Source organism: Paenibacillus sp. HWE-109, from assembly GCF_022163125.1.
Classification (GTDB): domain Bacteria; phylum Bacillota; class Bacilli; order Paenibacillales; family NBRC-103111; genus Paenibacillus_E.
Genome location: NZ_CP091881.1, coordinates 5,763,800 through 5,821,470, shown reverse-complemented (window position 1 = coordinate 5,821,470; position 57,671 = coordinate 5,763,800). Strand labels below are relative to the sequence as shown.

The following is a 57,671-nucleotide window of genomic DNA, read 5'->3' as shown; positions in this document are numbered from 1 at the left end:
CGAAGCCTACAAAGCTTCCGTTACGCAATCCACCTATAGCGTGAACGGCTTGACGAACGGCACAACTTACTATTTCTTAATCAAAGCATACAATGCCGGCGGATGGATATCCGATTCCAATGAGGCCAGCATCAAGCCGAATCCGGCAGTGCCGCCGACGCTGACGAAAGTAGGCATCGCCAGCCGTAATGCCACCCCGTCCTTTGCCAAAAAAGGCGATGTGGTGACTCTAACCTTTACCGCTAGCGAGAGCTTGACGGATTTGCCAGCAGTTACCCTTACAGGCCAGACGGCCAGCGTGACAAGCTTGGGCGGCAATGTCTATAAAGCGGAATATTCATTTACAGGCAATGAAATTGAAGGGCTTGTTCCGTTCACTATTGATTTCGCCAATTTGTTCGGAAACCCGGGATTGCGCGTAAATACTACAACGGATGGCAGCCGTGTATTGTTCGATAAAACGGCGCCTGTGGGAACATTGAGCATTAACGGCGGAGCAGAGAGCACGATCTCGACCTCCGTCAACTTGACGATTACGGGGAGCGACGGTGCGGGTTCGCATGGCATCCGGATGCGCTTTTCTAACGACAACGCGGACTGGAGCTCATGGGAAGCGATTGCTGGAACGAAAGCATGGGCGTTGAACCCGGGCATCGGCGCAAAGACAGTATCCATGGAGTTGATGGATGCGGCGGGTAATGTAACAAAGCCGGCGATCAACGCGTCCATTACTTTAAGCAGCACGTCCGGCGGCGGGAGCGGTTCATCGTCCGATTCTGCACAGGGCGAGACTATCACCGTTAATATAGAAAACACCGGCAACGGCGGCGTTGTGTCCACAGCGGTCATACATCGTACGACTGGAGCGGACGGACGAAAGAAGGATGAGATTTCCCTTACGCCGGGTCAGGCGGATAAGCTGGTTGATCAGCTTAAAGCTGCCGGTTCCAACTCTGCCAAGATCGTCATTCCCGATTCCAAGGATGAGGTTTCAGAGGTTAAAGTAACTTTACCGAAGGAATCGACAGCCAAATTGGCGGACAATAAAGTGAACTTAGAGATCAGCACGAATCATGTACGCATTGTTATTCCAGACGGATCGCTGCAAGGATGGAAGGATGACATCTACTTCAATATCGTGCCGGTCAAAACAGAAAGCGAACGCAGTGAAATCGAGCAACGCGCAAGAACGGAGCAAATTGTGCGTGAAGCCGCAGGCAACGCAATTGTGAATGTCTTGGGTCGTCCCATGATGATTGAGACGAACATGCAGAACCATCCGGTTACGCTGGTACTGCCCCTACCCGACACGGGCCTGAACGAGCAGCAGCTTAAAGAGTTGGGCATCTTCATCGAGCATGGCGACGGCACAAAAGAGCTGATTCGAGGGGAAATTGTCCCCTATGACTCAACGGGCAAGCTGGGCATGCGGTTTACCGTGAACAAGTTTAGTACGTTTACGGTCGTCCAGCTAGGATCGCAAGCGAGCAAAGTGCATCAAGCGTATATGACGGGCTATCCGGACGGCACATTCAGACCGGACAAGCCAATTACACGTGCAGAAATGGCAACAGTGTTAGTACGGTTGTTCGGTAAGGATAAGGGCAATAAGACAGCTGCCATAACCTATAAGGATACCGCGCCTGATCATTGGGCCAATGCAGCTATCAATTTGGCAGCGGACAGCGGACTGATGGACGGCTATCCGGATGGCAGCTTCAAGCCGGAACAAACCATTACGCGCGCCGAAGCGGCAAGCATTGCATCTCGTTTGAGCCCGGCCGCGGAAAGCGGTGGCAGTTTCTCCGACACCGTAGGTCATTGGGCAGCGGCAGCAATTGGGAAAGCGAAGGCGGCGGGAGTAGTTAACGGATACTCGGATGGCACGTTCCGTCCTGAGCAGACCCTTACCCGGGCTGAAGCGGTAATGATGCTTAACAAGTTATCTGGCCGGGAACCGTTATCAGTATCCGATGCTAAGTGGAGCGATGTACCTGCACAGCATTGGGCGTTTAAGAATATTCAAGAGGCGTCCGTGGAACATGTTCATGGGCCGGTGTCAGTCCGCGGAAAGTAACAGAGTAAGGTAGTCTCAACGTGGCTGCGAGTATAGGAAACGAGGAACAAGTTTACACGCAAAAAACCGTCAGGATGTTTTCCCTGACGGTTTTTCTTGTTTTTCCGAAATGATCCAAACCGCATGGAATGGTTTTTTTGACAGGCCATATACAAGGCTTATTGATTTCATGCTAAGCTTATATGACATATTTTCAGTTTTAAATCGGATATCTGAAGGGAGGAAAATATGATAAAGATAACCAAGATCCCCAAATTGTACGTGTATCAAAAAGTGATTATCGTTTTTGCCGCATTAATTATTCCTGTTTATATTGTAAATTTGTTGATGAATATGATGGGGCAATCCTTTATTAAACAGGAATTTTCCGATTCTATCCAGTCCAAGGTGCAATTTTATTCGAACCAGTTGGATGATCAAATTTCCTTCATTCGCAATCAGCAGTTGCAGGCTGTCAATGATTCCGAACTCCAGAAGCTCAACTTTCTGTCAGGCACACTGGATGTGTTCGAAGAAATCCAACTCGTAAACAGGGTGAAGGAACGCTTGTCCACGATACAGAACTCGAGTGAATACCTGCTGAATACCGGGGTATATATGAAATCCTTCGGAAGAACGATTTCTACCCAAAATGGGATCAATAAGCTGCCAAGTCAGGAGTATGAAATCATTAGTAAATTATATTCAAAAAGCAAAAAATCTTCCATTTATTATTATGAGGGAAGATTGTTCTTTATTGAAGCAGCCAACAATTCAAGCGTCATTGTCTACATGGAGCTTTCCGTTAAGAAATTGGAAAAGACATTAGAGCAGCTGGTAGGAAATTATGGTTATTCAGGTGCATTTATTACCAATGAAAGCTTTAGCTACTATATATCGCCCAAGCACGAAGATTCCATCGTAAAAAAGATATATGATAACGTTTCATTGGAAGCAAACAACAAAAATGATGAGAGTCATATTCTAAAATTGGGAGATCAGAGCTATCGGATAACCTACAATCGTATCAGTACACTCGGATTAACACTTTATTCGTATATCAACCAAAATGAACTCACGGGATCTCTCAAGACATTTAATATTTGGCTGCTTGTTATGTCTCTGATTTCGATTGTCATTATTCTTGTTTTTTCATTCTCGGTCAAATTGATGATCCACAATCCTTTGAAGGAGCTGATTGCTGCGTTCCGAACGCTTGAAACAGATAACCTGGATATTTTGATAAGGCCGAAAAATGATATTGAATTTGGTTATCTGTACAGGAGCTTCGATAAGTTAATCGACAAGCTGAGGCAATCCATACGGCAAAATTATGAGCAAAAGATGGCGCTGCAGCACTCGGAATTAAAGCAACTTCAGTCGCAGATCAAACCGCACTTTTTGTACAATGGATTCTTCAATATTTATATGATGTGCAAGGCGAAGGATTATGAAACGGTGGCCACTTTAGCCCAGAAGCTGGGCAGTTATTATCAATTTGTTACTAGAAATGGTGCGGATGAGGTGCCATTTGACATGGAATACCGGCATGCTATGGATTATGTGGAGATTCAACGTATACGGTTTTCGAATCGGATTCATGTCGTTGCCGGTGAGATTCCAGATGTTTGCAAGCCTCTCATGGTGCCTCGGTTGATCTTGCAGCCGATTATCGAAAATACGTTCGAACACGCTTTCGAAAATGAACGCAAAGGCGGCAATATCCGCATTACGGTGACGTATGAGAAGAAGTGCTTGCGTGTTTGTGTGGAGGATGACGGAAATAAGTTGACGGATGATTTAATTCATTCTCTCCAGGAGAAGTTGGCACATTGCTCGATTGTTCTTGAAAAGACAGGCATCATCAATGTGTGCAGGCGTATTCAGTTGGAATACGGCAAACCTAGCGGCGTATTTGTTTCCAGAAGCGAACATGGCGGACTGAAAGCAGAAGTGATCATTCATTTTAATTATGGAGGCGGCAGTGATGTATAGGCTCTTAATTGTTGACGATGAACCGGCGATTGTTGAAGGACTGGTACAGATGTTCCAGGAAAGGGAGGAGCTTGATCTCGACATCTGCAAGGCGTATTCGGCGTTTGAAGCGATAGACATCATCAAGAAGACGAAGATTGATGTTGTGCTCAGCGATATTCGTATGCCGGAGAAAAATGGCTTGCAGTTGATGGATGAGATTTTATTTTACTGGCCAGCTTGCAAAATTATTTTTTTGACAGGGCATAACGAATTTGATTATGTCTACACGGCGATTCAAAAAAATGTGGAAAGCTATATTTTGAAAACGGAAGAGGATAAGGTTGTTATCGGGGCGGTCTCGAATGCATTAAAGAAAATAGAGGACGAGCTTAAGAACAAGGATATCGTGGATAAGGCTAGAAACCAAATGCTGGTTATGGCGCCATTGCTGAAAAAGGAATTGTTCGAGGCCCTTCTATTAGGTGAAAGTGTAAATGATCTTTTATCCGACGAATTATTTGCAGGACAAGCCGTAAAGCTGAATCGGGAAGCGCCTGTGCTGCTCATCGTAGGCAAGATTGACAGTTGGTCTGGAGGCATGTCGTATGCCAATAAGCGGAACGCGCTATACGCCGTTCGGAATTTAGTTGAACAGTATTGGCCGTCTGTGATAACAAGCGAAGAGATTGTCTACGAGAATTCCATGATGATTTCATTTCTACAACTGGATGCGAGTTCAGAACGATTTCGCAAGGAAGACGATGCGGTCGATTGGAGAGGGCTTGTCACCTATTTAAAAGGTATCCTGGAATCGGTTCAAAATGTTTGCCGTGATTTGCTGCACATGGATGTTTCGTTCGTTATTTCAAGAAGCGCAGTCGAATGGGGCCACCTGCATAAAGAATTCGAACTGGTGAAAGCCATGATCAAGAAAAGGCTGGTATCCGGGCAAAAAATGACGATGATGGACCTCGGCATGGCGAACGAACTTTTTAAAGTGGAGCCTTCCAAAGTGGTTGCTTATTCGGATGAATTCAACAAAAAGCTGCGCTTGCTGGAGAAAAAGTTGGATGAAGGGGATGAACACCAAGCAGAAACGGTATGCAAAGATCTGATTATCAGCTTGCAACATGAAACCTCTCAGAATTACCTTCTTGGTCTAGAAAGGTATTATGCGTTTGTGCTTGTTTTTTTAGCCAATATCAATAATCAAAGCACTTCAGATAAAACGAAGGAGCATATGCCTATCGAAAGTTTCGGAATGATGGACATCCCCGGTGATTGGTTAGCGGTGGAATCCTATTATCTCGAACTCGGCAAACAGATATGCCTGGAGAAAAAGGAGCAGGTTGAGAAAGGTGAAAACTTGCTGGTTGAGCGTATTCACAGATTTATTAACGAAAACTTGGGAGGAGATCTTTCCCTTGCCCGCATTGCTGAAGTGGTCCATTTCAATCCTTCCTATCTATCGCGTTTCTATAAGCAGCTTACGGGACGGAATCTGTCCGATTATATTAATGCAATCAAAGCGGAGGCAGCGGTAAGCATGCTGGAGGATATGCAGATGAAGATCAATGAAATTGCCTTGAAATTGGGTTTTGAATCTCCTTCTTACTTCACAGCATTTTTCCGAAAAATGAAAGAGGTGTCGCCGCAGGAATTTAGGGAAGCGATCCTTCAGAAAACAAGGAAGTAAACAAAACAGAACGATGTAAACAGTTTAGTATAGCGGTTGTTCGTCCCGCAGCATTACAATAAGTACAGTAAAGCTCGAGCCTTTACCACAGACCATTAACAACGATAGATCCAGATTCTTAATTCGCATAAAATGTGGGGGGTATAACATGAGAAAAAAGCTAGTCCGTTCTGTCCTACTTACTTCACTGATATCGACAACGCTTATGGGATGCAGCAGCAACAATGAAAGCGCTTCAAGTACAGGGAGTGCAGCACCGCAAACGACGGGCTCCCCAAAAACGGAAAATGTAGATCCGTTGGGTAAATACGCGCAACCAGTCACGGTTACCGAAGTACTGGGTTTCCGCCCGCCGGAAGATCCGAAGACACCGAAGGGGATTACACCTGATCAGAACGCCTACCTGAAAGATTTGAAAGAGATGCTCAATATTGATCTGAAATATAAATGGAGCGTGCCGACGGAACAATTCGAACAGAAGTTTTCGCTTGCGCTTGCTTCTGCTGATTTGCCTGATATTCTGGATCTGGATACGCTGCAATATGAGAAATTGAAAAGTCAGGGTATGCTTGCGGATTTGACAGATGCCTATAACAAATACGCGTCTCCCGCTTTAAAGAACTATATGCAGGTGGACGGCGGGTTTGCCATGAAAACCACGACGACAGATGGCAAAATATTAGGTATTCCGGGATTCGAGGATCCTTATCTCTCCACGCAGCTCTTGTGGATTCGGAAGGATTGGCTCACCAGTCTCAATCTGCAGCCGCCAAAAACAATTGACGATCTGGAGAAAATTGCGGAAGCCTTTGTCAAAAACGATCCAGGTAAAACCGGTAAGAATGACCGGTATGGCATCGCGATGCAGAAGACTCTTATCGGCTGGGGATTTGATGCGCGTGGTGTGTTTAACGGCTATGGCACAGCTCCGAAAGCTTGGCTCAAAGGCAAAGACGGCAAGCTTGCCGCAGGTGAAATCCAGCCCGAAACGAAAACCGCTCTTGCCAAGCTGCAATCTTGGTATCAGAAAGGTTTGCTGGATAAAGAATTTGCGCTGAAAGACGAGAACAAGGTTGTTGAAGATATCGTTGCCGGCAGAGTTGGCATTTCGTACGGTGAATGGTGGTATCCGAACTGGCCGCTTAATATTAGCAAGGATAAAGATCCAAATGCAGAATGGGAAGCTTATCCAATTCCATCACTGGACGGTCAACCAGGGAAATCGATGGTTGGCAAGGTACGGATGAGTCACATTATTGCCGTAAACAAAAAAGCGAAAAATCCGGAAGCTGCGATTAAGATGATTAACTTCTACATTGAAATGGGCAAAAAACAGTATCTGGAGAAAAACAAAGCAGAAAACGGGTACGTATACAACTGGTTTGTGCCAAGAATCTATAATCCTGCCCAAATCGACAACATTTATACCGAGGTTAATAAGGCTTTGGATGCCAAACAAGATGCCATTACCCTTGATGATGAAAATTACAAGAATGTTGCCGACGTGTTCAAAGCAACCAAAGAGTTCCTTGCCGGCGATACGACGAACGCCACAAAAGGCTCCAACTGGGGGCAGTACTACAGCCGTGCAGCCAAAAACGGCGGTTGGGGCATAACGCGACAAATTCGCGACAACAAGCAGGTGTTCTTCAACGAGTTCTACGGCGTTCCGACGGAAACACAAGTCGAGAAAGGTGCGCAGCTCGACAAGCTGCTTGACGAAACGTATACCAAGATTATTATGGGCGCTCCTGTAAGCGAGTTCGACAAGTATGTAGAGAGCTGGAAGAAGCTTGGCGGCGACGATATTACGAAAGAAGTCAACGAGTGGTACACGAAGAATGCAGTGAAATAAGGTGAAACATACAGCGGGGAGTATTTTTACGATCTCTCCCTTTTTTTAAAAAATTATATGTTCTGGAGTGAACGAGGAGTTGCCCGGGCTGCTCGCGCGGAGATAAGGGAACTAAAGTGCGCTATTCTAGCAAAAAGCGTCATTATTGCGAGGTTGAGGGAACTACAGTCCGCTATGTTGCTGTTTTCTGGGAAATTCAGCTCTTTTGGTGGAGATAAGACCCTGTAGTTCCGCTATTCCCCTAACAACCCTGCTATTTGCCAAAATAGCGTCCTCTAGTTCCCTTAACAGGTTTTGTCGCTAATAAGAGGCTGATCTCTCAGGGCGGCGAAGCCGTTTTTCTTAGTAAGATGGCTGAATTTGGGTGCGATTGGAGGCTACACAGTTGAGAATAAAAACAGATATGCCGCTGCATCTAATGCTGCTGCCTGGCGTTTTAGTTACGCTTGTTTATGCTTACGGCCCTATCCTTGGCGTCGTGATGGCATTTCAAAAATATGAACCCGTGCTTGGTTTTTTCAAATCCAAGTGGGTGGGGCTCAAAAACTTTAGATACGTATTCAACTTGCCTGACTTTAACCAGGTTTTGTGGAATACGGTACTCATCGCCTCTTTGAAAATTATCTTTTCGTTAGCGGTTCCGCTTATTTTGGCGCTGCTGCTGAATGAAATTACCAAAAAGTGGTTTCAACGCATGATTCAGACGAGTATTTTTCTGCCGTTTTTTCTTGCCTGGACTGTTCTTGGCGGAGTCATTCTGGAGTTGTTTTCTTTGAGAGGCCCTATTAATGGCATGATTTCCAGTATGGGTCTGGAGCCGATTATGTTCATGGGCAGCAATAATTGGTTTCGGGCGATTATGGTTGGTTCGGATGTCTGGAAGGGCATGGGCTATAATATGATCATTTTTCTGGCTGCTATCACAGGCATTAACGCAAGTCTATATGAGGCTGCCGAAGTAGACGGGGCTGGCAAATGGAAGCAAATGATGCATATTACATTGCCGGGGATGATGCCAATCATTATTCTTATGACGACATTAAGCTTTGGAAATATATTGAATGCAGGGTTTGATCAGATCTTGATCATGTACAATCCAACCGTGTATCAGGGTGCTGATATTATTGATACCTTCACTTACAGGCTTGGTCTATTCAATCAACAGTTTGCGCCTGCTGCGGCAGTAGGACTATTTAAGTCAGGCATATCCGTCGGTTTGGTATCGTTATCCTACTATCTGGCGTACAAATTCAGCAATTACCGAATATTTTAGACGGCTGGGGGACTTCATATGGTGTATAAACCATCGTTTAGCAGAAAGCTGTTCGTCTTGATGAATGCCTTGGTACTTACCTTCATTACGATCATCGGTATTGTGCCGTTCATTCACCTGCTCGCTGTCTCGTTAAGCTCCAATACAGCGGCGATGGCTGGCGAAGTTAAGCTTTTGCCGATTGGGTTTACGCTCGATGCTTACGTGTATCTTGGACATAAGGTGGAATTTATTAGATCACTCCGTGTTTCCCTGGAAAGGGTCGTGCTCGGAACGGTCATCAATATGTTCCTGATTTTCATTACCGCTTATCCGCTTGCCAAAGAAACGACGCAATTTCGCTCCCGAACCGTGTATGTGTGGTTTTTTGCGGTCACGATTTTCTTGGGTGGAGGACTCATCCCGACGTATATGATTGTCAAATCAACCGGGCTGATCAATACGATCTGGGCGCTTGTTCTGCCTGGCGCATTGAATGTATGGAATATGATCATGATGCTGAACTTCTTTCGAGGAATTCCCAGGGAAATGGAAGAAGCTGCGACGATTGACGGAGCAAGTCATTGGACGCTGCTGTGGAAAATCTATTTGCCTGTCTCGCTGCCAGCCATTGCAACCATTGGGTTATTTACCATTATCGGACACTGGAATTCTTGGTTTGACGGTATTCTGTATATGAATTCACCGGATAAATATCCGCTTCAGACCTACCTGTCCACCTTAATCACCGCAATGAATGCGCAAATGCAGTCTGTGAATGTCGAGCAGCTCAAACAGTTGGAGAATCTGAGTGAGAAAACGCTTCGCACTGCGCAAATTTTCATGGGGGCGCTGCCGATTTTATTGGTGTACCCGTTCGTACAACGATTTTTTATCAAAGGAATGACTGTAGGCAGTGTGAAGGAATAAAACGAAGGCGGGGTAACACATGCGAAAAATAACAGTGGCATTAATCGGAGCGGGACAAAGAGGAGTAAACTATGCGGGATATGCGCTTGAGCATCCAGATCAACTGCAGGTTGTTGCTGTCGCTGAACCAAATACGAGTAGAAGACACAATTTTCAAGCGCTGCACGGATTGTCTGATGAGTTCTGTTTCGAGAGCTGGGAAGATTTACTGGGTAAACCTAATCTTGCGGATGCCGTCCTTATATGCACGCAAGACAATATGCACTTTGAACCGACGATGAAAGCTTTGGAAGCGGGCTATCACGTGCTGCTCGAAAAACCGATGTCTCCCGATCCATGGGAATGTATCCAAATGGGGAAGCGCTCGGAGCAAGCTGAACGCGTGTTTTCGATTTGTCATGTGCTCAGGTATACGAATTTCTTCACAACGATCAAGAGGTTGCTGAGTGAGGGTGCGATTGGACAGCTCATGTCGATTCAACATAATGAGAATGTAGCGTACTGGCATCAGGCGCACAGCTTTGTCAGAGGCAATTGGCGCAAGGCTGCCGAATCCAGTCCGATGATTTTGGCCAAATCCTGCCATGACTTGGATATCATTCTATGGTTGGCGGGGGCGGATTGCACGTATGTATCCTCTTTTGGATCTTTGTCTCATTTTAAAAAGGAAAATGCCCCGGAGGGAGCACCACAGCGATGCTTGGACGGATGCCCGGTTTCGGATCAATGTCTATACTATGCGCCTAACGTGTATCTGACGGACGATATATATTGGCCTACTTCTGCGATCAGCGATGATCTTAGCTTGGAAGCCCGCACCAAAGCGCTGCAAGAGGGGCCATACGGTAGATGCGTGTATCATTGCGACAATGATGTCGTTGACCATCAAGTGGTCAATCTTGCGTTTGCTAACGAAGTGACGGCTGCTTTTACGATGAGCGCATTTACGAATGATTGCAGCAGAACGCTGAAATTGATGGGAACAAAAGGTGAGATTCGCGGTGCGATGGAGAAAAATGAGATCGAAGTGATTGATTTCGCAACAGGTACAGCTACGCAAATCTCACTTGAAATCCCAGGCGGACACATCGGGCACGGTGGCGGGGACTTCGGTCTGATTCGCGATTTCATTAAGCTGGTTCAAGAGGACAGTAAAGTGGCTGGATTGACATCTGCGGCCCGATCGGTGCAGAGCCACTTGATGGCATTTGCGGCGGAGCGGTCAAGGCTGGATCGAAAAGTTGTTGCTTTGAAGGAGTTCTGGGAAGTGAATGAAATAAATGAAGCGTAAAGTAGGCTTATGCAAATGGATGGCCGCAGTAGTACTGGTGCTCACTGCGGCTGCTAGTGTTGTTTTGGCAAAAGGGAATCTATTTGTAGTTCAAGCAAAAAGCGATGACATAGCTTGGGTCAATGAGATTCCCATTAGCGTCGTTGAATTTAATAAGGCATTGCGCAAGAATAGGGCCTACTCGGGGGAATCGCCGACGGATGTGTGGAAGCAAAAGGCGCTCGATGACAGCGTGAGCATTAAAATGCAACAAATCATTGCGCAGGAAAACGGCGTATGGCCGGACATCAGCTATTCGAGTTTTTTGCAGCAGTGGAAGCGGGAAAATGAAAGAAGACAGCAAGCCATCCGGAACAAACAGGTTGTGTTCGGACCAACCCAGTATAGTGAGGATGGCTATTTTGAATACATGCTCAGCAATGCCAATCTAGCGGTGAAGAAGCAAATGCAAGAACAGGAAGCGGAATTGGCGGATGGCTTGAAAGCCTTTTATGAGAGGAAGAAAGATTCGTTATATGCCTCACCCGGTTCTGTGAAGGTGCAGCAGGTTATGCTAACTTTTCTTGACGCTAATCATCAAGTTTCTTCGAAAGATAAGAAACGGCAGGAGATGGAAGAGGTGAAGGCCAAGCTTTCATCAGGGGCAGACTTGGAAGAGGCTGCTAAAGCTTATATGCCGGAGGGAACGGTTTCCGTGCAGCAGTTTGCTGCAAACAACGTCAGACAAAACCTAAGAAGTCCTGCCGCCCAAGCGGCCCTGAAGTTGAAGCAGGGGGAAATAAGCGATGTCATTGAAGAGAATGGCAGCTATATCCTTATGAAATGTATGGAGAAAAGTGAGCCCGGTTTCGCTTATACCCCGTTTGAGGAAATCAAGGAACAAATCCTCAAAGATTATATAGATGACAAATATAAAGAGGAGCTTCAAACAAGGATTTCGCAAGCGCGGATTAAGGTAAATGACAGGCTTTATCAAGCTGTGAAAGTTGGTGAATGAGAGGTTGTAATTCGTGTGTTGTAAGCGCTTCAAATAAATCCTTAGAGGGATCTTATGCGAGGCATTACATAAACAAAATGGGAAGGAAGGTGTTTTATGTCCAAATGGACGGGAAGGAAAATCATCAGCCTGATCGTTGCGACCGTTATGCTTCTCAGCCTGAGTGTTGCAACGCCGCCAACTGCTGAGGCAGCTGGAACGACCTACTATGTAGATAATGCAGGAGGTAGTGACAGCAATAGCGGAACGAGTATGTCCGCAGCGTGGCAATCTTTGGCGAAGGTGAATGCCAAAAGCTTTGCTCCCGGGGACCGCCTTTTATTCAAGGCAGGCGGCAGCTGGAGCGGTCAGCTATGGCCCAAAGGTTCCGGCGCTAGTGGAAGTCCGATCGTAATTGACCAGTACGGGACGGGCAGCAAGCCGCTTATCGCTGGCGTCACGACAGAGCTGTCAACCGTGCTTTTGAAAAACCAGCAGTATTGGGAAATTAATAATCTGGAGGTGACCAATCCGTTTGCTGGACCATTAACTAATAGTGCGCGTGGTGAACGGCGTGGTGTTTATATTTTGAATGAGGAAAGCGGGATTTTGCATCACATTTATGTGAAAAATATGAACATTCACGATGTGGATGGAATCTATACAACGCGTGCCGGGGGCATTATTTTCGATTCTGTAGGATCGAATGTGCCGAGTGCTTTCGACGATATACTGATCGATGGCAATGTATTAACGGATGTGGATGCTTACGGAATTTACATCAGTTCCAATTGTATTCTCCGCTATGGGATGAGCGATTTATGGCCTTGGGTGCCTAAGCCTTACGGTCCGTGGACACCGACGACGAATTTGAGAATCTCCAACAATACAATCATTCGACCGGCTACGGGCGGAATAGCTTGGAACGTGACGGACGGGGCGGTCGTTGAGCGCAATACAGTTCAAGAAGCTACCTATTTGGCAACGAATGCATCCATTTGGTGGGCTTATTCGGATCGTAACGTGGTGCAATTTAACGAGTCTTTCGGCAGCCATAATGGCGCCGAGGACGGCGAGGGATTTGACGTTGATGCGGGGAACATCGGCTCGCTGGTTCAGTACAATTACAGCCATGATAATGCAGGCGGTTTTATGCTTTTTGTGAACGATACATACTACACGGTCGATACGGTGGTCAGGTATAATATCAGCCAAAACGACAAAAGAAGCATTTACAGGTACAGCGGTTCGATTAAAAACGTGACAAATCACAATAATACGATCTATGTAGGCAGCCAATCCGGCAATCCGGTTATGAGCGATTATTTCACGAAGACCTCAGGCTCTCCGACCAACATTAAAAACTACAACAACGCTTATTACAGTGTAGGAGATCGCGGGTGGAATCTAACGGGTCAATCATTTGATTACAACGCCTATTATGGCGGCAGTACGCTGGTCAGCTCAGATGCGCACAAAGTGACGGCTAATCCGAAATTTGTTAACCCGGGCAGCGGAGGCAACGGCATGAATACAGTGAGTGGATACCAGCTGCAGTCCACATCTCCGTTGATTGGCGCCGGTGTTCCGATTACATCGAACGGTGACCGAGACTACTTCGGAAATAGCTTGTATAACGGAGATCCTGATATTGGTGCCCACGAGTACCAAGGTTCCGTGCCTCCGGCAACGAACAAGGCGCCAGTCGCGTATCCGACGATAGCCAAAGCAGCAGCCGATGATCTGGCTTCGCGTGCTCTGGCAAGCACGACATTCGCCTCTTTAAACGCGACGACCGCCGTGATCCGGAATATCAACGATACGTATTACGACTATGCTTGGTCCAGCAGCACGACGCCAACGTTTCCGAACTATATCACGCTCAATTTCGGCGGGGCTCAGGTGACGGCCAATCAATTGAAACTAAATACGAGGTTTGGCCAGGGGCAGGGGATAACGAACTTCGATCTTGAATACTATAACGGCTCGGCATGGCTGCCCATTCAATCCGGGATCAATCTCACATGGGCTTCCAACACCAGCGCCGATGAAGTCAAAACCTTCAACTTTGCACCAACAACCTTTTCACAACTCAGATTGAAGGTCATCAGCGGAAACCACCAGTGGGGGAACATTGCGTTGAATGAATTGGAGCTGTATAACGCTCCGGCCAACGCTGCGTCTTCAGCAGTGGCAAGTACTACGTTCCCGGCGGGCAATGCCGGAGCCATTAGCAATATCAACGATAACAGCGACTCCACAGCGTGGTCTAGTGCGACATCGTTTACATTCCCGCAGTACATTACGCTGGACTTCGGGAGCACCTCCGTCACTACGAGCAAGCTCAGCTTAGCCACCCATTTCGGCATCGGCCAGGGAATTACGAATGTGGATGTCGAGTATTTCAACGGTACCAGTTGGGCAGCAGCGCTATCCAATGCGGCTATCGCTTGGGGGCTTAATAACAGCACAGTAGAGACGAGAGATGTCGTCTTCCCCACGGTTACAGCGAGCAAAATGAGGCTGAAGGTTAATAATGGGAACCGTCAGTGGGGCAATATCGCGTTGAATGAGCTGCGTGTGTGGTCGAATTGATGCGCATGGGTCCCTTCCTGCGGCGGGAAAGAGTGGCTAGGTGGATGCGCGCAGGGAGTGGAGCGGCGGAAAGGCTGTCAAGTAGCGATAATAGATGTGTGGGCAAGTGAAGCCACCCGTCTCCCTTTTTTTGGCCAAAAATGAGTGGCTGGCGCTAGTGAGCAGACGGTAACTAGAGTTAAGAGTCTCTAGGAGTCTGTCCGACGAAACAGGAATTAGTCAAACAATTCCGAATAAGTAGTAATAAGACTTCAAAAGGATGTGTCGTAGGCATGGCTAAATTCAAAGCATATACCACAGAGCAAGGTGAACTTCTACCTATCTATTTAAGCGAGTGGGTAACAGATGATCATGAAGTTAGACTTGTCAGCGACATCGTCGAGCAGTTAGACCTATCTGCCATTACTAACAAATACTCCAAGCGTGGAGAAGAAGCCTATCATCCTGCCATGCTGCTCAAACTGTGGTTCTATGGGTATGCGACAGGCGTCTTCACGTCTAGGAAACTTCAAATAGCTACGAAAGAAAGCATTCCTTTTCGCTGGTTATGTGGCGGATACCTGCCAGATTTTCGTACGCTGAGTGACTTTCGGAAGAACCACCTGGATACCCTTCCAGGTTTATTCAAACAAGTCATACAAATCGCTATGGAACTGGGCTATATCTCGCTCGGGCATGTGAGCATTGACGGTTCTAAAATAAAGGCAAGCGCCTCTAAACATAAATCGATGTCACGTGAGCGTATGCAAAAACGCCTCGTTCAATTGGAAGACGAAGTCCGGCAAGCATTGGAGTATTCTGCTACCGAGGAAATGTTGGAGGAACCCCATCCGACGAGTCCTTCCCTATCGTTGGAGGAACGCTATGCCCGCATCGCGCAAATAAAATCTGCGCTGGAGAATTTGGAAGAACAGCGGCCAGCGGAACAGGCCGAATCTCCTCAGAGCGATCAATTTAATTTTACCGATGCCGACTCTCGCATCATGAGCACACGGAACCAAGGTGTCATTCAAGGCTACAATCCACAAATTGCCGTAGACAGCGATCATGGCTTCATCGTTGGACTTCAAATGAGTAACCAAACAACCGATCAACAGCAGTTTGAAAACGTGCTTCATTCCATGAAAACAATGACAGGAGATAGGCCTCAGAAGCTGAGTGCTGATGCAGGGTATTTTAGTGCGTCCAACATTGCAGCGGCGCTGGAGGCTGAAGTGGATGCCTACATTGCTGCCGATCGCGAAAACAAAAAAAAGAATAATGCCTACGACAAGACCAACTTCACTTATGTACCTGAGCTAGATTATTATCTCTGCCCTGCTGGCAAAGAGCTTACACGGAAACGAACCGTGCATGCGAATGATGCAGATAAGCCAACGACTTGGGTTTATGAATGCAGCGTCTGTAGCGAATGTCCTTTTCGAGACGAGTGTGTAAAAAGTAAAACAGGGAAGCGTTCCATCACACGTAGCGAGCATGATCCCCTGCGAGAGGAAATGCGAACGAAAGTGCAAAGTGATGAGGGAACAGCCGTTTACCGAATGCGTAAGGCGATCGTTGAACCGATATGGGGGCAGTTGAAGGAGGTTCAAGGATTTCGTCAATTCCATTTGCGGGGCGAGGATAAAGTATCTGGGGAGTTCATACTGCTCTCTCTAAGCCACAACATCCGCAAATTGCATGCGGCGAAGTATCCCAAACCAGCCACTTTGTACAAACGGGAGAGGTCTGCCCGTAAACAAAGAGTGGCTGGATGAGAGGGAGTAGGCTACGGAAAAACCAGATTGAACAGGGAAAAGCTACAAAGCTACACATAAAGAGCACTCATCGTTCAGTTTCACGATGGAGTGCTCTTTTAATTCTTTTCGTCGGACAGACTCCTAGGGGCTCCTATTCCCCCAAATGAGCCGTCTTGGGGGGGTATAAGAGACTTTAGGGGCTCTTATTTCTATGTATGGAGGGGGTTTGAGGGAAATAGTTTGGAGATAAGAGTCTCCAAAGTCCTCTATTCCCTCAGATGAGCCACTTTTGGCGCGTATAAGAGCCTTTAGCGGCTCTTATTTTCTGCGTTCGCCTATAAGTAAGATGCCTAGCGATTCGTATTCATCTCATGGCGCAAAATAATCGGCAATTGTTTGACCCCGAACATAATCCAACTGTCGATCCGCTCCAAGGGCTGTGAATGGTCGAGCCGGAATTCAGGGAACCGCCGGAGCAGCGTTTGAATGGCAATTTTACTTTCCAAACGAGCTAATTGCGCGCCCAAACAGTAGTGAATGCCGTGACCAAAGGCGAGATGGGGATTCGGATTGCGGTGGATATTGAAGATTTCCGGATGCTCGAAGATAGCTTCATCATGGTTGGCCGAGCCAATCCAGATGTTGACCATTTGGCCGGGAATCAGCGTTTGCCCGCGTAGAACCGTTGTCTGCGTTACCGTTCTTATCATCATTTGAACAGGTGAACAATAACGAAGAACCTCTTCAAGCGCTTGTGGGATCAAGGTACTATCCGCTTTGAGTTGTGCTTTTGCATCCGCATGGCCGTCGAAGAGAAGCATGGCTGAAGAAATCAAGTTGGTTGTGGTCTCATTTCCCGCTACAAGCAGCAGGATGCAAAAACCGATCACTTCCACATCGCTTAATTGTGCTCCTTCTTCATTAGCGCGCACAAGATTGCTAATCAAATCGTCCTGAGGTTCCAGTCGCCGCCTATCGGCAATTTCGCTAAAATAGACGCTCATCTCTTGCTGGCATTGATAATAGCTAGCGGAATCGTTCCCAACCAGCGCATCCGACCACACTTTGAAACGCTCACGATCTTCCGGGGGAATGCCCAGCATTTCGGCAATGACGATAATCGGCAGTGGGCTCGCATAGTCATATAGACCATCGACCTTGGCATTTACTTCCATTTGGTCGCATAACGCTTCCGCTATCGCCTCAATCTTAGCTGCCAGTCCTTGGATGATCCGAGGCGTGAAAGCCTGAGACACAAGCATCCGCAATTGCCGATGTTTGGGTGGATCCTGTCTCAGAATACTCGACTCAATGGGATCATTCACGGATTCTACACCTTGGGAAGAAAACAGGTCGTGACGAGTGAAAATCGTTTTGACATCTTCGTATTTAAAAACATTCCATGCTGTGTTCTCGTTATTTAACGACACCGGAAAGGAATTGTGCATTTCTTTAAAATAAGACAACGGAATCAGTTCGCTTAAAGCGGAAGTTGGATTTTCCTCATTCATTCACAACACCATGCTTTCATTTGATTTTCGTTTAAACTGACTGGTCAGTACAAATCAATCAAAAAAAGGTGAATTACTCACCTGCAGTCATAAACAACCCCGACGTAATGATTGTGTAGAAGAATCGTTCCATATGTTCACGAGACAATTCATGCGTATTGCTCATAAAATAATTAGCTGCGCTGTCGAGCATCCCGACAATGCCTGCGGCGGCTAACTTGCAGTCAACATCGCGCAGCACGCCTTCTTGTTTGCCTTCTTCCAAAACCCCGGCAAGAAAATGAATGTAGTCTATTCTCAGCTTCTTCAATTCGTCCAAAACTTCCTGGTCGATGCCATTGGATAATTCATTAAAAACAATATGAGCTAAGCCGCTGGACTCCAAAAACAGATCGAGATTGTGCCTGATAATTCGTTGAATTTGTTCTTCGAGAGTGAGATTAGCTTGAAGATCGGCGCGGATTTTATTACTAACCTCCTGGAAACCTTGGACAACAAGTGTTTTAAACAATTGGGCCTTACCCGGAAAATGATAGTAGAGAGTTCCTTTGGCTACATTCGCTCTCAGGGCGATTTCGTCCATGCTTGCCCGATGGTATCCGTTTTCCGAAAACACATCAACTGCTGCATGGATGATTTTCTCTTTGCTCAATGAGGATGCTCCTTTCGTCATGATATTTAAAAACTGACTGGTCAGTACAAAGAAGTGTAACATATTGGTAAATGAAGAGTCAATATAGCCGAAGACAAAGTTGGTTGCCATAATGGCGATTAATTAATTAAAAAGTCGGGATTGTCCATAACTAGGTCAAGATAATAAATTTTATCCTCATCTTATTTCCAATATTATGGTATTAAGCGAATTGTTTAACAAGGAAATGCAGAGAAGAGGAGCGGTGACGTGCCTGTTTTCATGAGAGGGGGGATGCCCAGCACAATTTATGCTTCTTTGACGCTTAAAAGTTAAAGCGTTTTAATTTTGTACATTCAGTAAATAGGAGGGAAAATCTATGAATGTTGCCAAAGCGATCAGGAAATCACTTTTTTTTATGTTAGCGCTTTTATTCGTTGCAGCCGGTACGCCAATGGCTCAGGCAGGAACAGCAAAAGCAGCCGAAGTGGGAGTAGGAACGGATGTTACAGCAGACTCATTAAGAGCCGCATCAAGTGTGTTTCCGTTAAGCCAGAACTGGAATATTCAGTCAGCAGCCATTGCAACCGCAAGCGGATCGAAAATTTCAACATCCGGCTTTTCAACATCCGGTTGGTTCGGCACGACGGTTCCCAATACCGTTCTGGGAGCGTTAGTCAATGCCGGCAATATTAAAGATCCCTACATTGGTCAAAATATGGCTTATATCGACGAAAGCAGATTCACAGTTCCATGGTGGTATCGCACGGAATTTACACTGCCAGCGTCAGAGGCAGGCAAGCAAATCGCCGTCAATTTCCAAGGGATCAACTATAAAGCAGACATTTGGATCAATGGCAAGCAAATCGCCAACAGCTCGGATACCATCGGCTCCTTCCGCAGCTATGAATTGGATATTACCGATTATGTAACCGCTGACGGCACAACCAAAAATACGCTCGCCGTTCAAGTCACACGGCCTGATTATGTGAAAGACTTGACGATTTATTGGGTGGATTGGGTCCCAAGGCCGGCAGATAACAACATGGGACTGTGGCGCGATGTTCTTATTAAAACCAGCGACACAGTAAAAACGCGCAACCCGTTTGTTACCTCAACAGTGGATGCCAATCTTGCTGCCGCTCATCTCAACGCCTATGTGGAATTAAGCAATACGAGCAAAGTGGACGTAACAGGGGCCGTTTATGCCATTATTAAAGATCCTTCAGGCGCTGCCGTTACGAGTATTTCGAAGACTGTTACTGTAAAAGCCGCAGCCAAGGATCAGGAAGTTTCCTTCCTAGGGATCAATGTTACCAGCCCTCAGCTCTGGTGGCCGATCAATATGGGCGATCACCCGTTGTATACAGTCGACTTTAGTTTTAAGGCAAACGGCAAAGTCTCCGATAGTGTGGTACAAAAATTCGGAATCCGTGAAGTTTCAACGGAAATGAATGTATCCCCTTCCAATTCGGTTGATCCGCCGCTCAAAGACATGGTGCAATTCTATGTAAACCACAAGCCTGTTCTAATCAAGGCGGGGGGATATTCGCCTACAGATCTTCTTCTGCGCCGGGATCAGAATGCGAACAACGCGGTCGTTCAATACGTCAAAGATATGGGCCTGAACACCATTCGCGACGAAGGCAAGTTCAATGATGATCAGCTGCTCCAGCTTTTGGACGAGAACGGTATTCTGTTCATGGCGGGCTGGGTATGCTGCGACAGATGGCAGCAGCCTGCCTCCTTCACGGATAACGAAGCAAAAATCGCCGGAGCATCCCTATACTCGCAGCTTCGCGAATTAAGAGTACATCCGAGTATGATTGCTTGGTTGAACGGAAGCGATAATCCGCCTTCGTATGGCAATATGGACGACCAGCCGCCAGGCTCGACGGTAGCGCGCGGTAAATTTATTGAACAGATGTATCTGGATTTGGAACATCAGATGCATTGGGAGGATTTCAGCGCCATCATCTCAAGCGCCTCTGCCAAGGTTGCGGAATTAACCGGAACGGTGGGCGGTATGCACATGGATGCTACCTATGATTATGCGCCGCCGGCAATGTATTTCGAAGACATGAAGTTAGGCGGAGCATTCGGATTTACATCGGAAGCAGGTCCTGGACCAAGTTTGCCTGTCACCGAAACCTTAAAGAAAATTCTACCGGCAAGCGCACTCTGGCCTTATAACGCAGGCGGAGACAACTATCAACAATGGAATTACCATGCATCAAGAGAAGCTTTTGGGAAGTTAGACGTATTCCAGAAAGCGCTGGACAGTCACTATGGATCATCCAATAACTTGGAAGAATTCAATATTAAAGCGCAAGTGCAGCAATATGATGCGCAGCGCGCGCAGTTTGAAGCCGTGAATGCCAATAAATACACCAAGGCGTCAGGCTGGATTCAATGGATGCTCAACAATTCATTCCCAAGCTTATATTGGAATCTATTCGACTTTTATTTGAATCCCAACGGATCTTACTTCGGGGTCAAGAAAGCGAATGAACCAGTACACATCATGTTCGATTACGCTTCCAAGGAAGTTAAGATTCTCAACAGTACGAAAGATGCTTACTCGGGCTTAAAAGCCAATGTAAAAGTTTACAATATCGACAGCACTAAAGTGTATGACAAAGCGTTCAATAACCTGAACGTTTCTCCCGATGGAGCAAGTCCGGCTGTGGGCGGGACACCTAAAAAGGTCGGTTATGAAACGATCAATTTCGGCGGCAAAATCAAGACGGCAAGCGGCATTACGATTGTGAACAAACTGAATGAAGATACGCTTAATTTATCACCTACCTATTTCATTCGTTTGGAATTGAGAGATGCGGGCAACCAGCTTATCAGTGTGAACACCTATGCCCAAACGAAGAAAAAAGATCTGATTAGATATCAGAATCATGATTGGAACTACACGCCTCAAGATCAATATGCCGACTTCACGGAACTACAAAGCTTGAACCCGGTTGACTTGCAACTCGTCAGCAGCAAGGCTGTGACTACAGGTTCTCAGCAAACGCTCACTTATACGGTCAAAAATAACGGCAGCTCCATTGCTTTCGCGGTTTTCGCCAAGATCAAGAAAGGCACGGCAGGCGATCTTGTAGCACCGGTCAAAATGGAGGACAACTATTTCGTCTTGCTTCCGGGCGAACAAAGAACCCTTACGGCCGAGTATGCTGTCTCCGATTTAAACGGAGCTGCACCGGTCATCTCGCTGGATTGCTATAATAACATCATCACGAAGAAAACTCCGACGCCAACAACGCTCGATCTGGCCAAAGGGAAAAAGACGGCTGTATCGTCTACAGAGTCCGCGTCCTTCCCGGCGAAGAATGCGGTGGATGACAGCGTGTTCACCGAATGGCAAAGCAATTCGAAAGACACATCCGGCAACGATCCGCAGTGGCTTTCGGTCGATCTCGGAGCGTCTAAAAAAATCAATCGAACCATCACCAGATGGGGCTTTGAAAACTATGCGCGAGATATTAAAATTCAAGTTTCCGATGACAACAAAACATGGCAGACTGTCGCTACGGCAACAAACCCATACGGCTCGACAGTGAGCGATATTGCTTTTAATTCTGTCACCAAGCGTTATGTGAAAATTGTCATGTCCGGCAAGCGGCCCGGTGCTCCGCAAGTAGGCAGCGGCGGATCAGGGCAAGGATTCACCGGATTGAATGCTGTTCCTGCAGCCAAATCTTTTAAAATCGGTGCGTTTGAGGTCTATGGATCCAACTGATTTCATCTATGAGGGGCCTAGCCTCCAAAACCACGTTAAACGTGGGGTTGGGGGCTTTTTTATCTTTTAAGGTAATGAAACGTTTCAGAAAGTGCTTGGGATTGCATGCAATGGAGCCTATGTCTGAGTAAATACAAATGGGCGACGTATTGGATAATCTTTTGCGAAATGGACACGGTTTATCCAGAAAAAACCGTGCTTACTCCTGCGAGACCTGCAGATCGCACCCAGATGGATGCTCTTATTGAAGAAACCGGAGCTTCCAGTAGCCGAAAACTCCTTGATCGATCAGGTCTAAATGGTTCGAATCGCTTTGATTAACGGCAGAAGGAATTAGCGAATTGTATCGTAATCGTTGGAAGATTGAGACATTCTTCCGTTGATTAGCCTGAAGTTCGGCGCGAATTTTATCAATAACCTCCTGGAAACAAGGAGGGTGTGACATATTGGTAAATGAAGAGTCAATATAGCTGAAGACAAAGTTGGTTGCGTAACAGCTTTGTGTCTGTAAATTATTACAATTGGTCTATTCAAAATGAACAGATTGTTGGATTGTGGATTTGTGTGGAAAAAGTTAGTGAATATTTAATGTTATTCCAAGTTTCGACAACAAATTTCGACAGTTATCGACTTTGGTTTTAAAATACAATTAGAAAAACAAAATAATAAAAGTAAAAACATGTTAATTTTGTGTAAATGTTTGGTTTTTCCTTATGATTTTCTCTCCTATGTTAGTCTTCAGGTCATTCACCTTCCCTGCTTTTCAATCATTTCCATAAACCTCCAGAGCTTTGCCAATCATAGTTTTCTATTTCTATTCCAAATATATTGAAACGTAATTTGCAAATATATGAAAATTCTACGAAAGGGGGTGCACTTTGTTTAATTTTTTAAAGTAAACCTTTTGATTTCATCTACTAAAAAAGAAAAGAGGACGAAGCATGAAACGAACGAAAGGACTTATCCCCGTGGTTTCAATTTTGATTTCATCCATGCTGATGATGTCAAGCACAGCCTTGGCCAGCAGTGAAACATCACTACCTTTAAACGCACAAATAATGTTAAGCAGTAAGGAAGACCGTGTAACCACAGTGCAAGAGCAAGTATATATTGAGGAACCAACCAAAATTCAAGAAATGAATGGAAGAAAGAATGAGAAGAGGTACATTGTCGGTCTTAAGAAAAACGTAGAGTCTGAGAATTTTAAAACTAGAAAAGGGCTGCAAAAAAAGAAGACAAAGAAATTATCTTCATCCAATTCACTGGGTTTAAATTTGGATGTGAGTGAAGTTCAGAGCTTACAGAGCGATACGAACATTGCTTATATTGAGCCTGACTCGGAGGTAAACATTGCTTATATTGAGCCTGACTCGGAGGTAAACATTGCTTCCATTGGCCCTGTAACTAGAGAGCGGTCATTTTCCATAACAAGACAGAAAAACGAAGAACAACTTCCATGGGGAATACATGCTGTCGGAGCCGATCTGCTGACCGAAAAGAATCAGCGAGGAAACGCTATTCGAATTGCGATTTTGGATACGGGAATAAGTGATCATCCAGATCTACAAGTAAAAGGCGGAGTCTCTTTTGTCGAAGGTTTCACTGGATATCAGGATGATAACGGACATGGTACTCATGTAGCTGGCACGATAGCTGCCTTGGATAACCGTATTGGTGTTATTGGCGTGGCCCCTCAATCGGAAATATTCGCTGTAAAAGTACTGAATCAAAGCGGTACGGGGACATATAGTCAAGTGATTCAGGGAATTGAATGGGCCATTCAGAATCGAATGAATATTATTTCCATAAGTTTTGGTGGGAGTGACAAAAGCAGAGCTTTGCATGAGGCTATTCAAGCAGCAACGGAGCAGGGCATCTTGGTCGTAGCAGCTGCAGGCAATAGTGGTAAAGGTGCTGAGACGGAGGCCTACCCTGCTTTATATCCAGAAACCATCTCCGTAGGCGCTGTTACCAAACAACATTTGCGGGCGGATTATTCCAGTACAGGGAATGAGATCGATTTGGTCGCGCCAGGCTCGGAAATCCTCAGTACGACAAGTGATCAAGACTACGGCAATCTTAGCGGTACTTCGATGGCTGCACCCCATGTTACAGGATCGCTAGCAGCCTTGTGGTCTGCCCATAAGAATTGGACAGGCGAACAAGTCAAAAACAAACTTTTTGAAACGGCTACCAAGTTGGGAGGCAATCTGGAGTACGGGCATGGACTTGTTAATCTAGCCAGAGCGCTTGGGGTTATCGATAAGCCGATCCCTCCAGCAGTTGCAGGTCCTATAGAGACTTCCTCGCAAGATCCTCTTGTTCAATGGGACCGGGAATTGCTGCAAATCAATAACAGACTTCTTGGATTGAAGAAGCTGGCTTTGAAAGAGAACAATATCGAAGCGGCCAAGAAGATTGAGGACCGTTACAACGAGCTCTTGATTGAAAATTTAATTTTGCATGACGGGATGGAGCTTGTAGTAACATCGGATGACGGAACGACTGTTGGACAATCGGTTTATTCGAGTGTATATGCTGTTTTTGAAAGCAGGAAAGATCAATTTGATAGCCTGAGATTGAAATATCAGGAGAGCGTAAATGAATTTCAAATTTTATTGCCTAATTATGTGGATGAAGATCCGGCTGTTTCTATATTGGATAATCGCTTATATCTAAACCTGTATAAAGATGTATCGCTTGGAGCAGGCGATTCCTATTATTATTCTTTTGTACCTGAAGATACAGGTATGTATAAAATTTACACCGGACCTTTTGGGGGCTATGGTTCACCTAATGATACGGAGTTAAAGCTGTTCACTGACTGGCAGTTAACCAATCAGATAGCTAGCAACAATGATGCCAATGGATCAGTATTCTCTGAAATGAACGTAATGCTAACGAAAGACACGGAGTATTATGTACAGATTCTACCCCATTCAGGTGCGGTAAACGCCAGATTATCCGTTAGTTCATTATGGAATATGCTTAACTTGCTTGCACCAGTGGATGTGGACTCACCTGTGAACACAAGCCAAGTATTCTGTTTTACACCTTCTGCTTACGGTAATTACTCGATTTTAACCGATTATTTTGGAGGAGTAAGTTCGAGCGGTTCAAACGATACGATGCTTTATATGTATAGTGATGCGAATCTGACCAATTTAATCGCTTTTAATGATGATCATTCGGGTAGTACGTTTTCTGAAATAAGAGTCAATATGATTCCAGGGCAAAATTATTACATAAAGGTTGTTGGTCATAACGGCAGTTATGTGCATACACGGCTTTCTGTTAAAAAGAATGTTATGACTTGGGGTTATTCAAATACTATAACACCAGGATCAAATGTAAACGTCCGCGAACCTCAGTTGATTCCTGAATTCTTTCAATTTACTCCTAGCGTTTCGGGACAACATAACATTGACATCAATCCATTTAATTATGTCGATTATGCTAATCCAACTATATTAATTTTTTCACAACCGGATTTAACGGGATTACTGGAAGAAGAGCATAATTATAGGATTTTCCCGCATTTATCTGCAGGAGTGACTTATTATATTGTGTTCCAAGAAGATATTTATATAGAAGGTCGTGGTATTTATGCAAATATCTCAATTCCTTTAAAATACCCTGACACGGCTCCTCCCACGGCTCCAAGCGGTTTGAAAATTAGTGGATCTACAGCAAATTCCGTGACACTGAGTTGGACAGCATCAACAGACAATGTAGGAGTAGCAGGTTATGACATCTACCAGGGAGCTATGCTTGTAGGCTCTGTAAACGGAGCGACAACTACCTTTACCGTGGCGGGACTAACAGCCAATACAACTTATTCATTTAGTGTGAAATCAAAAGATGGGTCAGGTAATCTATCGGCCGCAAGTGGTGCCATAAATGCAATCATTGACACGCTAGCCCCGACAGTTCCAAGTAATGTAGTAACAAGCGGAAAAACGAATAGTACGATTACGCTCACATGGACAGCATCGACAGACAACGTAGGGATAGCAGGTTATGACATCTACCAGGGAGCTATGTTTGTAGGCTCTGTAAACGGAGCGACAACTACCTTTACCGTGGCGGGACTAACAGCCAATACAACTTATTCATTTAGTGTGAAATCAAAAGATGGATCAGGCAATCTATCAGCTGCAAGTGGTACCATAAATGCAATCATTGACACGCTAGCCCCGACAGATCCAAGCAACGTAGTAATAAGCGGAAAAACAAATAACACTACTACGCTTATATGGACCGCATCAACAGACAATGTAGGGGTGACGGGTTATGACATCTACAATGGGTCAACGTTAGCTGGAAGTGTGAATGGTAGTACAACAATGTATACGGTAACAGGTCTTTCAGCAAATACGCTTTATATTTTAACTGTTAAGGCGAAGGACGGCGCAGGCAACTTATCTTTATCGAGCAATGCGATAAGCGTATTTCTAAATGGAAAACTGACTTACACCTATGATTCGAGAGGGAGACTGACTTCCATCAGCATTACATCAACAGGTCAGATCATTAAAACATTTGTTTATGATAATAATGGGAATTTAATTTCAAAGTAACACTAGAACGTAAAGTCTAGTTATATTATTTTCACTTATTACACCAAAATTTTTAGCGGCACAAGGTGTTTCTAATCAGCAAACAAATACCACCCACTAGTTGGAAAGGAAGATCCCCATTGAAAAAATATAGTAAGAGGTTCAAAATTATAGTTTCTGTTTTGTTAATCGTTGTCGTAGTCAGTAGTTTAGCTCTACCAGTATTAGCAGATAGCAATATCATTTCTGGAGGTCTCAGCAAAGTTGGAAATGTACTCCGTCCCAATGATCTTTCAAAGAAAGTTGATCGGGAAGAAGAAAAGCCACAAACACTTACACAGGATATTACTACACCAAATGAAACGGACAAACAAGTTGAAGCTATTAAAGCAAAAGCTGCAGAAAACCGAAAACATCGTCTAAAGCAACAAGACGAGTTTAACTATGCCCAAAAAGACGTGGAGGAACTCTTACTAAGTGGAGCTACACTGGAAGACATCTATCGTTCAGATGAAATTGGTAACCAGTTGCTTGTCAATCCAAAAGAGCTGATTAAAACGAAACGTGCAGGAAAAGAAAATTGGGATGACATAGAAAAAGATGTGACAGAACAGAAGCAAAAGCAACTTAAAACGCTTATAAAGAAACATGCTAATCTTGAGAAAAAGTTTACAGGTAAAACTATAAGTGATGCAGAAAAGCTGGAAATCCTTCAACAGGTCGAGACGAATCCTGACCTAGCATCTGACGATATTATTGCAGCCTATGAAGAGGAAGGTCGTTCAGGACTTCAAAAGATTCATGATAAGAGTCCGAAGGGCAAAGGAGGGAAGTAAACCATGAAAAAGAGTCTTATTTTCATTAGTGGATTCTTTGCATTGCTCATCGTTACGGTGCTTTCTTCCCAACATGTTTATGCGGATGTATTTGGTACTGATGCAGTCATGAATGGTCTTATTACCCAGCAGCAAATTAACCAAACTCAAAAGCCGCAATACTCAGATCATAATGGTTCTAGTGAAGCGATTGATCCTGCTACTGGTTCGCTCACGTGGAAGCAGAATCATATTCATCTTTCAGGTATAGAAGGGCTTGATCTAGATATTGGGATATTGTATCAAAGTAACTATAGCTTTGGATATACGAGAAAATACAATGTTTCTGGCAATATTCAAAAAAATAATTATCTGAATAGTCGATACGATTTGGGAATAGGATGGTCGTTTCGGTTTCCTTCTTTACAATTGCAGGATGGTTATATGTATTATCATAACGGAGAAGGTTCCATTTATCGTGTGGATTTCAGTGCAACAGGTACTGCAGAAAGCTATACGCATTTACTAGGTTATCAAGGTAAAGACTTGCGTTTTGTACAAGATACCGCGAACACTTTTTCTAATGGACAGGCTAATTCTGCTTATTATTTAGAGTATGCGAGCATGAAACGTGAATATTTTGCATCAGACGGTCGCTTGCTGGGGATAGTAGACCGATTTGGAAATAAAATTACATTCTCTCACCTAGATCGCCTAATGTACGACGGTCAAACATATAAAGTGATCGATTCAATTACCGATACAGTCGGTAGAATGGTGAGTTTTACCTATGACACTAACCTACAGACAACAACGGATCCTAACTTTAATGGGGAGAAAACCGTTATTTCGGTTAAAGACCCTGGTGGTAGTGTCGTTCAATCAGTTACGTACACGAAATGGCGTTCTAAAAGTACATTTAATGGGAATCCAGATGGCTATCAGCCCTTTTTATCAAGCATTCAAAATCAAACTGGAGATTACCTTTCTTTTGATTATGCTGTGGATCCCACGACGAATATGTATTTTAGTGGTAAATTTAGTTACTACTACAAAAACTTGGCCAGTGGCTTTGGACATAATAACCATTTTCTGTTAGATACTATTTCCTTCCCTAATTCCAAGACCAAGTACCAGTATGAAAAAGTCACTCGAAACTTAGGAACAAGCGGCGTTGGGGAAGAGTTTCGCATCATAAGTCGCAAAGATGTGATGAAAACGGATAATAATCAAATAAATTACACTTACTTTGGCGACTATACTGGTTATCCCACGTATTACGATCAAAATAATCTCCCGAGCACCTATACGTTTTCTTCAACATCAACATTGCAAAGTACGACGAGTACGAATGGACTACAAACCATTTCAACTTTTAACGGACTCAAGCAGCCCAAATCGACGGAGACAAAAACTTCTAATGGGGAGCGTAAAATATCTACCAACCTTGCCTTTCATTCGACTTTTACATATTTACCAACAAGTATCCAAATGGCAGACTACGCGGTAGGCGACACTGAGATAACAGCAAATAAACTCTTTGTGAATAAAGCTTATAATGTATGGGGCGGTCTGCAAAGCGAGACGCAACCACTAACTCAGACACAATTAAACGATGCAGCCACACAAAGTAAATATACAACTACGTACGCGTATGAACTGACTTATAACCAATTACAATCTAAATCGTGGTATCAAAATGTGAGCGATACGAGTGCTTCATCAGAAAGTTACTTCTATGATACGAACGGGAGGCTAAAAACTTACACAAATCCTAAGAGTGAAATGACCAACACATGTTACGATATCATGGATGCTAACGGTACTAGTACATCGAGTTGTACAGGTGCTGCTACTCCATTACTTGGTAAAGTACAAAAAGTTAGCTCAACGAAAACATTGGATAACGGAAAGACAGCGAAAACAGTCACCATTTTCGGATCAGATACGGGCTATGCGTACCCTAGTGAAACGGAGAGCATCTTTAATACAACCAATGATAGTGGTCAAAGTGTTACTCAAGCTGTAAAGAAAAAGATGACTTATTACATCGGGACAGGATTATTGAAAGATGTGACCGATGAGAATACTAACAAAACAGCGTATACCTATGATGCGTTAGGCCGTACCACGGAGGTGAAGTACCCTACCTTTAAGAATTTGAATGGTGGACAATACGATGTTTCAGATGTGTATATTTATATCAACTCCACAAGTTCACAACTCTATGATTCTACAAATGTTGGTAATTATGGCTTACATGTACGCTCTTATCGGAAGTATACCCAAAAATCAAATAATTCTATTACCTACTTAAATGAACAATACGAGTTTCATGATAGTTTAGGTAACTTGCGAATTAAACAGTTTATTGATCCGAATACAGGTACGTGGAAGTTTAATCAATACCACTACGATGATCTTTCAAGAGTAAATTATTCCATCGACCCTATGGGGAATACGTCTACAGCGAATTACGATGCATGGGGCAGACAAAATGAAGTGGCGGATGTATATGGCAATCTGTACGAGACCGAATATAATCTCAAAGCACGTCGATCCACTCATTACTTTGTCGCGGCAGCAGATGTTAGTGCATATCGAACTAATTCGGCGCAAAACAATCTGAAATCCAGCTACGTTGAACGAGATGCAGATCAATGGGGACGTCTGCTGACAATTCGTGCTTATAAGGATTGGCCGAATCAGACTCAGCCGGTAACGGAATCTTATATGTACGATATTTTAGGGAATGTAGCTACGTATATCGATCCGAAGAAAAACTTTAATGCAGATGGTGTAACGAGAAAGTTCACCTACGATAAGCTGAATCGTCTGGTCACACTGAAGGATGCCTTGGGACAATTAACTAATTACCAGTACGATACAGGAGGAAACTTGCAACAGGTTTCCATGCAGAGTAGTTCTTCCGATACGCCAGCAGTACTTAACACGAAGCAATATAACGAAATTGGAGGACTCATACAGAAGACCGATCCATCCAATTTAAGTGAAACCTACACGTACAATAATATGGGCTTGCTAAACAAACATACGGATCGCAATGGCACGATCTTTACCAATCAGTATGATGAACAGAATCGTCTTACCGTTAGCACGGTATCCGCTAGTGGCACAACACTTTCAAGTATGTCGATTATCGGCAGTAACGGCATCATGTATGATAAGGCAGAAACGTATTTGAATGGAATCAGTACGGGAAGCATGACAACAGGCATGGACAACATGAAACGATTGACTTCCATAAGCATGTCCGGTACTAATTACAGTTCGAATTTGTCACTTGCCTATGATAGTAACAGTCGTGTTACTAGACAAACAAATAACCTTTCAAGTTACAATGTGAACTTTCACTATGACAAACAGCGGATGGATAAGGTTCAAGTGGATGGTCAATCCACTGCTAATACAGCTGATACTGTTAATGCATCGTATGAATATTACGCAAATGGAAAAGTAAAGAGTATTACTTACCCAACATTGTCAGACGGTTCGGTATTAAAGACAGCCAATATGTATGATGCGTTGAATCGGCTACATGCAGTAACCAATACTAAAGGCAGCACGACTCTATCTACCTATTCATATGAGTACGATGATAATAATAACATCACGTCTAAAACAGAGACTGTGAATCAGGTTACAAATACTACGAATTACACGTATGACGCTTTAAATCGATTACGTACGATTAACAGACAAGATGGAAGCACAGCGAGTTATATGTACGATTTGAAAGGTAACCGTTCGACCCTGCAAGACAACGCTATGAATCTCTCTTTATCTGATACAGGCTACTCGTATGATTTACTTAATCGATTGACTAGTGTTACAAGTGGCACCAATACAATATCGTTTGCTTACGCGCCTAATAACTTGCGTTACAAGAAAACTTCTGGTACGCAAACAGTACAGTATCAGTACAACGCAGGCGGACAAGTCATCTCAGAAAGTGACGGAAACAATACAGTTAAAGCTAACTACATCCGAGGCGACCGCTTATTGGCGAAAAAAGAGACAAGCACGAGTAAGATGTATTATTATTTATACAATGGTCATGGGGATGTTACCCAGATCGTGGATACGAGCGGGAACGTAGTGAATCAGTACCAGTATGACGAGTGGGGTAATGTTACAAGTCAAACGGAAGGTATAACAAACTCGTTCAAATATGCCGGGGAACAGTATGATTCTGAGACAGGGCTGTACTATTTAAGAGCACGATTCTATGACCCATCTGTGGGTAGATTCATAAATGAGGATACGTATGAAGGGCAGATAAATAATCCGCTGTCGTTGAACCTTTATACTTATGTGGAGAATAATCCTCTGATCTACTCTGATCCGACAGGACACGTTAAAAGATCAGATAATGCAGATTTAATTAAGTTAACCAAAGATCAATCAGACAAATGGATGACTGCTAATAACACAGAATGTGTGAGTCTGAGTTGTAAATGGAACAGGGTGCAAGATATGATGAATGCTGAAAAAAAAGCTGATCAAATAAGAAGTGAATACTATTACTCTAAGAATCAAAAATTGGCAGATGATATTAAATATAAATATGTTCCTGTTGCGAACCATGATTTGGTCTCAGATAATGGACAGAAAACAACAGTTAGTGTTTTATCCACTGGTCAGGTATTTTACGATGAAAACCCTAAATATTCCTATTGGGAACAAAGTAACACAACTAGCTCATTTGAGTATTGGGAGGCAAAGACTACAAAGGCTGTAATTGGTTACGGAATTGGTTTGCTGGTCGCTAAACAATTTGGCGGGAAGAGCCTTGAGCATCCTACTGGTTTTACTGCTGGTATATTAAGCGAGGCTTGGATGCCTGAAAATCCAGATGTTGGTGAAAGAAGAACCATAATTTATCGTACCGACATTGAAACCCAGAATACACAGCAACTTATTGTAGTCACCAAAGGTTATAATGTAATTGATTATAGATATTGGAGTGATTACAAGTGATAAACTCAAAGGTAGTATTTTATTTTTCAGTGCTATTAGTCATTGGAGCATTTTTTATAATCGAGAGCAACTGGCTCGGTAAATTTATTTTCTTAATCTATCTTTTTACTGTCTATTTATTTTCGAAATTACGTAATAAGAAAATTGCTGTGTCATTATCAATACTATTATTGATAATGGTTGCCATTCTAAAGATAATTCAAGTAATATAAAGCTAATAAACATTAATTAGACCGCCCTGCGACTATCGCTCAGCGGTCTTTTTTTCCATCCCTGTATGGCCTAACAACTCCAATGGGATTTTTTTGCCACTCCGGTGCTACCATTTAGGTCTTGGTAAAAAGGTGCATGTCAGAAAGTAATTTAATTGTGCAGTTGCGTAAAAAAAACCTCTCGGAATGAACAAATGTTCAATTCCAAGAGGTTCATACTTACTTCGACAATTGTTTGTACTTATTCAAATACTTCACAACGGTAAGCACGTAAGTCGCGTGAGACCAAGTGAGTGGAGCAACGGAAACCGGATCCCCTGTGAAAGGATCGAGCTGCTCCGAGAGCACGCCGCTTTCCATCGCATGCTTGACGACCCATTCAAGCGTTTGGCGCGGGGCTTCGAGTTCAGCCAACGTTTTGGCGTATTCGATTTCCCATTCGGCGATCCAGAGGGTACAGATGATCCATGGATTGCCCGGTACATTCTCAATATCCGTTGAGCGTTGGAAGTAATAATCATGATGATAGCGGGCAGAGCCTCCAACTTCGGTTTTGATCGTGAGACCGGCTTTATTCGCTCGCATCGTGCCCACAACCCGCTCGTCGTCCGCAGGCAGAACGCCGAATTCGAAGATGCCGTAGACCGAGCTCTCGAGCGTCATATCTTTGACCCATTCGCCATCCTCCATATACAAGCCGCGAACGAAACGTCCTTCATTTTCGTCCCACAGATGCTTGAGGATACCGGATTTGATTTTCTCCGCGGTATGCTTGTAGCGATTGCTTCGCTCTTCGTCACCAAACAGATTGCTGAAGTTGGAAGCCGCGATCAATCCGCCATAAACGGCAGAAGCCGTGAACGTATAGATACCATAGCGCTCTTCCCACAGATCGTAACTCGGCTTCGGCAAGTTCAGCTCTTGATCAATGTACGTGGACATGAATCGAGCAGCTCGGCGAATGAGGTTGCGATACAGGGATTGGGCAAATTCAAGGCTTCCATTTTTCTGGAAATCCTGCCATAGTGCAAACAAGACTAGCGCGGTTTCATCTTCTTGAATCGGAAGCTGCACACGTCCCGAATGAATATAAGGATGCCAGCTGGAACCTACGGTACCATCCGGATTGTATTTATGATGCAGATATCCTTCAGGAGAAAGCACGTTCGCGCAGAAGTTAAAGAAGGGAATAATCATGCCTTGGTAGCCAGCCATCGACATGGAGTAGGCGATTAAAGCGCCGTCCCGCGGCCACATATAGCTGTAATGGTCACGGTTGCTCTGCATAATGTCAGAATCATTCGCCGCGATGATTGCACCGTTCACATCGGTTTGAGTACGGACAAGCAGCAGACTTTGTTTGAAGAGGCGCTGAACATCCGTATTCAGATCAAAATAATCGCGCTCAATTTTATTAGCCCACCGCTGCCAGTAGACCGTTACACGATCAAGCAGTTTGCCAGGATGGCTATCTTTGACATAAGCATCTAGCTTCTTCACTTCTTCCAAGTTCTTGCCTGCACCCATCCAGTAGTAGAGCGTCTGGTTGCCGTTAGGTGGTACGAACAAGCGGAACGAGATCGTGCTGTCGACAGAGCCTTGGGCGATGGCATTCCCCATGAGGTGGCCGTCTTCTGCATCACGCCACGTGCCTTCGGCGTTATAGAACCTTTTGACACCGGTAGAGTATTGATAAATGCCTTCTGTGCCCGTGCTGCCGTTAAACATAAAATAGCGGTCTTTTTTATAATGGAATACTGTATTGGTTAAGGGATAGTAAGCGGCTGTATCTCCAACTTCGGTCTCATTGATGAGCAAATCCTGATTGAAGAACATCCGTACTTCGCGGACGGTGCTTTTGTGATTGGTGATTTGAATCCGTTTCAAGTAAATGTCCTCGCGCTGGTGTACGCCATCATTCATAAGCAAGGTAACACCGAGACCAGGATGCGTGGCCGTCACTTCGGTGACGAGTGAATCTTCTACATAACCGAGCTTGAATTGCCATTCGGGGGCATTCAACCAAGCGAATTCACCATCTACCCAAATACCTACGCGGCATTGGTAACCACCAATATGGTTAAGCTGGCCTACGAAAGGATAATACAGATCTCGCATGTAGGAATGCTGATCGAGGTTAATAAGGAATTTACCGTTTCCGATGACCAGATGTCTAGGCATTAAAATCACTTCCCCCACTCGTTTGTTTGATCGCGAATTCAGAACCCGTCCTTGAGGTATCCACATCGGGATATCGCGTTTCTCGCAATGCTATTGCAGGACTTAGCAGCACAGGGCTTGCCAATAGGTTACCTAATTATTACCAAGGAATCAATGATTCTTTGAAAAAATTCTGAAAATTTCGACTGGGCACGCTTACAATTGGCATAGTTCTCCATATTATTTGATTATTTCCTTCTGATGCAGGATTATACCTGATTCATGATTTTGCTGGAAAATCAATTTACTGTAAGCTTCAATTGTCAAAGTGCCGATAGGTGCCCAGCTAAAAATAGCGCTGACTTTGGATAAGGCTTCCTTCGTTAGTTGGGCTGAAAATAAAGGTTTCTGGAAAAGCTTATCGATTAGCCTGGCAAGCGCATGTATGTCATCTGGAGGAACATGTAAACCGTTGACTTCATGGTCGACAATTTCGGCAAGACCTCCTGTATCTGAAACGATCAGCGGTGTTCCGCTTGCCATGGCTTCCAGGGCGACGAGACCGAATGGTTCGTACAGACTCGGGAACACACAGAGCTCGGCCTGATGCAGCAGCAGGTTCTTATCTGATTCATCCAGGAAACCAACAAAACAGACGCGATCTCCCAGCGGAGCGGCAAGTTGTTGAAGTCTTTCAAGTTCTGGTCCAGCACCTGCGACCACTAATTTGGCTTGGGGAAAATGTTTGAGCACGAGACGCATCGCGGCAATTAGGATGTGTACGCCTTTTTCGTACACAAGTCTGCCCAGGAATGCGATGATTTTATTAGGTGATTGACCATCAAACAAGGCGGATGCGAGCTGCGAGTTCGCTGTCTTGGGCGAGTCAACCGGAATAAGAAAGGGCATAACCCCATTCGGAATAACGCTTATCTTATGCTTAGGGACCTCAAAAAGTTTCTCTATTTCCTGCTGCATAAATAAACTGCATACAATTAAGTGGTCTGCCACAGCAGCCAGCTTATATTCCAGAACATGAATGCGTTGTTGAACCGGTGTATCCAGGTTTCCGTGATTACGGCCATATTCTGTGGCGTGGATGGTTGCTAGAAGCGGGATTTGCAAACTTTGCTTGCTCTCATTTGCCGCATAATAAACGAGCCAATCATGCGCATGCAGAATATCAAATCGCAGTCCTTGCTCGGATAAGCGAGCGATCGTTTGGGTGAAAGCCAGGTTTATTTGAAAAACCCAGTCGAGAAAAGGGGTGGCTTCACCGGATTGCAGGATACTTGCGCGATGGATATGTACGCCTTCGGATCTTTCATAAGGCAGACAACTGCCGGATAGGCAAGTAACAACATGTATCTCATGACCCGATGCGGCCAACTGCTTGGATAAATCGCAAACTGCTCTAGCCAAGCCACCGATGACATTAGGCGGATACTCCCACGCCAGCATAAGGATGCGCAAAGGAGGGTTGGCCGCTTTGTTGGCGGAAGAATTAAGTTTCGTTTGGGATAATGAAGCGCTACAAAGGCTGCCAAGCGTACTATTCTTAGAATAAATGGAGGCAGTGGGTTGGAATAGGCGATAGTGAAGCTCAGGTAAAAAGGGTAATTTTTTTTCTAAAGGAATGACGAGCTCAGCAAGCTCTCTATCTGCAACTGCTGCATCCAAAGCGTGCAGCAAGTGATGTAGATTGGCGCAATGGCTTTCAATCCGATTGATCGCGTAATCGGTTACGGTCTGGGCGTCCAGAATGAACGTCCAGTCGCTGCTTTGTGCGAGCATCAGTTCTCGCGCTGCTTGGTTGAGCACCCGCTGCTGCATCTTCGACAGCAGCTGCGGGTCCGCGTGCTTCTGCGCAGCAAGCACGAGCCGATCCTCCGCTGCGTGCAGCTGCGGATGGACCCACTGGCTGCGCGGCTGCAGCCAGACCTCGGCATAGCCGCCGCGGCCCCAGCTGGACACGGGAAGCTCCGCTTCCGTGGTCGGCGCATGGGCGGCGGCGTAGGCGCCTAACGTAGTCGTGTCCACGACTACGCCCAAGGCGTTAGCTGCGGCGAAGCCGCGCAGCACAGCTTCCAACCACTGGTGGCCTTCGTACCACCAGTGTCCGAACAGCTCGGCATCGTATGGACATACGATGACTGGGGGCTGCGCAGGCTCCGCTTCGCGGCCTGCTTCAGCCAGCGCCTCTTGCGCGCGAGCGAGGCGCTCAAGCTGCGCCACCCGGCTGGCGACGAAATGCTCAGCATGCTGCTGAGCTTTCTGAGCGGCGCGCGCCGGGTGGTAGGGCTCTTTGGCGTCACCAGCGCCGGTGACGCGATAGTACTTGAAGCCCGTATGAATGCGTGCGCCGTCCGGCAGCACATAGGGCTTCAAGTATTCCCACTCGGCCCCGCCGCCCTGGCCGAGATCATAGCCGATATCGCGATAATATTCGCGATAGTCGGCGTCGCTCGGGTAGCCGACTTCGGCGCTCCACACGTGAGCGCCGGCTTCGAGGTCCCGAGCGAAGGCGCAGGCGCCGCTTGACGTGCGCAGCGGCAATCCGCGATCCGCCGTCTCATGCGCATGCGCGTCAACGACGAAATAGCGCAGACCCAGCGCCTGCAAATGCGGCTCCAGCGCAGGCGTGTACCCACACTCCGGCAGCCAGATGCCCGCCGGAGCAGATCCGAGATGCCGCCGGAATTCCTGCACGGCGGCTTCCAACTGCGCGCGCAGCACCACATCGTTCTTGACCAAGGGCAAGAACGCATGTGTCGCTGCGCAGGTGATTAATTCCAAGCAGCCTGCGCTTCTGAGGCTGCGGAACTTCCCGATGAGATCGCCTCGCAGGCGATCGTATATAGCAAGCAGCCGATGATAATGATCGGCGTATAGTCGGGCTGTGAGGCTGAAGTCCTGATGTCCCCACAGACGAATTACTTCGCGCTGAGACAGTTCGCACAAGGCAACCAAATGCTGGCGAAGCCTCATTTGCAAGTGCGAATCCGCCAACATGGCGAGGAGCGGAGGAGACAGCGAGAGGGTGAGTTGGAATGAAACACGCTCCTCCTGAAGCCGGTCCATCATTTCAATCAGCGGCAGATAGCTGTCCACCACCGCTTCGAAAAACCAACGTTCTTCCAACGTGATCTCGTCCTTGTCATGACGTACATAAGGAATATGGGCATGCAGAAGCAAAGCAACATAGCCGTGTACATGTGAGTTGCTCAATCCATATCGCCTCCGGATTCTGTATCTGCAGGGTATGCGTTTTTAGGCGCATAGACCGAATAGGCAGAGAAATATTCAAAAGGTATGGGGTTCATTCGTTCTAAGGAAAGGGCCGTAGGCCGGTATAGGAGGATTTGTTCATTGGTTGTAGATGGATTAGGATCGGTACCGTCGATAGGACGGTGCGAAATGTGAAGCGTATTGGAACGCAGCAGCAGGATAAACTGACCTGACTCATTCTGAATACCGAGGTCGCTGACATATTGGCGACCGGGCAGGCAACCGCCGATAAAGCAAGAATCTCCTGAAGGCAGAGGAAGCTCCGACATCGTTTCTGTCAGCTGTCCATCGATGGCTGGATGATCAGATCTTTCGCGCAGGAGAAGTGTGGGCTGAAGATCCCGCCACTCCGCTTGGAAGTGTTCTTGTACCAGTCTGCTTGTTCTTGCGGAAAGCTGCCAATACACAAACAGAACAGTCGGGGACTGTACAAGCATATGCAGTGTGTCCTGATCGGAACGATGCGTGGAGAGGGCTTGGATAGAAATCGGACTCACCTTTTCTAGGGAAATAGTGGGAAGATGCCGTGCTAAGCTTTGAGCAATATTGTAGCATATGCAGGATAGAAACGAAAAATCTCCTCCTTATGGAAAAGGGGGAGATCACAAGTTAACCTTCACTTGGCAGGGCTTTGACCTTCCATGTACCGGGTTTCCGTTAGTCTCATTAAGGAGTCATATCGATTTGCCGATGTAAATATGAGTTGATATTCATCCTGCTTTACATTGGTATACGAGGCTTTAAAACCGGTATGATATTGCACTGTCATGCTCGAGGATTGATCGTCATACTGTACGAAAGCAATCTGTCTGGAAACGCTTGAAATCATATTCACGCCGCTCTCCCCTTCATCTTGAGACTTGGGCCAACACGAATTGGATCTATCTGTACTATAGGTATGCTTATTGGAGAACGTTTAGAATGTGCCCGCGGTAGGTTTGGACAAGCTGCCGGGCCAGCTCCGGTGCCGTAGACTGAGCAACGAGTTGGAAAACAGGATCATCGCTATCGGGTAGCAGCAGAATCCAACTGTCATCGTGATAGAACTTAATCCCGTCGACCAGATCTACAGGGGTATCCTTCGTTCGCTCCATCATTCTCCGCATCACTTCGCCTTTCGAGTCCCAAGGGCAATCAATGCGCTCCCGGTGAAGATGCAGGCTAGGAAATAAATTCAGCAGCGTCGAAAGCGGGAGGCCTGTTCGATCCAAATGGAGGACAACCAGTCCGATGGCAAATAGAGCATCAAACAACGGGTGCATCCTTGATTCATGTGTCACTTCCTGAACTGCACGTTGATCTTCCTTGGTTCGAATGATCTTGGCCCCTAGTCCCTCGGCGATGCTTTCGAGCAGTGTCGGGGCACTGACCGGGGCGCCAATGGTGCCGCCTGGACGGCTGTGCAGATAACACAGGTACAGAAAGACCGTCTGCAAGTCGCTATCCACCTGTGTTCCTGTTTCCGTCCACAGCTGAAAGCTGCGGCCATCGTCATGCATACGCAGCCCAAGATTCGCGCCGGATAGAGGAATGAATTGGTGAAGCGGCTCCAGTGTACTGGCGGAAGTAATATGGATAGCATCGCTGCCTAACTGTTTGAAAAAGGGAACGATAAAGGGCTGAAGCCAGGAACTTGCTTCAATCACAATGCGCATAGAAGGGAGAGTCGAATGCGTTCTCTCTTCGCTAATTTCTTGGGACAAGGCATTGATGTAGGTCTGGAACCAATGAGTTTCGTCTCTGTAGCTGCCTATGGCTTGTATGGAAGCCCGGGCATAGTCTTCCTGCCAGAAGCTGTTTTCCACCTTCCGTTCGATGGACTTAGGGATCGGAAGTCCTTCCGCATCCATACAAGTTAGACAGATGGCCTCCATGTCATTCCCCGACCAAGCAAGATGAATCCCCCCCGCAGCGCCCAAATGGCGAATAGCGAAGCACGCGGCAGGCGCAAAACCATCGCCTAAGTCCACAACATGGGTGCCGACCGATTGTAAACCAGACGTCAATGTACGCTTTAGTAAGCGAGTGAAAGGATGAGGAGCGCAGCTAACGGCAAGCGTCTTGCCGTAGGCTAAGGTTGCTCCGTAGGCTGTAGCGAATCTGGCAACCATTTCCGGTGTTAAATCCAGATTGGGAATGCCACTTACCCCATTCGTTTTGAATAACGTCTTCGCCGCGTGGTCTCCCCAAATATAAGAAGAATGAATACGGGTTTTTTCGCGAATTTGCTTATAGGGCCAAATCTTCACATTGGGCTCAATCCGACTGTTTGCGCCTATGACCACATGATTGCCAATCACAGAACCGTCCCCGAAGTAAGAGGCTTCTTTGGAAATGATTCGACTGGTCAGTGTGGAGCCGGCTAATTCGTTGTAAGGTGCGAGATGATTATGGTCCCATAAAATGCTGCGAGTTACTTTGCTGCCTCGGGAGAGTCGATTGTTTTGACCAATAATGCAGTATTCGCCAAGTTCGGTTCCGGCTTCGATAATCGTCCCTGAGCCGATATAAGCAGGTCCAGTTACCTGAGAAGCTGAATGGATATCAACGTCATCAGCAAGATAAACGCGAGGACGTATTTGATTCCCCTGGATAGTCAGCTGCACCTTGCCATCCAACATATCAAACTGCGTTTGACGGTATTGCTGCAAATTGCCGATGTCCATCCAGTAGCCAGGGCTGATATACCCATAAAGGCTGTTCTGCTCTTGCAGCAAATCAGGAAAAAGCTGCTGGCTGAAATCGAACTCCTGTCCCTGTGGAACACGTTCAAGCATTTCTGGCTCCAGAATATAAATCCCGGTATTGACCGTATCGCTGAACACTTCTCCCCAGCTCGGTTTTTCCAAAAATCGGGTAATCTGCCCTTGCGCATTGGTCATGACGACTCCATATTCCAAGGGATGGCTGACGCGAGTCAAGACGAGTGTAGCTTTGGCTTGTTTTTCTTTGTGAAAAGCGAGGGCATGCTCCAGATCGAAATCCGTCAGCGCATCCCCGCTAATGACCAAGAAAGTTTCGTCTAGAAAGGCCTGCGCCTGTTTGACGCTGCCGGCTGTACCTAGTGGACTCGTTTCTTCAAAATAATGAAGATTCACATCGTAAGCCTGCCCGTCGCCAAAATAATCGCGAATGACATCTGGCTTGTACTGCATAGTCACGGCGATATCTTGAATGCCATGTTTGCGAAGCAGTTCAATAATATAAGCCATACAGGGCCTTCCAAGAAGAGGCACCATAGGCTTGGGGAGATGACAAGTCAGGGGACGAAGCCGCGTTCCTTTGCCTCCAGCCATAATAACAGCCTTCATGGGGATGACCTCCTTCGCTATTCTTTACTTGCTCAGGCTTAATGCTCAACGATTGCTTCAATGGCAAGCTGATCATGAGTCAGCCTCCTGTACTCATCTTGAATTTGCTCGGCGATATGCGTCCATTGGTAGTGCTGCTGCAGCAGCTGATAAGCACTATCGGCCATCTGCAGCGCTAGCTGCGGTTGCAGCAGCATTTCGGACACGTGCCATGCCAATGAATCCACATGTCCAGGCAGCGCTTTGAAGCCATCGACCCCATGTCGAATGATTTCGGCTAATCCGCCGGTATCGGAGAGGACAAGGGGCCTTTTATGCGCCATAGCTTCCAGCGCGACAATTCCGAATGGTTCATACAAGCTTGGGATCACACAAACTTCTGCCGCTTGATACAGCTGCGTTCGATAGTCATCACTGACAAAACCGGCAAAGGCGACACGATCTCCCAAATGAGCTGAATTCGCGCGAAGCTCAGTTTCCATAGGCCCAGACCCGGCGATAACGAGCTTCGCTTGCGGGACGTGGGAAAGGATGGCGGGCATCGCCGCAATCAGGATTTGAATCCCTTTTTCGTAAACCAATCTGCCAATGTAAAAAATCACTTTATCCTGCTTGCCCGCAATGACAGGTCGATGGACTGGCGCCAAACTCACTTGGGTATCAATGCCGTTCGGATGAACGCTCACCTTATCAGGCGGGAGGTGGAAGATACGTTCCACTTCCTCTTTCATGTAGGCGCTGCATACAAAAACTCGGCTTGCTTCATAAGTTAGCTTCCATTCCAGTTGATGAATCTTATTTTGCAGGTCGGCGTAGAGATTTCCTTGATTTCTGCCCCATTCCGTTGCGTGGATGGTGGCAATCAAGGGGATGCCGTAACTGGCCTTGATTTCTCTGGCAGTATGAAAAACCATCCAATCATGCGCATGAAGAAGATCAATCCTCCCCCCGTGCTCCCGCCAACGCACCAAATGATCGATCATCGCCAGATTCATTTCGAAAGCCCAGTGATAGAAGTGGGTATTCCCGGAGTGATCAATTGGAAGTCTATGTACATAAACACCGTTCATCTTTTCAAAAGCAGGTGCGCCTTGAACCGAAGTGGTAATGACGTGAATGATTTCCCCGCGAGCTGCCAGCGCTTCAGAAAGTTCGTGAACGGCTCTGGATAAGCCGCCGACTTGTTTGGGTGGATATTCCCAAGCGAGCATGAACACATTAGTGCGGTGACTTGTTTCTGCAAGCAATGTTTCCCAATCAGCTAAACTTGGAATAATAGGGATAGGGGAGAGCTTGTGGATGCTAATGTAATCCTGATAGCGGATATCGGCGAAAATAGGATTTATTTCTTCAAGCGCAGTCAGATGATCTTCATCGACGAGTTCCCGGTCTATTTGATCACAGAGATGATGAAAGCTTCCGAGGTGATCTTTCGTTCGGCGAACGGCATAGTCGACGTCAGTTTGCGCGTCCATAATGAACGCCCAGTCGCTGCTTTGGGCCAGCATAAGTTCACGGGCTGCTTGATTCAAAGCCCGTTTCAGCACTTGAGCACTCAATTTCCCATGGCGTGCCAGATGTTCATGTTTGGTCGCCAACTGAATCATGCGCTCCTCGGCCTGATGAAGATGCCGATAGATCCAGTCGTTATGCCCCTGCAGCCACATTTCGGCTGAATGGTTGCGGCCCCAACTGGATTCGTTTAATTTGCCGACATCGGCTATGGGATATTCGTCCAGATATTCACTGGGTGTGATCATCTTGATGGCATGCTGGCCGAGATAAATTTTACGGCACAGCTGCTCAAGGAAAGCAGGACCTTCATGCCACAAGTGACCGAATAATTCGGCATCAAAGGAAGAAACGATGATAGGCTTGCGATCAAGCCAATGATGCCAGTGCTGGGCTTGCTTGTGACGGTTGGCGAGGAAATCTTCCGCATGCTTGGCGGCTTTATCCAAAGCCGTCTCGGGCTCATACAACTCTCGGTAACTGCCTTTTCCAAGGTAGTCGAAGTCCCCGGGATAGCCGTTCTCGGCGCTCCACACCTGTCTCACCGATTCTGGATCGCGCGGAAACGCAGTCACACCATAAGGTGTCAGGAGCGGGGCCATCAGTTCTCGATTAGGATGGGGAGCAGCGAAGGCTACCGCTGTAGAATCGGTAAAGAAATAATCAATGCCCGCTTGCTTCAAAACACGATCTATGCCTGGCGTATAACCGCATTCCGGCAGCCAAAAGCCGCGGGGCTTTCGGCCAAAATACTCCTCATATGTACGGATAGCGGTCATGATCTGCGCTCGAATCGCTTCTTCGGTTTTCATGAGAGGCAGATAACCATGGGTAGCGGCAGAAGTTACGATTTCGATAAGACCTAGGTCCTGAAATGTTTTAAACGCCGCAACCACATCGCCCTGACAGCTCTCGTACATCATCATCAGCTCCCGGAGACGCTCTGAGATGAGCTTCTCAAGCGGCAAGAAGGCTGTATCGTTAGCTAAACGCACCTGTTCAGCATCTGCAAGTTGGATCTGTTTCTGGAGGTAGCCACGATATCTTTCCTGCATAAGCGGATCGCTAAACAAGGTTATGAGCGTAGGCGTCATCGCAAATGTGAGGCGGAAATCAATCTGATCATCACGAAGATGATTCATAACTTCTAATAAGGGTAAATAGGTTTCAGTCATAGCTTCGTAGAACCAGCATTCCTCCAAACTGCCGTCTTGGTCCTGATGACGAATGAAAGGAAGGTGAGCATTCAATACAACGGTGAGATATCCCTTGAGCTCAGGCTTCTGTTTGATGCGGTTGATCAAAGTAGACATTCACCTCGCATACGGAGAATAAGTTTGAATATTTTCAAAAAAACTTGGTGTAAGCCGATGCGAAATCTGAGCTGTTTGCGCTTCTGGCACAACGGATTGCAGCGGTTCTCCCCATAGGGCTTCGGAGTCCCTCGGTGTCGCCACACAATTGGAGCGAAGCAGGGGAATGAAATCATGTTCCCAAGTATAGGTGCCGATATCAACGAGATAGGTACGATTCGCAGCTAGTTGATGAAAGTACCAATTCGCAGCTTCAGGCGTCGTGACCACATCCCAGGAAGCATGCGCATTATTGCCATCGAAGTATTGATGAGTCACATCGTACAAGCGAATGACTTTGGGCATAACGCCATAATCACATTCGAAATGCTGAGACAAAAGCCATCTGCGCCTGTCACTAATTTCCCAATATACATAGAGCGAATTCGCGCTTACTGCCATAAGATGGAGTAAGTCCTTGTTGTAGCGGTCCGGAACCTCGAATCCCGCGATTGGCAAAGTTTTCAAGGCGATTCCTCGTTTCATGAAAAATGCTTTTCAACACGATCTTTTGACTCTACAAGCATTCGCCTTTCCACAGAAAAATATGCGCAGATTGTTAAAATCTAGCTGTCTTTTAAAAAAGGAATTTCCACCTTTTAAGGCGAATATATTGAGTAATCCGGGTAAACAAGTTTGTGCTTACGAAGCTAGCTTTCCTTGCGGAGAGCTCTAAGGGAGGGATATCCATGAGTTTTTGTTGTGGAGCCAGTATGATTGGAACAAAAGGTACACTGAAGCATATTCGTACGCAAATACACAATGTGCCGATTCTCTTCTGCCCGGTATGTCACCGTATTGAAGTTCACTATTTGGTAGAGAACGAATATGAGATCTTAGCGGAATATGCCCATGGCGACGGGGCGGCAGAGGTTGATTTTCTGGAATACGTGGATGGCAAGGACCACTTGCTTCACGACAATTGTGTCAATCATGAGGGCGAAGAGCCTTTGGATATTGTTCGCAGCCAGATCGATATGGCGCTCGATTTGCTGGGTGTTGCCAAGAGTATTGACGATACGGAGTGGGAAGAGCAGCTCAAGAAGCGATTGAAAATGCTGAGCGCACGCCGGGACAGGCTGAAGAATAAGAAAACCTCTAAGAATATGTAGGGGTTTGAATCATATAAAGAGCGAAATCCGCTGGCACTCTTTTTTGAGTTGCAGCGGTTTTTTGTTGTTTCAGCTAATCCCCCTCAGAAAGATACATTTTACGGCGGAGTTTAGTACATTGAAATTAGGGGCGAAGTACATTTCTAAAAAGAAATTTATAGGTTTTGGAGTGAACGTGGAGGGAGGGAACTACAGTCCGCTATTCTAGCCAAAAGTGTCATTATCGCGAGGTTGAGGGAACTACAGGGCGCTATTTTACTGTTTCGTGAGAAATTTAGCGCTTTTCGTGGAAATAAGACCCTGTAGTTCCGCTATTGCCCAAGAATCCCTACTATTTATCTAAATAGCGCCCTATAGTTCCCTTAGCAGGATTTTCCGCTTTTAAGAGGAACATCTCTTAAAAGCGGAAAAGTTGTTTTCTCGATTTGTTTACGAGACTACTGCGTTTCCAGCAGCAATCTAGCAAACTCTTTTTGCAAATTTCTGCTCAGTGGCACCTTAACTGCCGTGTGATTCAAGTGTATAAGGAAGCGACGCGAGGTGGGGAATCCGCTCTCTTTGACGTACGAAACAACGTGCCGCATGTTAACGAGAAAGCCTTTAAACGGACTGAACATGAATGGCGAACTCTGGGCCAGGATATCCGACAGGTTGGTACTGGAGGCCATTTGAGCCCCATTCATCAAGTGAATTCGAGTTAAGCGCTTGTCTTCTTTCTCTATGAAAAGAATGGAATCCTCGGAGATCGGGAGTGTTGATTTCTGATTTTTGACCGTAATCCAAGTGGCGGATTTAGGTTTAGGAACTTCAACAAACCGACTTCGTTCCAGTTGGATTTCATCTATAGCTTTGCTGATGGCCGCTTGAAACTTGGGTAACATAACGGGTTTTGATAGGAAGTAGACGGATCCTAGGTCATGGAAACTCGTCAACACATGTTCAATATTCGTGGTGCCGCTGACCATAATCACTTTTTGCCGGTACCCGGCTCCTCGCAAGGACTGCACCATGGTGATTCCATCTAGATTCCCCTCCAAGCCAATATCCACTAGCAAAATATCAGGCTGCAGCTCATCGTACATGCCAATAAATTGTTCGCCATCAGAGACGATGCAGATGACTTTCAATCCGCATTGCTCACTATAGCTTTCGAGCAGCTTGCCTACCCAGTAATTATCTTCCACGATTGCAACTGTAAAACGGTGGCTCATACGCTTATCGCACTCCAATTCTCTCACCAATGGCTCCCTGCACACGGTCAACTTATACTCAGAAACAGCCAACTTAGTCCACTTTGAACGCAAACGAACTGTAATCTTGTATAGTTCTAGATGTACATATAAGTTCAGTAGACAACCTAAGAGTATGCTTGGAAATGAGGGGTTTGGCGTTGTTTATATGGGTGAAACTGATCCTAACCTGTCTTGATTTCGTGCCGATGATCCTGTTTTCATTGGTCCTTTTCCGTCAAAGAATAAAACCGTTCCGGATACAAATATCGCTCGCTGCGCTTGCAGGAACGCTTGTCACTTTTTTCGATAACTGGCCTTTATTTTATGTCAGTATTATTTGTGCAGCACTCATGATCGTCTGGAAATTCAGTCTGGTGCCTTCTTTAATTATTGCTTTATCGGGTTACTTTTTATCTATCATCGTATCCACAGGTGTGCTTATTGGGTGCGACATGATGGATTGGATTTCTTACGCTGAGCTGGAAACAGATCTGAACACTTCCACGATGGTTCTGTTGATCGCACTGATAGCCAAATTCACTATGCTGTTTGCGCTCTTGAAACTGCGGTTGGGGTTCACTTTTTTAACCCACTACACAAGAATACCGTTTACGCATGAAAATGCGGGATTTTATTTGTTCATCATCGTCGTTATCATTGGCATCACTTATCGCCACTCTTATCCGGATAGTGTGCTGAGCGCTTTGATGCCTATCCAAATGCTAAGCGTGGCTACTGTGCTTTTCATCTATGTTATGCTAAGTAAAGAGCTTCGCTTTCAACGATGAGAGGTACGCGCCAGAATTAGTTTCGGTAGATTGTCCAGTATTTAGGGCGGCATAATCAAGCAGGATCTGATGATATTTCTTTTGCGGCAAAGCGGCAATGGTCACGCCAGAGGCATCTTCCGCAGAATCAAAAAAAAGTTTGCCTTCAGTGGGGGCATACTTTTTTATTTTGTGCAGATTTACGAACAGATGCATATCTAATTTAACAAAATCATGTTCGATTAGTGTGTCGATAAAACTGGTGAAGGCAACGAGTGATTCCACATTCTCTTCTACGACAGAATCTCCGGAAACATAGGTAATCGATTTGATACCAAACTCAACATACCAAACGGCATCCAGTTGAACAGAGCGTGGTGTTGGAGGTATTTGCATAGTTGATGCTTCTTCCAAATAACCTGCTTTTATTAACAAATCCGTATAGGGATATTGATAGGCTTGGGCTAATTTTCTTAACGTGTCCGGGGATGGCTTGATCACATCATTCGTGGTACGATTACGTCCAAGCTCTAAATCTCTGATATAAGCATGGGATAATCCACATTTATTGGCAACTTTACGCAAGGAAATTTTACCTCGTAGGGTCTCAAGAAACTTCCCGAATTGATTGCTTTGTTCCATTGGAAACACACCTCCTTCCCTTAATTGTAATGGATTATGAGTGAAAATGAAATCGCCACCAAAGGTTTTATTTGCCAGTAGGTGCTGTTTTGTACATCTATGTTATAATAAATCTACTTTTTATTTAAGTTTTTCAAACATCATACCCCCCTAATTATTATACATAAGGACGAAACTACTATACTGTGAGGTGGAAAGGTGCTACTGGTACTATTCAAAAAGTTCCTTGGGAAGAAGCAGTCCCAGGGACAAAGTGAACCCCATGCCTCTTCCCTTGAGGTTACAATCCATCAAATTCAAGCAGGAGACCTACGACTAAGGAACCAATTTATTTCGGACTACCAGCCCTACGTAGCCAAGGTGACGAGCAGGTTCTGTAAACGATATATTGATCCGGCGCGCGATGATGAATTTAGTATTGCTCTAGGGGCATTTAACGAAGCGATTAATCAATACTCTTCTGTGATGGGCAGATCCTTTCTAGGATTTGCTGAAACCGTGATGCGGAGAAGACTTATTGATTTCTTGCGTAAAGAGCAGCGTTTCAAAGGCCAGATTCCCTACAGCTCATTCGATCAAGAGGATGAGGAAGATAATCTGCTGAATCCAATTGAGGTTCATCAAGCTATTGAAGCTTATGAGAAGCAGAAAGGTCTTGAAGAACGACGGAATGAAATTATTGATTTTAGCCAAGTCTTGCGTGATTTCGATATTGAATTTTCTGAGCTGACAGACGCGTCTCCCAAACACGATGATTCCAGACAGATGCTGTTCGGTATCGGACGCACACTAGCACAGGATGCAGAACTTATGCGTACTCTTCTAACCAAAAGGCAGCTGCCCATTAAAGAACTGCTCGAGCAAGTACAGGTTTCCAGAAAAACGTTGGAGCGAAACCGCAAATATTTGATAGCTATCGCTCTCATCTTCAACGGACCCTTTCCTTACTTGCGGGATTATTTGCATATTAGAGAATGAGGACAGCATAAAGAAGGGAAGAACAGCGCATGAACAAGGGAATCGTAATGGAATTAAGCGAAAACTCCATTATTGTCATGAATCCAGAGGGTCGATTTGAAAAGCTTCCAAGGGGAACACGCAATTGTGAGGTTGGGGAAGAAATTATATTCACGCCTGCTGCCCGGCGTTTGCGGATCCCGCAAATGGCGATTATATCAGGTATGGCAGCTGCTATTCTTGTATGCTTTGTATTAGTATCAACATTGACCGGAAATGTGCCAAGTGGCCAAGTCGTTGCCTACGTAACGATCGATATTAATCCAAGTGTCGAGATTGGCATCGATAATGATGAAGTCGTGCAAGATTTGCATGGCCTAAACTCAGATGGTGATGATTTAATCAGCACGCTGGAGTTCAAAGGCAAATCTCTTGCAGCTGTGACTTCAGATATTCTCGATAAAGCGGAGCAAGGTGCGCTGGCTAGGGGAGAAGGGGACATCATTATCAGCTCAACGGTTGTCGAGCAGAAGACGGTCGTGAACGATGAAGCCATCGCAACCAAGCTCAAGGCGCAGGTCAGCAAGCATATTGAAGAGGCGCATCCTGATCAGGTCAATAACTATGGTGTTACTGCCTTTGCAGCACCGCAGGAAATAAGACAGGAAGCCAAAGCCAGCGGAGTTTCGGCCGGGAAGTATGCGGTTTATCTGAATGCGGTTGATAATGGGGCCAAAGTATCGCTCGACGATATCAAAACGGTATCCATACATCAGTTGGCGAAGGATAATGGCGGACTTGATAAGTTGGTCAAACCGGATAAACCGATTGATAAATCATCTTTGCAGCGGTTGGTTGCCGATGAGAAATCAGGTAAGCTGAGTGAGCGAATTCAGCAAATCCAAAATGAAAAGTCGGACAGAGAGACAAACAACGACAAGAATGCAAAAAACAGCCCGACAAGCAATACAAAGAACGGAAATAACGGCAAAGCTACACCTAAGCCGACAGCGACACCTAAGGGCGATCGCAACAATAATAACAATGGCAATAACAACAATAAAAATGACAAGAATGACCGAAATGACAGCAAAAATGAGACTAAGAACGATGGCAAGAACGGTCGAAATGACAACAAGAATGATAATGACAATAAGAATAATAATGACAATAAAAATGATGATCGTAAACCGACCCCAAAGCCGGGACGTTCGGATGATGACGATGATGATGATTCCAAGAATGGGTCATCCAGCAAGCCGAAACCTACAGCAACGCCTAGCGCAAAACCTACGCTTAAACCGACCAGTTCCAGCAAGCCGACCGTGAAGCCTACGGTTAAACCAACAGCTAAACCAACGGCGACGCCTAAGGGTAACGATAGAAATTCGAATTTCCAATGGAACTGGAAAGATCGGGGAACAGATGCGAAGGATAACGGTAACGGTAATGGTAACGGTTCTCGGGATTAGTTGAATTAGACTAACAAGCACTTTAGGAACTCTGCGATGCAGAGGGGCTAGAGTGCTTGTTGCGTTATCGGAGTTGTATTACAATAATAGTTGTGTTTATAAGAACGAATAAATTTGGGGTTGTAGGGGAAGGGAGATAGAAGCTTGCGGTATTCAAGATTCGGTAAGTCTGGCTTCAATGTATCATCACTTGGCTTTGGTGCTATGAATCTGCCAAGTGTGCCCTTAGAACAAGCAAGAGAAGCATTGAATTATGCCTTGGACCACGGCATTAATTATATCGATACGGCGGCGGCCTATCGCAATAGTGAGGAAATTATTGGGGAATGTATTTCCCATCGCAGGGGAGAGTATTTCCTGGCGACGAAAACCGGGGCGCGTGATTATGAAACAGCCAAAGCGGAAATCGAACGAAGTCTGGTACGGATGAAGACGGATCATGTCGATTTGCTCCAGATTCACTACGTCAATTATGTGAGTGAATTTAAGAAGGCTATGGATGTGGAAGGGGCCTATAAAGCAGCTCTGGAAGCACAGCGGGAAGGGAAAGTTCGCTTCATTGGCATCTCGGGGCATCGCCCGGATTTGTTGACCAAATGGATTGCCAAAGGGCAGTTCTCCCAGATTTTATTTCATCTGAATTTGGCTCAGCCGTTTGCTTTGGATGAGTTGATTCCCAAGGCAACGGAGATGGATTTAATGAAGGTAGCGATGAAACCTTTGTCAGGTGGATTCATTCAACCGGTAGATCGCGCGATTCGTTATCCTTACAGCCAAGATGTGCACGTGACGATATCCGGTATGGTGAGCGTGAAGGAAGTTCAGGAGAATTTGGCTGCCCAAGAGGAAGCGGTTGGGACCAAGGAGCGTCAGGAACTTGAACAATTGGCTGCTGAACTGGGGCAGCATGATTGCAGACGCTGCAACTATTGTTCATGTCCATTAGAAATTTCGATTCCGGATGTGATGATCGCGAGTAAATTCAGGGAGAAATTTGGTCTGCTGCCCAAAGGTCATGGATTTTTTGAACGGCAAAAGGAAAGAATAACAGGCTGCGCAGACCATGATCCATGCAAAGAAAAACCGCTTTGCGAGGATAAATGTCCTTATCATTTGCCGATGCAATCGGTCGTACAGAAGGCCGCCTCTTTTTATTAATTTGAACGAAGCAGGGAGATCGAAGCGATGTTTGCTAAAACTACGACGATTACGACAAGTGGGTATACGTCATTATTGGATAATGCAACTGGGGCAGACGCGATCCTTGTCTGCCTGAGTGAGGCTGAGCTGCGCCAGGATATTATTCTCGGACAGCCGCAGCTCGATGAAGCCCTTGCCCGCATGCTGGCAAAGGGCCAAATCAATGGCGCGTCCGGCGAGCTTGAGGCGCTGCCTACCTACGGGCTGCTGCCGTACGCGTACGTGCTGGTTGCGGGGATCGGCCCCGCAGCATCACGCGATACGCTGCGTGCAGCCGCGGTCTATGCGAGCCGCAAGGCGCTCGCACTCGGCTTTGAGAGCTTGGCGCTGAAGCTGCCAAGCGGGTTCGACAGCCGGTCCGCCGCCTCGGCGCTGACCGAAGGGCTGCTTCTCGGTACGTACCGCATCGCGGCGTACCGCAAGAGCGACCTGGCGCGCGCTGAGCTGCGCCGGGCGGTACTGCTCACAGAAGCGGCTGCGGATGCAGCGCTTCTGGAGGTGGCCATCGCAACCGCCGAGGCGGTTGCGGAGGGCACGAACTATGCCCGGGATTTGACGAACCTCCCGGGCAATAAACTCGTTCCGGCTTCCCTCGCAGAGGAAGCCGTTCGGCTCGCCCAGCACTACGGCTTCGCCTGCGAAGTGCTGGACGAGCAAGAGATTGCCGCCCGCGGGATGGGCGGCCTCATCGCGGTTGGCGCAGGCAGCGTCAACCCGCCGCGCATGATCACCCTGGAGTATAAGGGTGATCCGGATTCCGCCGACGTGCTGGGCCTCGTCGGCAAGGGCGTGACCTTCGATACTGGCGGAATCTCGATGAAACGGCCCGATGGCATGGAAGAGATGATCAGTGATATGGGCGGAGCGGCCACACTGCTTGGAGCTCTGCACATCGTCGGTCAACTCAAGCCCAAGGTCAACTTGGTTGTCGTGATCCCAACGGCGGAGAACATGACATCAGGCGCAGCCTATCGTCCAGGTGACATCGTCACGCTGCTCAGCGGGCATTCCGTTGAAGTGCTGAATACAGATGCCGAAGGCCGCATTATTCTGGCTGAAGGAATTACATACGCCAAGCAGAAAGGCGCGACACGCCTCATTGATGTGGCTACCTTAACAGGCGCCATTCTGATCTGCTTTGCTGATATCGCGACAGGGGCTGTGACGAATGACGACGCGTTCCTGAAACCGCTGCTCCAAGCCGCTTCCGCCGCAGGCGAGAAAGTGTGGCAGCTGCCCAACTATCCCGAATACCGCGCCATGCTCAAAAGCGATGTGGCTGATATCAAGAACTCCACATCGTCAGATCGCTGGGCGGGAGCCATTACCGCGGGATTATTCATCGGCTTCTTCGCTGAAGAAACGCCTTGGATCCACCTGGATACCGGCGGGACAGCTTGGTTATGGTCGGCCAAAGGCATCGAACCCAAAGGGGCAACAGGTGTCATGGTACGCACACTTGCCGCCTATCTGTGCGGAGAGCAACTGAATAGATGAACCAACGAAAGAGCCCTCATGGGCTCTTTTCCATATCTTTACGATCTCTATTTCCATTAATCTAAAGCAATCTCTCGCGTTCACACACGATCCCAATAAGGTTGAAAAACAACCTTACCGCATGAGAAAAACCCGCCAAATCAGCGAACCGGCGCAGTTAACGCTGAAATACAGCGTTACGGCTGCAGGTTCAGTCAGAACCAAGCGGTAAGGTTGAAAAACAACCTTACCGAATGAGAAAAGCCCGCCAAATCAGCGAACCGGCGCAGTTAACGCTGAAATACAGCGTTACGGCTGCAGGATCAGCCAAAACCAAGCCGGTAAGGTTGAAAAACAACCTTACAGCATGAGAAAAGCCCGCCAGATCAGCGAATCGGCGCAGTTAACGCTGAAATACAGCGTTACAGCTGCAGGTTCAGCCAGAACCAAGCGGTAAGGTTGAAAAACAACCTTACCGCATGAGAAAAGCCCGCCAGATCAGCGAATCGGCGCAGTTAACGCTGAAACACAGCGTTACAGCTGCAGGATCAGCCAGAACCAAGCCAATAAGGTTGAAAAACAACCTTACGGAATGAGAAAAGCCCGCCAAATCAGCGAACCGGCGCAATTAACGCTGAAACACAGCGTTAAAGCTGCAGGATCAGTCAGAACCAAGCCAATAAGGTTGAAAAACAACCTTACCGCATGAGAAAAGCCCGCCAAATCAGCGAACGGGCGCAGTTAACGCTGATATACAGCGTTAAAGCTGCAGCACTTCGCCGGCTGAGGTTCTCCAAGGCAGCGTGAAATCACTGAAATCTTCGGTGAACGGATTGGAGATGTCCACGAGGATTTTGTCAGCGAGCACGCTTCACTGCCGCTGGCTCAAGTCGGCTTGAAGAGTCTCTGCCGATTCGACTGGTTTGACGTGTTCCCCGCCGCCTGCTTACCATATTCGCAAGTGTGTGTCAGCCCTAGTTGCTGAGCTGGGACAGAAGCCTTCTACTATCCTTGCCTACGTCGCAGTCAGCGCAGGGATTAGCATCGTGCCGGCGCTGCAACAAAGAAACACCCAGCCATCTTAGATGGCTGGGTGTTTCTTTGTTAATCTATGCGCCGATACTTTGACCCGTTGCAGCTGGCTGCGAGAGTGGGCGCTGCAAGAGTTCATTGATATCGGACAATTGGATGACGAGGCGATTGACTTCGTTGGTTGTATAAGATAGCTGTTCTGTGCGCTGTTTGAGTTGTGCTAAAGAAATGCCGACCCAGTTTTTCTTGTTGCGGTGAAGAAAAAGATCATATTTTAAAACCGTCAATGTCGCGGCTAAAGGATCTGGTTTGATATACACATTTTTCATGATATCATCCAAATGGAAGTAAAGCTTTCCGCTGTTCCATTTCACATAGCCTGGATCAAAATAGATGACCAGAAAATCGGCATGAGCTTGATCTTTGTTCTCCATTGTGATCAAACGGACAGCACCTTTGGCCTGATTCGGTTTAATGAATTGACCGGTCCGGATGTCAGGAAGAAAGGGAACAATGAGCAGCGGCCCCACGCTTGCGATATACAAATAAGTAGTTGACTGAAACACAAGAGAGAGTACAATGAAGATCAAAAAGAGTAATAAGCTTGTGATTAGACCAAAATGGTTTGGTTTCATGGCTATTCGATGATCCCGCCTGACATGATAGATTAGGAAGTCAGTCCTATTTTACCATAAGCGCCCTATCTTTTGTAACTAGTAGATCAACTTATCACCTAAGAATTACAAATGGAGGCGAGGAAGACTCATGAATGTGCTGGATCGTTGGCGAAATCCGAGAAAGAAAATGTCTTCCAACCGTAAAAGTTTGCTGGTAGCTACGCTGGAAGGGTTCCCGGCAGTTATTATTTTCCAACTTTTGGGTGGACCGTTTTTAACGGGATACTTGTTGTATTTGGGAGCGACCTCAACGGAAATAGGCTTTGTTTTGGCTGTTACAACGGTTGTGAATATTATTCAAATCGGCATGGCTGTCATTATGCAAAAATTTAGAAATCGCAAGCGAATGCTGCTTATTTTTGCTTCCTCGCATCGTATCCTGTGGACCGCTGTCGGCATTATTCCATTCGTTTTCCCGCAGGATATGTGGGTATTCATGTATATCGTGCTCTACACGGCTGCGCATTTAGGCAATGCGGCAGGCGGTATTGTCTGGACTTCGCTCATCAGCGATGCGGTGCCTGGGCCTATTCGCGGGCGATACTTTGGGCTGCGCAATACGATCCTGGGTGGCGTTAGTTCGCTTGCGCTTTTTGTTGGCGGGCAAATTTTGGACCGATATCCTGGCGGTCAGGGCTTTACTATTTTATTTATGATTTGTGCGGTGTGTGTCATTTTGAATATATCCGCTTTCTTTTTATATCCGAACCCGCCTTTCGAGCCCTCAACGGAATCCAACCCGGTCGGGATGATTGGCAAGCCGCTCAGAGACCGTGCTTTTCTCAAAGCGATTCTCTTCTTGGCCGTTTTTTTATTCGTGCAGGGGGTAACGGTCCCGCTTTTCTCGTATGTGATGCTCAAGTTGATGAAAATTAACTATGAAACAGTGTCATTAATTACTGTGGTACATACCTTGGTCATGATGGCGAGCTATTATGTGTGGGGAAATCTGAATGCACGGTTCAGCGCGCAAACTTTGCTGTTATGGTCCTTGCCGATTATTGCCCTTGCTTGTTTATTGTGGGGAGCGATTGCTTTCATTCCAGCTATAGCCGTTTTGTATGCTGTTCATATTGTGCTTGGCGTTGGTCTGGGCGGGTTTAATCAGATGGTTTTCACATTTACGATTGGTGATACGCCTAAGAGCGAGCGGCCGATGTATATTGCGACGTATTCGGCAATTACCGGATTTGCGGCTTTTTTAGGACCTATTTTTGGCGGGAAAGTGTATGCCTTGCTCATCGATGCCCCACTCTGGGTGCAGATTTATGGCGTTTCAACGATTGTAGGAGCTGTCTTGCTAGTGCTAGGCGTATTGGTAGGACGATTGGTACTTGGAAAAGAATTGAGGAGGGAATAGGCTATGACTAAAAAAAGAATCGGACTTATTGGTTTGGGTGATATCGCGCAAAAGGTCTATTTGCCGCTGCTTTCGGTCAATGAGTCCGTAGAAATTGCAGGCATAATGAGCTCTACACCAGCTACGGTTGAACGGATGAAGGCGAAATATCGAATTCCTTATGGGACAACGAGTTTGGATGAACTGCTAGCTTTGGGATTGGATGCTGTATTTGTGCATAGTCCAACTTCGACGCATTATGAGCTTGCAATGAAATGTATCGAGCATGGTGTAGCCGTTTATGTAGATAAGCCGTTGTCCTATGACTGGGAACAGTCGGTGCAAATGGCATCCTTTGCGGAACAAAAAGGCATTCTGCTTGCTGCGGGCTTTAATCGCAGATTTGCTCCGCTCTATGTGGAGGCCAAGATGTGGCTGCAGGAAGCAGGCGGCTTCGATTGGTGTTCAGCCGTGAAGCATCGGATCAAGCTGCAAGGCCATGGCGCCAAAGAAACCTTATATGATGATTTGATACATATGCTGGACCTTTTATTATGGCTGGGCGAAAGCCCTTATGAAGTGAACACATATCAGCAGCAAGTGGATGATGCCGGCAAGCTGCTTCATGCTTCGGGAACATTGGCTTTCGGTTCAGCGGTTGGGACGTACAGCATGGTTCGGCTTGCAGGGGTAGATCTTGAAAAAGTCGAGCTGCATGGAAGCGGGCGGTCTGTGGAAGTTACGAATCTGGAGTCAGCCGTCTTCTATGAGAAAGGTGGAGCCCCGCGTGTGCGTACGTTCGGAAGTTGGGACACCGTGCTGGAAAGAAGAGGCTTCGCAAGCGTCGTTCAGCATTTCTTGGATAGCTTAAATAATCCGAATGCTTGCAGTATTCGCAGTGATCTGGTGCTGGACTCGCATCGCTTAGTGGAACGGTTGTCGGTGTAACATGAGCAAAGCGGATCATATGCTTACAATCCTGTGGCTGCTCCAGTCGAATAGGAGAGTAACCGCTAAACAGCTTGCTGAAAAACTGGAAATTAATATTCGAACGGTATACCGATATATCGATGCCTTATGCGCCAGCGGTGTCCCAATTATTGCCGATTCAGGCCATAATGGCGGGTACAGTCTTCTAGGCGAGTTTAAGGAGGCGCCGCTTGTTTTTGATCTCGATGAGCAGAAAGCCTTGATTCAAGCTGCCGCTTTCGCTCAGGAGGCTGGCTATCCTTACGGAGAGAAGCTAAGTCAAGCGGTTGCCAAGTTGAAAATGTACACCAATCAAGAGCAGC

35 protein-coding genes (2 of these 35 running past the window's edge) are annotated in these 57,671 nt (G+C 46.2%); 23 read left to right on the top strand and 12 right to left on the bottom strand.

Going from position 1 to position 57,671, the window contains the following annotated elements; all coding sequences use genetic code 11:
* The 10 genes from LOZ80_RS24685 to LOZ80_RS24640 form a co-directional block, all read left to right on the top strand.
* A protein-coding gene (locus LOZ80_RS24685; protein WP_238167167.1) for an S-layer homology domain-containing protein crosses the window boundary here: on the top strand, window positions 1–2,077 show its 3' portion. Its footprint begins 1,082 nt before the window's first position; 2,077 of the gene's 3,159 nt are visible here — the last part of the coding sequence; the start codon falls outside the window, past its left edge; the stop codon is at window positions 2,075–2,077.
* A gap of 228 nt (window positions 2,078–2,305) precedes the next feature.
* Window positions 2,306–4,051 (top strand): sensor histidine kinase, encoded by a 1,746-nt coding sequence (locus tag LOZ80_RS24680; RefSeq protein WP_238167166.1) that lies wholly within the window; start codon window positions 2,306–2,308, stop codon window positions 4,049–4,051.
* Window positions 4,044–5,729 carry a response regulator transcription factor gene (locus tag LOZ80_RS24675; RefSeq protein ID WP_238167165.1) on the top strand — a complete coding sequence of 562 codons (1,686 nt, stop codon included), beginning with the start codon at window positions 4,044–4,046 and terminating at the stop codon, window positions 5,727–5,729. The genes LOZ80_RS24680 and LOZ80_RS24675 overlap by 8 nt, the downstream gene beginning before the upstream one ends.
* Window positions 5,730–5,877: 148 nt before the next feature.
* Window positions 5,878–7,584, top strand: coding sequence for an extracellular solute-binding protein (locus tag LOZ80_RS24670; RefSeq protein WP_238167164.1), 1,707 nt, complete (start codon window positions 5,878–5,880; stop codon window positions 7,582–7,584).
* Between the two features lie 403 nt (window positions 7,585–7,987).
* On the top strand, window positions 7,988–8,857 hold the full coding sequence (locus tag LOZ80_RS24665; protein WP_238173108.1) for an ABC transporter permease: 870 nt from the start codon (window positions 7,988–7,990) through the stop codon (window positions 8,855–8,857).
* An 18-nt stretch (window positions 8,858–8,875) separates the two neighbouring features.
* Complete coding sequence (locus LOZ80_RS24660) at window positions 8,876–9,766, top strand: carbohydrate ABC transporter permease (protein ID WP_238167163.1); 891 nt, start codon at window positions 8,876–8,878, stop codon at window positions 9,764–9,766.
* Between the two features lie 19 nt (window positions 9,767–9,785).
* Window positions 9,786–11,057, top strand: a complete 1,272-nt coding sequence (locus LOZ80_RS24655; RefSeq protein WP_238167162.1) for a Gfo/Idh/MocA family protein — start codon at window positions 9,786–9,788, stop codon at window positions 11,055–11,057.
* Window positions 11,047–12,054 (top strand): peptidylprolyl isomerase, encoded by a 1,008-nt coding sequence (locus tag LOZ80_RS24650; RefSeq protein ID WP_238167161.1) that lies wholly within the window; start codon window positions 11,047–11,049, stop codon window positions 12,052–12,054. Before LOZ80_RS24655 ends, LOZ80_RS24650 begins: the two co-directional genes overlap by 11 nt.
* Window positions 12,055–12,150: 96 nt before the next feature.
* On the top strand, window positions 12,151–14,628 hold the full coding sequence (locus tag LOZ80_RS24645; protein ID WP_238167160.1) for a right-handed parallel beta-helix repeat-containing protein: 2,478 nt from the start codon (window positions 12,151–12,153) through the stop codon (window positions 14,626–14,628).
* A gap of 272 nt (window positions 14,629–14,900) precedes the next feature.
* On the top strand, window positions 14,901–16,385 hold the full coding sequence (locus LOZ80_RS24640) for an IS1182 family transposase (protein ID WP_238166762.1): 1,485 nt from the start codon (window positions 14,901–14,903) through the stop codon (window positions 16,383–16,385).
* 332 nt (window positions 16,386–16,717) lie between these two features.
* Here the strand turns inward: LOZ80_RS24640 and LOZ80_RS24635 are convergent, their stop codons facing one another.
* Together LOZ80_RS24635 and LOZ80_RS24630 are read right to left on the bottom strand one after the other, a co-directional pair.
* Window positions 16,718–17,878 (bottom strand): cytochrome P450, encoded by a 1,161-nt coding sequence (locus LOZ80_RS24635; RefSeq protein ID WP_238167159.1) that lies wholly within the window; start codon window positions 17,876–17,878, stop codon window positions 16,718–16,720.
* Between the two features lie 73 nt (window positions 17,879–17,951).
* Window positions 17,952–18,530 carry a TetR/AcrR family transcriptional regulator gene (locus LOZ80_RS24630; RefSeq protein ID WP_238167158.1) on the bottom strand — a complete coding sequence of 193 codons (579 nt, stop codon included), beginning with the start codon at window positions 18,528–18,530 and terminating at the stop codon, window positions 17,952–17,954.
* Between the two features lie 358 nt (window positions 18,531–18,888).
* Between LOZ80_RS24630 and LOZ80_RS24625 the strand changes: the two genes are divergently transcribed.
* The 4 genes from LOZ80_RS24625 to LOZ80_RS24610 all read left to right on the top strand — a co-directional run bounded on the left by LOZ80_RS24625 (window position 18,889) and on the right by LOZ80_RS24610 (window position 32,638).
* Complete coding sequence (locus LOZ80_RS24625) at window positions 18,889–22,263, top strand: glycosyl hydrolase 2 galactose-binding domain-containing protein (RefSeq protein ID WP_238167157.1); 3,375 nt, start codon at window positions 18,889–18,891, stop codon at window positions 22,261–22,263.
* Between the two features lie 941 nt (window positions 22,264–23,204).
* Entirely contained in the window at window positions 23,205–26,843 is a 3,639-nt protein-coding gene (locus tag LOZ80_RS24620; RefSeq protein ID WP_238167156.1) for a S8 family serine peptidase, read from the top strand.
* Window positions 26,844–26,962: 119 nt separating this feature from the next.
* Window positions 26,963–27,658: a hypothetical protein gene (locus tag LOZ80_RS24615; RefSeq protein ID WP_238167155.1), complete on the top strand. Its 696-nt coding sequence runs from the start codon at window positions 26,963–26,965 to the stop codon at window positions 27,656–27,658.
* Between the two features lie 3 nt (window positions 27,659–27,661).
* On the top strand, window positions 27,662–32,638 hold the full coding sequence (locus tag LOZ80_RS24610) for an RHS repeat domain-containing protein (RefSeq protein ID WP_238167154.1): 4,977 nt from the start codon (window positions 27,662–27,664) through the stop codon (window positions 32,636–32,638).
* Between the two features lie 431 nt (window positions 32,639–33,069).
* On the opposite strand, the gene LOZ80_RS24605 is transcribed toward LOZ80_RS24610, so the two are convergent.
* From LOZ80_RS24605 to LOZ80_RS24575, 7 genes are all read right to left on the bottom strand, one after another.
* The gene (locus LOZ80_RS24605; protein ID WP_238167153.1) at window positions 33,070–35,031 is read right to left on the bottom strand and encodes a glycoside hydrolase family 15 protein; all 1,962 of its coding nucleotides are present in this window, start codon (window positions 35,029–35,031) and stop codon (window positions 33,070–33,072) included.
* 219 nt (window positions 35,032–35,250) lie between these two features.
* Complete coding sequence (locus tag LOZ80_RS24600; protein WP_238167152.1) at window positions 35,251–38,238, bottom strand: 1,4-alpha-glucan branching protein domain-containing protein; 2,988 nt, start codon at window positions 38,236–38,238, stop codon at window positions 35,251–35,253.
* Window positions 38,235–38,795, bottom strand: coding sequence for a DUF4912 domain-containing protein (locus LOZ80_RS24595; RefSeq protein WP_283214700.1), 561 nt, complete (start codon window positions 38,793–38,795; stop codon window positions 38,235–38,237). Before LOZ80_RS24595 ends, LOZ80_RS24600 begins: the two co-directional genes overlap by 4 nt.
* Window positions 38,796–38,914: 119 nt before the next feature.
* Window positions 38,915–39,127: a KTSC domain-containing protein gene (locus LOZ80_RS24590; protein WP_238173107.1), complete on the bottom strand. Its 213-nt coding sequence runs from the start codon at window positions 39,125–39,127 to the stop codon at window positions 38,915–38,917.
* Window positions 39,128–39,200: 73 nt separating this feature from the next.
* Window positions 39,201–41,609, bottom strand: a complete 2,409-nt coding sequence (locus LOZ80_RS24585) for a sugar phosphate nucleotidyltransferase (protein WP_238167150.1) — start codon at window positions 41,607–41,609, stop codon at window positions 39,201–39,203.
* A gap of 38 nt (window positions 41,610–41,647) precedes the next feature.
* Window positions 41,648–44,434: a 1,4-alpha-glucan branching protein domain-containing protein gene (locus tag LOZ80_RS24580; RefSeq protein ID WP_238167149.1), complete on the bottom strand. Its 2,787-nt coding sequence runs from the start codon at window positions 44,432–44,434 to the stop codon at window positions 41,648–41,650.
* Window positions 44,435–44,941 carry a DUF4912 domain-containing protein gene (locus LOZ80_RS24575; RefSeq protein ID WP_238167148.1) on the bottom strand — a complete coding sequence of 169 codons (507 nt, stop codon included), beginning with the start codon at window positions 44,939–44,941 and terminating at the stop codon, window positions 44,435–44,437.
* 221 nt (window positions 44,942–45,162) lie between these two features.
* On the opposite strand from LOZ80_RS24575, the gene LOZ80_RS24570 reads away from it, so the two are divergent.
* A complete protein-coding gene (locus tag LOZ80_RS24570) occupies window positions 45,163–45,585 on the top strand; it encodes a hypothetical protein (RefSeq protein WP_189016494.1) in 423 nt (140 codons plus the stop codon).
* A gap of 437 nt (window positions 45,586–46,022) precedes the next feature.
* Here the strand turns inward: LOZ80_RS24570 and LOZ80_RS24565 are convergent, their stop codons facing one another.
* Entirely contained in the window at window positions 46,023–46,796 is a 774-nt protein-coding gene (locus LOZ80_RS24565; protein ID WP_238167147.1) for a LytR/AlgR family response regulator transcription factor, read from the bottom strand.
* Window positions 46,797–46,975: 179 nt separating this feature from the next.
* On the opposite strand from LOZ80_RS24565, the gene LOZ80_RS24560 reads away from it, so the two are divergent.
* A complete protein-coding gene (locus LOZ80_RS24560; protein ID WP_238167146.1) occupies window positions 46,976–47,605 on the top strand; it encodes a hypothetical protein in 630 nt (209 codons plus the stop codon).
* Here LOZ80_RS24560 and LOZ80_RS24555 read toward each other — a convergent pair.
* The gene (locus tag LOZ80_RS24555; protein ID WP_238167145.1) at window positions 47,576–48,226 is read right to left on the bottom strand and encodes a helix-turn-helix domain-containing protein; all 651 of its coding nucleotides are present in this window, start codon (window positions 48,224–48,226) and stop codon (window positions 47,576–47,578) included. The two genes, LOZ80_RS24560 and LOZ80_RS24555, sit on opposite strands and share 30 nt — an antisense overlap.
* A 198-nt stretch (window positions 48,227–48,424) precedes the next feature.
* Between LOZ80_RS24555 and sigI the strand changes: the two genes are divergently transcribed.
* The 4 genes from sigI to LOZ80_RS24535 all read left to right on the top strand — a co-directional run bounded on the left by sigI (window position 48,425) and on the right by LOZ80_RS24535 (window position 53,352).
* Window positions 48,425–49,204: an RNA polymerase sigma factor SigI gene (gene sigI / locus LOZ80_RS24550; protein WP_238167144.1), complete on the top strand. Its 780-nt coding sequence runs from the start codon at window positions 48,425–48,427 to the stop codon at window positions 49,202–49,204.
* Between the two features lie 29 nt (window positions 49,205–49,233).
* Window positions 49,234–50,655 carry an anti-sigma-I factor RsgI family protein gene (locus LOZ80_RS24545; protein WP_238167143.1) on the top strand — a complete coding sequence of 474 codons (1,422 nt, stop codon included), beginning with the start codon at window positions 49,234–49,236 and terminating at the stop codon, window positions 50,653–50,655.
* Between the two features lie 144 nt (window positions 50,656–50,799).
* A complete protein-coding gene (locus LOZ80_RS24540) occupies window positions 50,800–51,813 on the top strand; it encodes an aldo/keto reductase (protein ID WP_238167142.1) in 1,014 nt (337 codons plus the stop codon).
* A gap of 27 nt (window positions 51,814–51,840) precedes the next feature.
* Window positions 51,841–53,352, top strand: a complete 1,512-nt coding sequence (locus tag LOZ80_RS24535; RefSeq protein WP_238167141.1) for a leucyl aminopeptidase — start codon at window positions 51,841–51,843, stop codon at window positions 53,350–53,352.
* Window positions 53,353–54,440: 1,088 nt separating this feature from the next.
* Here the strand turns inward: LOZ80_RS24535 and LOZ80_RS24530 are convergent.
* Entirely contained in the window at window positions 54,441–54,998 is a 558-nt protein-coding gene (locus LOZ80_RS24530; protein ID WP_238167140.1) for a hypothetical protein, read from the bottom strand.
* Between the two features lie 130 nt (window positions 54,999–55,128).
* On the opposite strand from LOZ80_RS24530, the gene LOZ80_RS24525 reads away from it, so the two are divergent.
* The 3 genes in view from LOZ80_RS24525 to LOZ80_RS24515 are tightly spaced (at most 3 nt apart) and all read left to right on the top strand, a layout consistent with a single transcriptional unit that may run on beyond the window.
* The gene (locus LOZ80_RS24525) at window positions 55,129–56,400 is read left to right on the top strand and encodes an MFS transporter (protein ID WP_238167139.1); all 1,272 of its coding nucleotides are present in this window, start codon (window positions 55,129–55,131) and stop codon (window positions 56,398–56,400) included.
* Window positions 56,401–56,403: 3 nt separating this feature from the next.
* Window positions 56,404–57,327 (top strand): Gfo/Idh/MocA family protein, encoded by a 924-nt coding sequence (locus tag LOZ80_RS24520; protein WP_238167138.1) that lies wholly within the window; start codon window positions 56,404–56,406, stop codon window positions 57,325–57,327.
* Between the two features lies 1 nt (window position 57,328).
* Window positions 57,329–57,671, top strand: the 5' end (the start) of a protein-coding gene (locus LOZ80_RS24515; RefSeq protein ID WP_238167137.1) for a helix-turn-helix transcriptional regulator. The gene runs 632 nt beyond the window's last position; only the first 343 of its 975 coding nucleotides appear in the window; its start codon is at window positions 57,329–57,331; its stop codon lies off the right edge, out of view.

Bases quoted from the DNA above. Each gene is read 5' to 3' on its own strand.
- LOZ80_RS24655 (WP_238167162.1), top strand. From the start codon at position 9,786: ATGCGAAAAATAACAGTGGCATTAATCGGAGCGGGACAAAGAGGAGTA.
- LOZ80_RS24570 (WP_189016494.1), top strand. From the start codon at position 45,163: ATGAGTTTTTGTTGTGGAGCCAGTATGATTGGAACAAAAGGTACACTG.
- LOZ80_RS24565 (WP_238167147.1), bottom strand. From the start codon at position 46,796: ATGAGCCACCGTTTTACAGTTGCAATCGTGGAAGATAATTACTGGGTA.
- LOZ80_RS24665 (WP_238173108.1), top strand. From the start codon at position 7,988: ATGCCGCTGCATCTAATGCTGCTGCCTGGCGTTTTAGTTACGCTTGTT.
- LOZ80_RS24580 (WP_238167149.1), bottom strand. From the start codon at position 44,434: ATGTCTACTTTGATCAACCGCATCAAACAGAAGCCTGAGCTCAAGGGA.
- LOZ80_RS24645 (WP_238167160.1), top strand. From the start codon at position 12,151: ATGTCCAAATGGACGGGAAGGAAAATCATCAGCCTGATCGTTGCGACC.
- LOZ80_RS24530 (WP_238167140.1), bottom strand. From the start codon at position 54,998: ATGAAACCAAACCATTTTGGTCTAATCACAAGCTTATTACTCTTTTTG.
- LOZ80_RS24620 (WP_238167156.1), top strand. From the start codon at position 23,205: ATGAAACGAACGAAAGGACTTATCCCCGTGGTTTCAATTTTGATTTCA.
- LOZ80_RS24535 (WP_238167141.1), top strand. From the start codon at position 51,841: ATGTTTGCTAAAACTACGACGATTACGACAAGTGGGTATACGTCATTA.
- LOZ80_RS24635 (WP_238167159.1), bottom strand. From the start codon at position 17,878: ATGAATGAGGAAAATCCAACTTCCGCTTTAAGCGAACTGATTCCGTTG.
- LOZ80_RS24525 (WP_238167139.1), top strand. From the start codon at position 55,129: ATGAATGTGCTGGATCGTTGGCGAAATCCGAGAAAGAAAATGTCTTCC.
- LOZ80_RS24625 (WP_238167157.1), top strand. From the start codon at position 18,889: ATGAATGTTGCCAAAGCGATCAGGAAATCACTTTTTTTTATGTTAGCG.
- LOZ80_RS24590 (WP_238173107.1), bottom strand. From the start codon at position 39,127: ATGATTTCAAGCGTTTCCAGACAGATTGCTTTCGTACAGTATGACGAT.
- LOZ80_RS24650 (WP_238167161.1), top strand. From the start codon at position 11,047: ATGAAGCGTAAAGTAGGCTTATGCAAATGGATGGCCGCAGTAGTACTG.
- LOZ80_RS24640 (WP_238166762.1), top strand. From the start codon at position 14,901: ATGGCTAAATTCAAAGCATATACCACAGAGCAAGGTGAACTTCTACCT.
- LOZ80_RS24555 (WP_238167145.1), bottom strand. From the start codon at position 48,226: ATGGAACAAAGCAATCAATTCGGGAAGTTTCTTGAGACCCTACGAGGT.
- LOZ80_RS24545 (WP_238167143.1), top strand. From the start codon at position 49,234: ATGAACAAGGGAATCGTAATGGAATTAAGCGAAAACTCCATTATTGTC.
- LOZ80_RS24660 (WP_238167163.1), top strand. From the start codon at position 8,876: ATGGTGTATAAACCATCGTTTAGCAGAAAGCTGTTCGTCTTGATGAAT.
- LOZ80_RS24680 (WP_238167166.1), top strand. From the start codon at position 2,306: ATGATAAAGATAACCAAGATCCCCAAATTGTACGTGTATCAAAAAGTG.
- LOZ80_RS24520 (WP_238167138.1), top strand. From the start codon at position 56,404: ATGACTAAAAAAAGAATCGGACTTATTGGTTTGGGTGATATCGCGCAA.
- LOZ80_RS24670 (WP_238167164.1), top strand. From the start codon at position 5,878: ATGAGAAAAAAGCTAGTCCGTTCTGTCCTACTTACTTCACTGATATCG.
- LOZ80_RS24610 (WP_238167154.1), top strand. From the start codon at position 27,662: ATGAAAAAGAGTCTTATTTTCATTAGTGGATTCTTTGCATTGCTCATC.
- LOZ80_RS24605 (WP_238167153.1), bottom strand. From the start codon at position 35,031: ATGCCTAGACATCTGGTCATCGGAAACGGTAAATTCCTTATTAACCTC.
- LOZ80_RS24675 (WP_238167165.1), top strand. From the start codon at position 4,044: ATGTATAGGCTCTTAATTGTTGACGATGAACCGGCGATTGTTGAAGGA.
- LOZ80_RS24585 (WP_238167150.1), bottom strand. From the start codon at position 41,609: ATGAAGGCTGTTATTATGGCTGGAGGCAAAGGAACGCGGCTTCGTCCC.